General features: G+C 48.2%; 34 protein-coding genes and 2 tRNA genes. 8 read left to right on the top strand and 28 right to left on the bottom strand.

Features of this window, described 5'->3' with window-relative positions:
* From JNC77_RS13160 to JNC77_RS13140, 5 genes are all read right to left on the bottom strand, one after another.
* Positions 1–73: transfer RNA gene (locus JNC77_RS13160), tRNA-Val, on the bottom strand.
* Positions 74–292: 219 nt separating this feature from the next.
* A tRNA-Val gene (locus JNC77_RS13155) sits at positions 293–368 on the bottom strand.
* Between the two features lie 359 nt (positions 369–727).
* Positions 728–2,209 carry an Asp-tRNA(Asn)/Glu-tRNA(Gln) amidotransferase subunit GatA gene (gene gatA, locus JNC77_RS13150; RefSeq protein ID WP_374833244.1) on the bottom strand — a complete coding sequence of 494 codons (1,482 nt, stop codon included), beginning with the start codon at positions 2,207–2,209 and terminating at the stop codon, positions 728–730.
* Between the two features lie 94 nt (positions 2,210–2,303).
* Positions 2,304–2,591 carry an Asp-tRNA(Asn)/Glu-tRNA(Gln) amidotransferase subunit GatC gene (gatC, locus tag JNC77_RS13145; RefSeq protein ID WP_374833242.1) on the bottom strand — a complete coding sequence of 96 codons (288 nt, stop codon included), beginning with the start codon at positions 2,589–2,591 and terminating at the stop codon, positions 2,304–2,306.
* Positions 2,592–2,711: 120 nt separating this feature from the next.
* Positions 2,712–3,419, bottom strand: a complete 708-nt coding sequence (locus JNC77_RS13140; RefSeq protein ID WP_374833240.1) for a metal-dependent hydrolase — start codon at positions 3,417–3,419, stop codon at positions 2,712–2,714.
* Positions 3,420–3,567: 148 nt separating this feature from the next.
* Here JNC77_RS13140 and ruvX point away from each other — a divergent pair, with 148 nt between their 5' ends.
* Entirely contained in the window at positions 3,568–4,068 is a 501-nt protein-coding gene (ruvX, locus tag JNC77_RS13135) for a Holliday junction resolvase RuvX (RefSeq protein WP_374833238.1), read from the top strand.
* A gap of 6 nt (positions 4,069–4,074) precedes the next feature.
* Here ruvX and JNC77_RS13130 read toward each other — a convergent pair whose 3' ends face one another.
* Positions 4,075–5,706 (bottom strand): acyl-CoA dehydrogenase family protein, encoded by a 1,632-nt coding sequence (locus tag JNC77_RS13130; protein ID WP_374833236.1) that lies wholly within the window; start codon positions 5,704–5,706, stop codon positions 4,075–4,077.
* Positions 5,707–6,272: 566 nt separating this feature from the next.
* Here JNC77_RS13130 and JNC77_RS13125 point away from each other — a divergent pair.
* The 4 genes from JNC77_RS13125 to JNC77_RS13110 all read left to right on the top strand — a co-directional run bounded on the left by JNC77_RS13125 (position 6,273) and on the right by JNC77_RS13110 (position 14,110).
* Positions 6,273–10,883 (top strand): apolipoprotein A-IV repeat region-like domain-containing protein, encoded by a 4,611-nt coding sequence (locus tag JNC77_RS13125; RefSeq protein WP_374833234.1) that lies wholly within the window; start codon positions 6,273–6,275, stop codon positions 10,881–10,883.
* Positions 10,884–11,173: 290 nt separating this feature from the next.
* Positions 11,174–12,688 carry a succinyl-CoA:acetate CoA-transferase ScpC gene (gene scpC / locus JNC77_RS13120; protein ID WP_374833232.1) on the top strand — a complete coding sequence of 505 codons (1,515 nt, stop codon included), beginning with the start codon at positions 11,174–11,176 and terminating at the stop codon, positions 12,686–12,688.
* A complete protein-coding gene (locus JNC77_RS13115) occupies positions 12,685–13,080 on the top strand; it encodes an MAPEG family protein (RefSeq protein ID WP_374833230.1) in 396 nt (131 codons plus the stop codon). Before scpC ends, JNC77_RS13115 begins: the two co-directional genes overlap by 4 nt.
* 250 nt (positions 13,081–13,330) lie before the next feature.
* Complete coding sequence (locus tag JNC77_RS13110) at positions 13,331–14,110, top strand: GGDEF domain-containing protein (RefSeq protein ID WP_374833228.1); 780 nt, start codon at positions 13,331–13,333, stop codon at positions 14,108–14,110.
* A gap of 36 nt (positions 14,111–14,146) precedes the next feature.
* On the opposite strand, the gene JNC77_RS13105 is transcribed toward JNC77_RS13110, so the two are convergent.
* From JNC77_RS13105 to yajC, 8 genes are all read right to left on the bottom strand, one after another.
* Positions 14,147–14,695, bottom strand: a complete 549-nt coding sequence (locus JNC77_RS13105) for a GNAT family N-acetyltransferase (RefSeq protein ID WP_374833226.1) — start codon at positions 14,693–14,695, stop codon at positions 14,147–14,149.
* Complete coding sequence (gene sseA, locus JNC77_RS13100; protein WP_374833224.1) at positions 14,688–15,545, bottom strand: 3-mercaptopyruvate sulfurtransferase; 858 nt, start codon at positions 15,543–15,545, stop codon at positions 14,688–14,690. The genes JNC77_RS13105 and sseA overlap by 8 nt, the downstream gene beginning before the upstream one ends.
* Before the next feature lie 35 nt (positions 15,546–15,580).
* Entirely contained in the window at positions 15,581–16,324 is a 744-nt protein-coding gene (locus tag JNC77_RS13095) for an alanyl-tRNA editing protein (protein ID WP_374833222.1), read from the bottom strand.
* Positions 16,321–17,352 carry a cysteine synthase A gene (locus JNC77_RS13090; protein ID WP_374833220.1) on the bottom strand — a complete coding sequence of 344 codons (1,032 nt, stop codon included), beginning with the start codon at positions 17,350–17,352 and terminating at the stop codon, positions 16,321–16,323. Before JNC77_RS13090 ends, JNC77_RS13095 begins: the two co-directional genes overlap by 4 nt.
* 194 nt (positions 17,353–17,546) lie before the next feature.
* Positions 17,547–18,986 (bottom strand): DEAD/DEAH box helicase, encoded by a 1,440-nt coding sequence (locus JNC77_RS13085; RefSeq protein ID WP_374833336.1) that lies wholly within the window; start codon positions 18,984–18,986, stop codon positions 17,547–17,549.
* A 339-nt stretch (positions 18,987–19,325) separates the two neighbouring features.
* Entirely contained in the window at positions 19,326–19,451 is a 126-nt protein-coding gene (locus JNC77_RS13080; protein WP_374833218.1) for a putative transporter small subunit, read from the bottom strand.
* 24 nt (positions 19,452–19,475) lie between these two features.
* Entirely contained in the window at positions 19,476–21,158 is a 1,683-nt protein-coding gene (locus JNC77_RS13075) for a sodium:solute symporter family protein (protein ID WP_374833216.1), read from the bottom strand.
* 639 nt (positions 21,159–21,797) lie between these two features.
* Entirely contained in the window at positions 21,798–22,139 is a 342-nt protein-coding gene (gene yajC, locus JNC77_RS13070; protein WP_374833214.1) for a preprotein translocase subunit YajC, read from the bottom strand.
* A 216-nt stretch (positions 22,140–22,355) separates the two neighbouring features.
* Between yajC and JNC77_RS13065 the strand changes: the two genes are divergently transcribed.
* Positions 22,356–23,231 (top strand): ATP-binding protein, encoded by an 876-nt coding sequence (locus JNC77_RS13065; RefSeq protein WP_374833212.1) that lies wholly within the window; start codon positions 22,356–22,358, stop codon positions 23,229–23,231.
* Positions 23,232–23,317: 86 nt separating this feature from the next.
* Here JNC77_RS13065 and JNC77_RS13060 read toward each other — a convergent pair whose 3' ends face one another.
* From JNC77_RS13060 to JNC77_RS13005, 12 genes are all read right to left on the bottom strand, one after another.
* Positions 23,318–24,694 (bottom strand): LysM peptidoglycan-binding domain-containing protein, encoded by a 1,377-nt coding sequence (locus JNC77_RS13060; RefSeq protein WP_374833210.1) that lies wholly within the window; start codon positions 24,692–24,694, stop codon positions 23,318–23,320.
* Between the two features lie 243 nt (positions 24,695–24,937).
* Positions 24,938–25,609 carry a protein-L-isoaspartate(D-aspartate) O-methyltransferase gene (locus JNC77_RS13055; protein WP_374833208.1) on the bottom strand — a complete coding sequence of 224 codons (672 nt, stop codon included), beginning with the start codon at positions 25,607–25,609 and terminating at the stop codon, positions 24,938–24,940.
* Positions 25,610–25,700: 91 nt separating this feature from the next.
* Positions 25,701–26,984 (bottom strand): serine--tRNA ligase, encoded by a 1,284-nt coding sequence (serS, locus tag JNC77_RS13050; protein ID WP_374833206.1) that lies wholly within the window; start codon positions 26,982–26,984, stop codon positions 25,701–25,703.
* 82 nt (positions 26,985–27,066) lie between these two features.
* The gene (gene tatC / locus JNC77_RS13045) at positions 27,067–27,882 is read right to left on the bottom strand and encodes a twin-arginine translocase subunit TatC (RefSeq protein ID WP_374833204.1); all 816 of its coding nucleotides are present in this window, start codon (positions 27,880–27,882) and stop codon (positions 27,067–27,069) included.
* Entirely contained in the window at positions 27,879–28,592 is a 714-nt protein-coding gene (tatB, locus tag JNC77_RS13040) for a Sec-independent protein translocase protein TatB (RefSeq protein WP_374833202.1), read from the bottom strand. Before tatB ends, tatC begins: the two co-directional genes overlap by 4 nt.
* A 183-nt stretch (positions 28,593–28,775) precedes the next feature.
* The gene (locus tag JNC77_RS13035; RefSeq protein WP_374833200.1) at positions 28,776–28,994 is read right to left on the bottom strand and encodes a twin-arginine translocase TatA/TatE family subunit; all 219 of its coding nucleotides are present in this window, start codon (positions 28,992–28,994) and stop codon (positions 28,776–28,778) included.
* Between the two features lie 352 nt (positions 28,995–29,346).
* Positions 29,347–30,069, bottom strand: coding sequence for an SMC-Scp complex subunit ScpB (scpB, locus tag JNC77_RS13030; RefSeq protein ID WP_374833198.1), 723 nt, complete (start codon positions 30,067–30,069; stop codon positions 29,347–29,349).
* A 5-nt stretch (positions 30,070–30,074) separates the two neighbouring features.
* On the bottom strand, positions 30,075–30,917 hold the full coding sequence (locus JNC77_RS13025) for a segregation and condensation protein A (RefSeq protein ID WP_374833196.1): 843 nt from the start codon (positions 30,915–30,917) through the stop codon (positions 30,075–30,077).
* A gap of 22 nt (positions 30,918–30,939) precedes the next feature.
* On the bottom strand, positions 30,940–31,959 hold the full coding sequence (gene nagZ / locus JNC77_RS13020) for a beta-N-acetylhexosaminidase (protein ID WP_374833194.1): 1,020 nt from the start codon (positions 31,957–31,959) through the stop codon (positions 30,940–30,942).
* Between the two features lie 157 nt (positions 31,960–32,116).
* Positions 32,117–35,056 carry an SPOR domain-containing protein gene (locus tag JNC77_RS13015; protein ID WP_374833192.1) on the bottom strand — a complete coding sequence of 980 codons (2,940 nt, stop codon included), beginning with the start codon at positions 35,054–35,056 and terminating at the stop codon, positions 32,117–32,119.
* A 204-nt stretch (positions 35,057–35,260) separates the two neighbouring features.
* The gene (argS, locus tag JNC77_RS13010; protein WP_374833190.1) at positions 35,261–37,018 is read right to left on the bottom strand and encodes an arginine--tRNA ligase; all 1,758 of its coding nucleotides are present in this window, start codon (positions 37,016–37,018) and stop codon (positions 35,261–35,263) included.
* 123 nt (positions 37,019–37,141) lie between these two features.
* Entirely contained in the window at positions 37,142–38,347 is a 1,206-nt protein-coding gene (locus tag JNC77_RS13005; protein WP_374833188.1) for a deoxyguanosinetriphosphate triphosphohydrolase, read from the bottom strand.
* 204 nt (positions 38,348–38,551) lie between these two features.
* On the opposite strand from JNC77_RS13005, the gene erpA reads away from it, so the two are divergent.
* Together erpA and xth are read left to right on the top strand one after the other, a co-directional pair.
* A complete protein-coding gene (gene erpA, locus JNC77_RS13000) occupies positions 38,552–38,878 on the top strand; it encodes an iron-sulfur cluster insertion protein ErpA (protein ID WP_374833186.1) in 327 nt (108 codons plus the stop codon).
* A gap of 106 nt (positions 38,879–38,984) precedes the next feature.
* Positions 38,985–39,773, top strand: coding sequence for an exodeoxyribonuclease III (xth, locus tag JNC77_RS12995; protein WP_374833184.1), 789 nt, complete (start codon positions 38,985–38,987; stop codon positions 39,771–39,773).
* 159 nt (positions 39,774–39,932) lie between these two features.
* Here xth and JNC77_RS12990 read toward each other — a convergent pair whose 3' ends face one another.
* Together JNC77_RS12990 and JNC77_RS12985 are read right to left on the bottom strand one after the other, a co-directional pair.
* Positions 39,933–40,760 carry a tetratricopeptide repeat protein gene (locus tag JNC77_RS12990; protein WP_374833182.1) on the bottom strand — a complete coding sequence of 276 codons (828 nt, stop codon included), beginning with the start codon at positions 40,758–40,760 and terminating at the stop codon, positions 39,933–39,935.
* Positions 40,761–41,174: 414 nt separating this feature from the next.
* A partial coding sequence (locus JNC77_RS12985) for a GDYXXLXY domain-containing protein (protein WP_374833180.1) occupies positions 41,175–41,554 on the bottom strand: 380 nt, incomplete at its 5' end.

The following is a 41,554-nucleotide window of genomic DNA, read 5'->3' as shown; positions in this document are numbered from 1 at the left end:
TGGGCGATGAGAGACTCGAACTCCCGACATCTTCGGTGTAAACGAAGCGCTCTACCAACTGAGCTAATCGCCCGCAGTTGAATGTATCAACTGTGTGGCTGCTTATTACGAGATAAATTTGACAGTTGCAAGCACAAAATTCAACAAACACAATTATTTATCGGGAAAAAGACCTGATTTATTTGATTAAAAACAAGCCGGATTATATGGATGAAATGACAAAAAAATCATACATCCCATATGCAAGAAGCATGCATAATTAATACTGAAATATTATGGGAATGTTTTAAAATGGTGGGCGATGAGAGACTCGAACTCCCGACATCTTCGGTGTAAACGAAGCGCTCTACCAACTGAGCTAATCGCCCGCAGCTGATTGTATCAACTGTGTGAGCGTCGTTTAAGCAATAAATCTGACTCGCGCAAGCACCAAATTCAAAAAAAGCGCATAAAAGTGCGAAAAACACAAAAATAGTTTTAATTTCTCAATCATTACATCCGAAAATTGTAAAAAAATATAATAAAACAAACCTTTAGCTGTATTTACCCCTTAGATATATGAAACATTTTTTACGATCATATCCTTGACTGGCGCCTCCAGCACATAATTTTTAGTCACATTTATGATTCTGATAATTGAGAAAAATAAAAACCGGCACAGTTTTACAACTATGCCGGTTTCAAACAAATCATGCACTCAATGAGTGCTTAGTATCAAAATTGATGCTTACCACCATTTAGCCGGTGAAAAACGGCCTGCGGCTTGCTCGATGACATGAGCAGCCTGGAATAATGCTTCTTCACCAAACGGACGGCCAATGAGCTGCAAGCCTAAAGGCAAGCCATCAGCATTCAAACCGGCAGGAACCGACACACCCGGCAAACCAGCCATATTCACAGTCACAGTGAAAATGTCGTTCAGATACATTTTTACCGGATCGGCCGCCATTTCAGCATCAGCCACTTTAAAGGCTGACGAAGGCGTGGACGGGGTGAGAATCATATCCACACCCTGATTAAAGGCGTCTTCAAAATCCTTTTTGATCAATGTGCGGACTTTTTGTGCTTTCAAGTAATAAGCATCATAATAACCGGCTGACAGCACATAGGTGCCGATCATGACGCGGCGCTTGACTTCCCAGCCAAAGCCTTTGGCACGGGTCTGCTCATACATGTCGGCAATGTCTTTGCCCGGAACGCGAAGGCCGTAACGAACGCCATCATAACGTGCCAGATTGGACGAAGCTTCAGCAGGTGCAACGATGTAATATGCAGGCAGCGCATATTTCGTGTGCGGCAGAGAAATATCGACGATCTCGGCACCGGCGTCTTTGAGGAAAGCAATACCCTGCTGCCACAGCTTTTCAACGTCTTCAGGCATACCATCAACGCGATATTCTTTTGGAATACCAATGCGCATACCTTTAATAGATTTGCCGAGAACCGCTTCGTAATCCGGAACAGGCAGATCAAAACAAGTGCTGTCTTTGACATCAAAAGAAGCCATGGATTTCAGCATAATAGCTGCATCGCGCACGTCGCGGGTGATCGAGCCTGCCTGATCAAGAGATGAGGCAAAAGCAACGGTGCCCCAACGCGAGACACGGCCATAGGTCGGCTTGAAACCAACGGTACCGGTGAAAGCTGCCGGCTGACGGATCGAGCCGCCAGTGTCGGTTGCTGTGGCTGCAACGCAAAGATTGGCCGCAACGGCGGCCGCTGAACCACCTGAAGAGCCACCAGCGGTCAATTTTGCATCCGAACCATTGGCGCGCCATGGATTGGTGACCGGACCGTAGAAAGATGTTTCATTGGAAGAGCCCATCGCAAACTCATCCATATTGAGCTTACCGAGCATCACCGCACCATCAGCCCAAAGATTGGCGGTGACAGTTGATTCATATTCCGGCTTGAATCCATCCAGAATATGCGAGCAAGCCTGTGTATGAACACCTTTGGTTGCAAAGAGATCTTTGATGCCGAGGGGAATGCCCTCCAATGCACCGGCCTCACCTTTGGCCAGACGCTCATCAGATGTTTTAGCCATCTGACGTGCATGATCATGGGTCACAGCAATATAAGCATTAAACTGGCTGTTGGCGGTATCAATCGCGCTTAAATAAGCTTCAGTCAGTTCGGTCGCTGTAATCGCTTTGCTTGTTAACTTATCACGCGCTTCAGCAATCGTAAGTGCGGTTAAATCGGTCATTGTTTAATCCTGTTGATGCGCAGATCGCGCAAATTTCTGTAGTCCCGCCAAGTGACAATTCATTAAAAGCAGCGTTATTGCGCGCTTGAAATAATTATTCGACCATTTTTGGCACAACGAAAAAATTGTCTTCTGTTACAGGTGCATTGGCGACAATGGCTTCGGCAATATTGCCGTCGCTGACAACGTCGGCACGCAAGCGCATTTTCATTGGCATAGCAGATGTCATTGGCTCGACGCCGTCTACATTCACTTCATCAAGCTGAGCAACAAAGCCCAGCATATTATTAATTTCGCCCGTCATACGCTCTGCATCGTCATCGCTGATCGCGATGCGCGCAAGGTGAGCAACGCGTTTGACTGTAGTAATATCAACGGACATTCTGAACTCCGGAAATTCTGTTTAAAGCCATAACAACAGATCTGCTTTGGCATCATTTAACAACGGCTATAACGCTGGCTTGGCTGTAGCGCAATATTGTTGACGCATTTTCAAGCGCAATCAATAATTTTGCAAGGTTCCGGCCGCAGCTGCCACCACTTTTGTTTGCTTCGCATCTTCCATCGCCTTAATGAAATTATCAGCTGTTTTTTCAAGCACCGAGAATGAACCATAATGCGCAGGCAATACTGTCTCAAACGACATGAAACGCTGGCAAGCCAAAGCGGCTACTGCACTGCCCATCGTGAAACGATCACCAATCGGCACGATACCGATTTCCGGCTGATGCAATTCATTGATCAAAGCCATATCGGAGAAAATATCCGTATCGCCCATATGATAGAGTGTCGGCTCATCCTCAAAATGGAACACCAGACCATTGGCATTGCCCAATGAATGCGAGACACCATCTTCCGTAATTGTTGCAGATGAATGCAAGGCATTGACGTAGGTCATGCTGAAATCATCCATAAAAGTCGTGCCACCCGTATTGCCGGCTTCCGTCTTTTCAACGCCTTGATAGGCAAGCCATGCAGCCAGATCGGCATTAGCCAGTACGACTGCCCCATGCTCTTTGGCAATTTGTACCGTGTCGCCGATATGATCGCCATGACCATGTGTAAGTGCAACATGGGTGACACCTTGCACGGCTTGTTTGAGATCAATACCTGCAAAGCCCGGATTACCGGTCAAAAACGGATCAATCAAAATAACACTATTGGCGGTTTCCACCCGAAACGCCGCATGTCCAAGCCAGGTGATTTTCATTCACTTTTCCTCAAGATTTCTTTATGCGCAGTTATGACGCTATCCAAAATAACATCAACCCGTGATAAATGGCCATGATAAATGGTATATATGTCAAATAATAAGTCAGGCTGCACCTTAAAGTGGGCCGCTAAAAAGGTATAAACACTTGGCAATATTAGAAATCACCGAACTGCCTGCACTTCTGCAATCCAGTCAATCGGCAGGACAAACCATTGCCGGTCTTGATCTGGGCACCAAAACTATCGGGCTGGCGATTTCTGATTTAGGTTTATCCTTTGCCAATCCCCGCCCTGTTATAAAACGGGTAAAATTTACCATTGATGCGCAAATCCTTCTCAAACAACTCTCGGAGGAAAAAGTCTGCGCCATTATCATTGGCCTACCGATGAATATGGACGGCACAGCGGGCCCGCGTGTGCAGGCGACCAAGGCTTTTGTGCGCACAATGCAGCCTTTAACCGATATTCCGTTTGTGTTTTGGGATGAGCGGCTTTCAACTGTTGCCGCAGAACGCGCGCTGATCGGCATGGATGTCTCACGGCAAAAGCGGGCAGAACGCATTGATTCTGCCGCTGCCGCTTTCATCCTGCAAGGTGCTCTTGATCGTTTGAAGACACTGCGCCGTCAGCATGAAGCAGAGCTATAAGCATTCTTATTGGGCAGGCGGATAGAGCGTATCAACAATGCGCTTGGCATCATGGCGTGCATCCAGCATGCCATAAGTCGTGCGCCACTGACCGCCAAGGCGGGTTTCGATAAAGGCATCCGCCACATGATCGGCACCCTGGTAACGAAGCTCTGCCGCAGCGGCAGCAAAAGCCAGTTGTTCGGTCAGCAATCTTGCAGCTCCTTCATCGGAATTAGTTAGTTGCATGGCAGCGCGCAGCACATTGACGGTACCTTGCCCGCTGCGCCCTAACTGATTGCCGATCCAATCCAGCACTTCGTCAAAAAGCTTTGGCGCTTTGGCAAGAACACGCGCAACATCGAGCGCCATCACATTGCCCGAACCTTCCCACATCGCATTAAACGGTGCTTCGCGGTATAGGCGAGGCAAATTACTTTCTTCCACATAGGCATTGCCGCCCAGCGCTTCCATCGACTCATAAAGTAGAGATGGGGCGATTTTTGATACCCAATATTTCACCACCGGTGTCATTGCTCGGGCAAAGGACGCCTCCAAGCGGTCATTGGCTGCCATATCAAAAGCGCGCGCCAAACGCATGGAAAGTGCAGTTGCTCCTGCCACATCAAGCGCCATATCAGCTAAAACCCGCTGCATCAGAGGTTTATTGAGTAAAGCCTCGCCATTCACTTGGCGGGAACGTGCATGATGAACGGCTTCGGAAAGCCCTGCATGCATGAGGCCAGCCGAAGCCACAGCGCAGTCAAGCCGTGTAAGCGTCACCATATCGGTGATGGTTTTGATACCTTCACCGGCCTTACCCACCATATGCACATGAGCATTATCAAATTCGACTTCTGCTGTCGCATTAGAGCGATTGCCGAGTTTGTCTTTCAAACGCTGAAACGCGAATCCATTGGGCGAACCGTCAGCCAAAACACGCGGCGCTAAAAAGCAACTCAAACCTTCAGGTAATTTCGCCAATACTAAAAACGCATCAGACATCGGAGCCGATAGAAACCATTTATGGCCATTAAGCAAATAGCTATCATTATCAAAAGCTACGGCTTCACTGTTAAGAGCGTTTAGATCCGTACCACCCTGCTTTTCCGTCAGACCTAAGCCAAGCGTAATACCGTTTTTATGACTTGCCGCTTTATGTGACTGGTCATATTTGCGGCTCATAATACGCGGTAACCACTGCTTATAAAGATCAGAAGACGACATCAAAGCTGCCAATGACGCATTGGTCATGGTCAGCGCATTGAGATGACCTGCCTCGAGTTGCGCCGTTAAATAAAAACGTAAACTTCGTGTTTGATGCCGTCTGCCCGCCTCGGCTGCCCCATCTTCCCATATCGAACAATGCAAACCATTGGCCACCGAACGACGCATCAAAGCATGATAAGCCGGATGATATTCCACTTGATCAATACGATGACCATAACGGTCATGACTTTTAAGCTTTGGCAGTTCATTATTGGCAAGACGCGCGAGATCCTGCGCTTCAGGCGACAAGACATAACGGCCGATTTGATCAAACTCACGCTGCAGGTTTTCCGGAAAACCGCTTACAATTTTCATGATCAGCGGATCGCTGTTATAAGCATTGGCTCCGGTGAGCGGCATTGTTTGATTGGTTACTTTATGAGCTTTCAAAACTATCATCCGTTTACAGTTTGATGAAATGCCGCTTGGTCCGGATAAAAATTCATCATTGGTCGCAATTATTAGTGTGCTATGATGCCTTCAAAATGCTAATAATGTGCAACCACATAATAGAAATGTTGAATTTCAACCGTTTTCGGCTTTTTTCTGCAAAATATTGCCGACAAAACCAGCATGAAATTTCTATCCACAGAATCGTTTTTGCCTTTATTCGTTCAAAAATGAACAAGCATTATATAAGCTAAAACTACTATACACTTAATAAAATACGTTGATAATCATACTTAAAATGCGCCTTTTCGCGCATTCTATCTGCCGGTGCGACATTCAATCTTAAGATTTCCACAATTCAGGAATAATCTGAAAACCCATCTGTTCTGGGCTTTTTGAAAATTCAGAACTATTCCGTTAACCTTCTATTTAAAGTTTTTGGTAATGCGCGATTGCGCTATTTCCTTCAACTTCGCAAGCCGGTACTATGCAAGATGGCGGGATAAGTATGACGCGCGTAATCGCGTCTGCTCTCACAGAGTTTATGAGTACGAGGTAAAATAGCGATGGCAACATCTACCAAAGCACAAAAGATCGACCTTGAAGTCGAAGCAGCGCTGGAAAAGGCGCTCGACATCGATTTTAACGACGGGTTCGACCTGGATATGGATCTCGACGCCATTGATGACGACATCTCATTAGATGATCTGGAGTTGCAGATTTCGCGCGCGGCAGAAGAACTGGCCAGCGAGCAAAATGCCGCTCTCATGGCCGGACGCAAAGAAGAAGCGGAAACCGCAATCACCACACCAAATGACCGTGCGGATGATATAGCCGTAGTTGCGGCACCACCTGCCCCGCCATCACCACCAACCGTCAAAGCTGCCAACTCTGAGCCAAAAAACAATTCTGATGCCGAGCTTGTTACCTCGCAAGCCTCTGCCGTCAGCTCGTCGCCGCGTGCCTCTGCTCTCAAGCCTGCCAATGATGATTTGCGTGGCGAAGGGCTGCTCAGTTCGCGCCGTGCTATTGAACGCTCGTCAAAGATTTTCTGGACAACCACTGCTGTCAGCACCTTATGGGCTGCAGGCGGTTTCATGCTTGCCCGTTCGTTGAACGGCGGTTTCTCCTCTTTGAAATCCGTTGGAGATTTTCTTGCCACGCCCGCAGGACTGGGTGTTGCAACCGGTGTTGCCGTTCCAATTGTCATGTTCTGGGGCTTTGCCCAGCTCATCCGCCGTGCGCAGGAAATGCAGTCAGCGGCGCGGCGCATGACAGAGGCAGCGCTTCGTCTGGCTGAACCTGATAATCTGGCTGGTGACCGAGTCTCAAACCTCGGTCAGGCTGTGCGCCGTGAAGTTGCCGCTATGAATGAAGGCATCGAGCGCACTCTTGCACGTGCAGTTGAGCTTGAAACTCTGGTTCAATCGGAAGTGAATGAACTGGAACGCGCTTATTCCGATAACGAAGTCCGTATTCGCTCACTTGTTGGCGAATTGAACAATGAACGTGAAGCTGTTGTCAGCCATGCTGAACGTGTGCGCTCCTCTATCAGCGGCGCCCATGAACAGCTCAAGGAAGAGTTGACAAGTGCGACAACCATCATCCGCGACAATGTTCTGGAGGCATCAGAACAGCTGAACTCAGTCTTATCTGAAACCGGTGAACGTCTGATCAACGGTATCCGTGAGGGCGGCGGTGCGATCACTGACGCGATTGAAACCAAAACCGGTACAATTGCGGCTGGTATTACTTCATCCGGTCAGGCTTTTGCTGAAATTCTTGATTCACGCATTACCACCATTGATGAGCAGTCCCGCACAATTACGGAAAAACTGACCGAAGCCCTTGATACACGTACAAGTAGCATTACCACCTTGCTTGGTGATGCGACCCATACCATGGTCAGCGAATTTGATACGCGCCTGACCAATCTGGATAATACATTGACCGAACGTGGCGCATCGCTGGTCAGCGAGTTTGAAAGCCGCGCCCATGCGCTGGATGCCAGCACCGAGAAGCTCAATGCCGCTCTTGAAGCCCGTTCACGTCAGATCAATGAAAATCTGATTGCACGTACCCGTGAAATTGCTGACACATTCTCTGGTGGTCGGGCGACAATCAGCACCATTATTGATGAAACCAAATCCAAAATCGGTGATGATCTCAATACCATCACCCATGGCGTTGGCACATTGCTGAGCGAAAAAGCCGCTGCATTTGCTGGTCAGTTGGCGGAAAGCCGCGATGCTTTCACCGATTCAATCAGCAGTGAAGCAGACCGCGTGGCAGCTGCCATTCAAGAACACGCCAATTCACTGGCGCAACACAGCATCAATATCGAACAGGCTGTTTCACAAAATGCGCATATGCTGAGCGATGCCTCGCAAAATCATGCAGTCATTTTGGAACAACGCACCAATGAGCTGCGTCAGGCCATGGAACAAAACCATGCTTTGATGGGGCAGAATTTCGAAGATCATATCCGTTCACTTGATCAACGTATGCTCTCGATCCAGAGCGCACTTGAGGGCAATCAAAATCTGCTGGCGCAGACTTTGGAAGAACGCACCAGCCTTCTCAATGAAACATTGAATGAAAAGCGCGAAAGCTTTGCTCAAGTGCTTGATGAACGCGTTGCAGCAATCCGCAACTCCATTCAAGGCGGACAAGCCACGTTGGTCAATATGCTCGACGAGCGTAACACGGCGATGGGACTGATCATGAATGAAAGCAAGGCTGCATGGAGTGCAGGCTTTGAAGATCATGCCCGCCAGCTGGATGAACGCGTCGGCATTATAGCGCAAACATTAAGCAGCAACACTTCTGCATTGGCACAAGTGTTGGAAAACCATGAGCGTAACATTGAAGACGGCTCGCATCGCCTGCACTCGTCCATCAATGAAGCTTCCGTTTCGCTGAGCCAGTCACTCGATGGCTATCAAGAAGCTATTTATAATCGCACAACCAACCTGCAAGCGGCTATTGAAAACAGCAACGAACAAATCAATTCCGTGTTTGACAGCCAATCAGGCATCATCACAGAGCGCACCCTGACTATGGAAAAAGCACTCACTATGGGTGTTGATAATGTTCGTCGCTCGCTTGAACAAAGCGCGGGTGTGGTTGCCAGCACATTGCGTGAGAAAATTGTCGAAGCTGCCAGCACCCTTTCACAAGAAGCCGCCAAAGCTGGTGAAACGCTTGATGGGTTCGGTGCAGAATTCAGTGCCCGCCTGATCGACACGATGAGCGGTACCGAGCAGCGCCTTGATAGCCGTGCTTCAGAAGTGGCCTCGAGCCTGCATGATATCGAAAATCGTCTGACCGGTGGTCTCACTGCTATCGAAGCACGCATTGCCGATACAGCTGCAAAAACGACCGATACATTGGCCAGCCACAGCGATGCGTTTGCTGCCCGTATTGAAGACAATCTGTCTGGTACAGAAGCTCGTCTCAATGAACGTGCGGATGCGATTGCAACACGTATCGGCGATATCGGTTCGCAAATCACAGTGGAACTTGGTTCTGTTGAAGCCCGTATTGCACAGGTAACTGACACAACAGCTGTAACGCTTGAAGAACGCACCCGTGAACTCAACGCAGTTCTTGCAGCTCGCTCGCTGGAAATCACCAATATTCTGGCTGATACTGCTGAACCTCTCGTTCAGCGCCTGGCCGACAGCGGCCGTGGTCTTGCCTCGCAGCTTGAAGAAGCAACCCATGCTGCAACCGACAGATTGCGTGCGGAAAATGCGGCGCTCGTTCACGCTCTGGCAAATCGTACCGCTGATACCATCGCCGCAGTTCAGGAGGCCAAAACCGGTCTTTCCGAAGGCGTCAGTGATCTTATTGATCGTCTTTCGGCTTCAAACGGCCAGTTGGGGCAACTGATTGATGCAGCAACCCGTAACTTGAGCGATGTCGACACAAAACTGGTCGAATCGACTTCGAATTTTGCGCAAAATACCTATAAAGCAGCTGAAATGTTCAGCGCCTCAACCCAATTGATCGATAATAATCTTGGTCATTTACGAGAACTGTCAGGCAATACATTGCTGCAGATTGGTGACATTGCCGGTCGTTTTGAAGCTCATAGTCAAGTTCTGGCTTCTGCATCCGAAATGATCAATTCTGCACAAAATGGCCTGACAAGCACATTGTCGGAACGCCAGGAAGCGTTGGACAAACTGGCAAACGGTCTTGTGTCCAAGTCAGAATCCATCCAGCAACTGATGCAGTCCTTCGAGAAACTGGTCAGCAACAGCTTCGAACGCGCCGAAGGCCAGACACGTATATCGGCTGAAAACCTGCGTGACAACGTTGCAAGCCTTGTCGAAGAAGCTGCACAGAAATTTGCTTCTGCAACTGACGAAATCCGCCGCACAGCCACTGAAATTCGTGTCGAACTGACAGAAACCCGTGGTGAATTGCAGCGTGGTGTACTGGACATGCCTGAACAGGCAAAAGAATCCACCACTGCCATGCGTAAGGCTGTTTCCGAGCAGATTAACGCCTTGAAAGAACTGGCGCAGATCGTCAATAAATCGGGTCGTCTTGTTGATGTCGGTGACGATCAGGCAGACCGCAGCCAGGCACGTGCACCACGCCCTGCGATTCCTGCTGCAGCCAGCAATCCGGTCTATCAAGAAGCAGCAGCACCGGTTGCCCGTTCAAGTGAAGAACGCGTTACAGCAGCTCCACAGCCAAGCTTTACTGCAAGCAAACCTGCACAGCCAACCAATGAAAAACCGCGCGGTTGGGTCTCGGATTTGCTGGCACGTGCATCGCGCGAGGAAGACAAACCAGCAGCGGCACCCCGTGTAACAACACAAAATACAGAGTCGCTGAACTCACTTTCAATGGATATTGCGCGTGCAATTGATCACGAAGCAGCGGTTGATCTATGGACCCGTTATCGCCGTGGTGAACGTAATATCTTCTCGCGCCGTCTCTACACTGCCAAGGGGGAACAGACATTTGCAGAGATCAAGCGTAAATATGAAAACGAGCCTGAATTCCGCCGCGCTGTAGATCGCTATATGAACGACTTCCAGCGTCTGCTTGAAGACGTAGCACGCAGTGATCGTGACCAGATGGTGACCCAGTCATATCTGACATCCGACACAGGTAAGGTTTACACAATGCTTGCCCATGCGAGCGGCCGTTTGCGCTAATCAATACAGCCATCCTAACAATGAAGGGATCACTGCAAAGTGATCCCTTTTTTATTTTACTAAAACTGATTTTATTATCGATAAATCATAGTGCTATTATAAAAACCTAATACTTTAATTTAATTGATAGAAAAGAAATACGGCGTTAAGTTTCAAAAGCAATTGCATTCTGCTTCGGAATTGCCGATCTAACAATCAAGAAAAGAACATAATCTCTGTAAAGAGAGCTTAATTTTGTGTCATGAATATCGTGCCGGTCAAAATTGAATGACGGCACCGGAAGGTTTCGAATGCTTGAAAAACGTATCCGCAATCAGTCATTGATGAGCAAAATCGTTTCAGCCCGGGAAGCGGCAAGCCTGATTAAAGATGGCATGATTATCGGCATGAGCGGTTTTACCCGTGCAGGCGACGCTAAAGCCGTTCCTGTTGCAATGGCAGAACTTGCCAAAACAAACCCGTTTAAAATCACATTGATTACTGGTGCGTCGCTTGGTCATGACGTTGATAAAATTTTAACTGAAGCAAAGATTCTCAAAAAACGCATGCCATTTCAGGTCGACCGAACCTTGCGCGCCGCCATCAACTGCGGCGAGGTGATGTTCATTGACCAGCACCTCTCCGAAACAGTTGAGCAATTGCGCTCAAACCAAATCGGCCCTATTGATTATGCTGTCGTCGAAGCACTCGCCATCAATGAAGATGGTGCGATTATTCCAACGACCTCAATCGGCAATTCAGCAAGCTTTGCCATTTTGGCTGAAAAAGTCATTGTCGAAATCAATCTCAACCATCCGCTTGAGCTGGAGGGTTTGCACGATATTTATATCCCGACCAAGCGCCCATCGCGTGAACCGATCGCAGTCATGGATTGCAACAGTCGCGTCGGCACGCCTTACATTCCGATCCCTATCGATAAAATAGCTGCCATTGTCATTACCAATGAATATGACAGTGCCTCGACGGTTGAACCGACTGATGATGAAACATCGGCAATTGCACAGCATCTGATCAAATTTATGGAAGATGAAGTGCAAAAGGGCCGTCTCAATATGAGCCTCAACCCTTTGCAAGCAGGCATCGGCAGCATTGCCAATGCGGTTTTGAAAGGATTTGTTGACAGTCCTTTTCATAATCTGCGCATGTATAGCGAGGTTTTACAAGATTCGACCTTTGATTTGATCGATGCAGGCAAACTTGATTTTGCTTCAGGATCATCAATCACGCTCAGCCAGCCATACGCCGAGCGCGTTTATAATAATCTCGATCTTTATCGCAACAGACTGATCCTGCGCCCGCAGGAAATAAGCAACCATCCGGAAGTCATTCGTCGTCTGGGCATCATCGGGATCAACACGGCGTTGGAATTTGATATTTACGGCAATGTTAATTCCACCCATGTTGATGGCACACACATGATGAATGGTATTGGTGGTTCGGGTGATTTTGCCCGTAATGCTTATATTTCCATTTTTGTCAGTAAGTCCGTTGCCAAAAATGGCCAGATTTCATCCATCGTACCGATGGTTACCCATGTCGATCACAACGAACATGATGTGGATATTTTGGTAACCGAGCAGGGACTGGCAGATTTGCGCGGCCTCGCCCCGCGTGAGCGTGCACGTACGATTATTGATCATTGTGCCCACCCGGATTATCGTGAACAATTGAATGATTATTTTGATCGTGCCTGCGCGCGTGGCGGCCACACGCCGCACCTTTTGGAAGAAGCCTTTTCATGGCATCTCAATCGTCGACAAAACGGCACGATGCAATTGAAACAACAGGCAAAGGATAAAGCATGACCACCGAGCTTTATTTGCTGACGGCCTCTCTTTTTCTGGCCATTGTCTATATTCTGGCGCCAGCCGCATTTCGTACCCGTGAAACAGGGCGGGAATATAATATGAGTGCGCGAGATGAACAAGGCCCACCAGTCGGCCTTGTCACGGGGCGCCTGCAACGAGCGCAAAAGAATTTTTATGAAACATTCCCGCTCTTTATCGCAGCCGTTTTAATTGCACATATCGCGGACAAAACCGGCACGCTAACTTTGACAGGTTCATGGCTTTATCTTGTTGCGCGTATCGTCTATTTGCCGCTCTATGCCATCGGCCAAGGACCATTTCGCAGCCTTTGCTGGGTTTTGTCCATGCTTGGCTTGCTACTTATACTTGTAGCTTTACTGATGTCCTGATAAGGGGTATTGATCTGCCGGAGGGGGCGTATTTTTGCATCCAGTGCAGGTCGGAGGATTAGAACTTAATTGTTGCTGACTATTCGGCCTGTGATCTCACGATGCATCAATAAAAATGGTTAGCGTCAATGATCATACTCCGCCTTCCGGGATTTTTTGTTGTGTGTAGGTTTTGATTACGCCAGCAATAAAACACGCATGCACATAAAATGATTGCACCATTCCTGTTTATAAAAACACAGAAGTTGTCATGATAAAGTCCACGCTGTTAAAAGCAGCCCTTGTGACCATAGCCGTAACCGCACTTTCTGTTCTGGTTACATGGCTGGTAGGCGTTGTACTCGGCAATCCGGTTAGTATAACCGCGATTGTTTTAAGTGCTATTTTGCCTATTGTAACGGCGTTTCCATCACTGTGCATTTTGTTGACTAAATATCGCCAGCTTAACGAACAACATAATTTGCTTGAAATTGCCCATACCGAATTACAAGCGCGCGCCAAAATTGACCATATGACCGGTTTACTTAATCGGGAATCCTTATTTGAAGCGGTAAAAATCGCCCGTGCACGCATTGAAACCGGTGCTTTTTTGATGATTGATGCCGATCATTTCAAAGCAATCAATGACAATTTCGGCCATGCGACCGGTGACAGAGCACTCAAACTCATCGCATTTGCCATTGAAAATGTCACCCGCAAAGGCGATCTTGTTGGACGCATCGGCGGAGAGGAATTTTGTGTTTTTCTGCCTAATGCCAGCGGAGATACGGCAAAACGCGTTGCCGATCGCATCCGCTCGGAAGTGGATGCCACGCATTTTTATAGTGATGAAGACATGCTTTATCCGTTGACAGTCAGCATTGGCTGCACGACAGCCCCCAAGAATGAAAGCAACTCACAAATTCTAAGCCGTGCCGATCAGGCTCTTTACATTGCAAAACAAAGAGGGCGCAATTGCTCTGTATTTATTAGTGAAACCAGTGTTGATCCAGACAAAATAGTCACTGAAATTCGTCAGAAAAGCGCATAAAACCGGCATTTTGTAACCAGTTTTATGACAGACTAATCATTGTTGAGATGACTCATGGTGATATGTCACTTCTTCCTCTCGCCAAGCGGTCGCTGTAAACCCCATCCGTTGATAGAGTTGCAACGCTTTGGGACTATCCAGCGAGCAGGTTTGCAGTTTCAACTTTTTCGGCTCGTGCAGCCATGCGGCACTCAGCGCTTCACTTAAAAAAAATCGAGACAGACCGCGCCCGTGGAAATCTCCGATCAGACCAAAATATACCAGTTCAACATGATCGGATAGATTTTTTAAATTCAACTCACAAAAACCGGCAGGCGATCCATTCACGTAAAGCACATGAATTTCAGTGTCTTCACTATGAATAAATGCCGCCAACTCTTCATCGCTAACACTTGCTCTTGACCACCAATTATAGTCTTTGCCCACTTGGGTATAGAGATAACGGTAGAAATGCAGTGGCATATCACTTGCCCGCATTATCGCCAGCCGAACTCCGGCCGGAACCGGCAGCGTATATTCCAAACGCTGCGCCAATTCCAAATAAGTTATACGGGTTACCACAGTTTTGTTTTCAGTATCAGGCATCAGCCTCGCCAGTCACTATTGGGGTATCGCTGCGCCCTCCCCATTCGCTCCATGAACCATCATATAGACGGTGTTTTTCATGGCCGAGTGATTCAAGAGCAAAAATAAGTGCAGCCGCAGTTACACCGGAACCGCAGCTGGTTACGACAGGTTTCGATAAATCAATACCTGCATTTACAAAAACATCACGCAATTCTTCCAGTGACTTTAGTTCGCCATTTTTAGAAATTTCAGTCACCGGCACATTGCGCGCGCCCGGCATATGACCGGAGCGCTGACCCGCGCGCGGTTCAGCTTCCTGCGCGGTAAACCGTCCCTTACCGCGCGCATCGGCAATCTGGCTCGAACTTTGATTGACAATTTCGAGCATCTCATCAAAGCCTACCACCGCATCAGCATTAAACTTAGGCTTGAAAAGGGATGCGGCAGTTTTGGTCACTTCTGTGGTCAATGGAAAACCGGCTTTTTTCCAGCCATCCAAACCACCATCAAGCACAAAAACGTTTTCTGCTCCCATTATGCGGAACATCCACCAAACGCGTGGAGCCGAGAAATAACCTGCTCCATCATAAACCACGATCGTATCATGTGGAGTGATACCTGCCGCGCCCATATGATGGGCAAAAAGTTGCGGTGAGGGCAAACTATGAGGAAGATTTGTTGAATGATCAGCAATCTCGTCCTGATCGAAAAAGATCGCACCGGGTATATGTCCGGCCTCAAATTCGGCCTTGCCGTTACGCCCGGAAGCCGGCAAATACCATGAGGCGTCAACAATCCTCACACCTGGTGTCTTTAAATTTTCCAACAACCAGTCACGTGATACAACAAAACGGCTTGTCTGCGTCATTCTGATCTCCCATGGTCCATGACCGGTTTAAAACCTTAAACGGAAACGACATTACCAAAGCGAATGCGGAAGCGGCGGTTTTCTTTGCCCTTATTCTCGATCTTGCCAATATGCAATACACCGACCTCACCTGTCATTGAAACGTGCGTACCGCCACAAGGTTGCGAATCCAATGCAGCATCTTCACCAATTTCTACCAGCCGGATACGGCCGCTGCCAACAGGCGGGCGCACATTTTTAGATTTCACCAAACCTGGATTGGCAATCAGCTCCTCATCACTAATCCACTTGATATGGATCGGATGATTGCCATTAACAAGCTCCATCATTTTCTCAGTGACAAGCTCTTTTGTGCAAAGTGCATCAGGCGCGGCAAAATCAACGCGACTTTCATCTTCTCCAACTGCGGCACCAGTGATTGGAAACGGGCAAACGACAGAGAGAATATGGCAGGCTGTATGCATACGCATCAGCTTCAAACGGCGCGCCCAATCAATCTGCAATGTCAGTTTTTCTCCGACATTGACGGTTGGCGCGCCCTCTTCCGGCTGATGCACAATTTCAGATTTATCAGTGCCGGTAATGGTAGTGAAAATGCGGATTTGCGTACCATCTGCATGTGTCAGACTGCCGCTATCACCGGGTTGGCCACCGGATGTCGCGTAAAACACGGTTTGATCCAGAATGATACCACCTGTCTCGGTAATGGCCACAACTTCTGCTTCAGCTGTTTGTAAATAGGCATCATCCTGAAAAAGCTTCTTCGTGTTATAGGTCATGGTACACTTTCATATGGCACTGATATGTCTGTCTTTTTCTCCAGCCATTGCGGAACAGGCAGATTTTTCTGTCGCAAAAAGGCCGGATTGAACAGCTTGGATTGATAACGGTTTCCGTAATCACACAAAACGGTTACGATAGAGTGGCCGGGGCCCAAATCTTTAGCAAGAGCAATCGCACCGGCAATATTGATACCGCTGGAGCCACCAAGGCATAGGCCTTCATGCTGCACCAGATCATAAAGGATTTCCAGTGCTTGGCTATCGCTGATGCGATAAGCCAGATCCGGAGTGAAACCTTGCAAATTGCCGGTAATGCGTCCCTGCCCGATGCCCTCAGTGATGGAATCACCCTCTCCTTTCAACACCCCTTGCGTGTAATAGGAATATAGAGCCGCGCCATACGGATCAGCCAGAGCCACTTTAATATTTTTATTTTTTGCTTTTAGCCCCAGTCCGATGCCAACCAAAGTGCCACCAGACCCAACCGCACTGACAAAACCGTCAATCTTTCCATCAGTATCAGCCCAAATTTCCTCCGCTGTTGTTTCAATATGCGCCTGACGATTGACCAGATTATCAAACTGATTTGCCCAAACAGCGCCTTCCGGTTCTGTTAGCGCCAATTGCTGTGCCACACGTTCCGACATCCGAACATAATTATTCGGATTTGCATAAGGCGCGGCAGCTACTTCAATCAGTTCGGCACCCAGCAGACGCAAAGCATCTTTCTTTTCCCCCGATTGGGTTTCCGGAATAATAATGACGGTGCGATAACCAAGCGCTTTGGCAACCATTGTGAGGCCGATACCGGTATTACCGGCAGTACCCTCCACAATCACACCACCGGGACGCAAGACGCCACGCTTCTCCGCATCCCTGATAATATAAAGCGCGGCACGATCCTTGACCGATTGGCCGGGATTGAGAAATTCGGCCTTTCCCCATATTTCGCAGCCAGTGATCTCAGATGCTTTTTTCAAGCGGATCAAAGGCGTATTGCCGATTGCATCTATCACAGACTGCATGGGATTTCCCTTTCAAAATATGACTTTAACATCAGTTCGAGAGGTCAGGCTAGGAGTAAGCTACTCACAGTTCAAGCAAATATGTTGCGGATTTGAAGCTGTTTGAGCAAGGCTTCATGCGCCCAAACATCAAAAAAGCCGCTATGATTGTAACATAGCGGCTTTTGTTAGTTTTTCATTTTTGAGCAAGCCAATCAGGCAGCACGCCCACCCGTATTTTGCGGGCGACGGCTACGGCGATATGGCTTTTTAGCAGGCTGGGCAGATGACCCACGATTGCTGCGCTGTTCGCCTCGTCCATCATTGGTCCAGACAGCTTCTCCACGATCTTCGCTACGCTCAGCACGGAACTTTGGACGTGAATTGCGGTTTGCCGCTTTCTGGCCACCTGGCTTGCCACGGTTACTGGCAGGACGATCAGCAATTTCCGGCTTGTCCAGACGCGGGCGTTCCGGCATCGGGCCTTTAGGCTCTGGCGCATCTTTCATCGGCAGCTTATTGCGGACAACGCGTTCCACTGCACGTAATTTCGGATTTTCGGTACCCGGATCATAAAGCGTAATAGATGCACCATCGGCACCATTACGACCTGTACGGCCGATACGGTGTACATAGGTTTCCGGCTCATCCGGCAGGTCATAATTGACCACATGCGTAATACCCGGCACATCAATGCCGCGCGCAGCGATATCAGTTGCAACAAGAATACGAACCGAACCGTCACGGAAGCCATTCAAAGCACGCTGACGGGCATTTTGTGACTTATTGCCATGAATGGCAGCCACATCATAACCATCACGCTCCAGATGGCGTGTCACCGCATCCGCGCCATGTTTGGTGCGGGTGAATACGATAACCGTTTTCATTGCAGGATCGGTCAGAAGACCGGACAAAGTACGGCGTTTTTCTTTGGTTACAACCGGATGCACAATTTGAGTAATTTCTGCAGCAGTTGTGCCTTGCGGGGCCACTTCAACGCGTAGAGGATCACGCAACAAGCTTTGAGCCAATGTTGCGATTTCTTTTGGCATTGTTGCAGAAAATAATGCGGTCTGGCGATCTTTATGTGTGCCCTTGGCAATGCGCTTCACATCATTGATGAATCCCATATCCAACATGCGGTCGGCTTCATCGAGAACCAACCAGCGGGTATCGGACAGATCAATGCAGTTTTCACGCACCAGATCGGTCAAACGACCGGGGGTAGCAATCAGGACATCAACGCCACCTTGCATACGTTTGATCTGGGTCAAACGTGAAACGCCACCCAAAACCAAAGCCGTTGAAATATGAGCGTTTTTTGAAATGGTGCGGATTGTCTGCTCAATCTGCACCGCTAATTCACGGGTTGGGGCCAAGATGAGTGCGCGGGCGGTTTTCGCCTTACGTTTGTCACCAAGGCCGATAATTTTTTCCAAAATAGGCAAACTGAAAGCCGCAGTTTTACCAGATCCGGTTTGCGCAATACCCAAAATATCATGTCCGGCCAGCTGAGCCGGAATGGATTGCTGCTGAATTGGTTTCGGCTCAGTCATACCGGATGCTTCAACGCCTTTGAGCAAAACTCCGGTAATACCTAATGCAGCAAAGCTGCTTAAATCTTCATTCGACAATTTAATCTCTTTCAGCGGCAGGCATAATAATATGCCACCGCATTCACGACATCAGGCGCAACCTGATATCAATCAGTTTTTTACATGAAAACGACGAGGCGTGAAACATTCTGTTCCCACGCGACTTGCGCTGTCGTGTCTGCGCAATAAATCACGCAGAAACCTTCCCGCACGTTAACCATTTAACGTAGGCAGAAAGTCAGACGCAACAAAGTCCTTCGTGGGAAAGCCGGATTTTAACCACCGACCCAAGCGCCTTTGCTTCATATGGTACAGCTAGCATCAAAAAGCAAATGAAAAGGCGTATCTCTTTATAACAAATAAAAAGGGCAGCAAGATTGCTGCCCTTTTTAATATGGGTCAGATCATTACCAACCCGTGTTTGCGTGCATGCATAATGTCTCTGAACAGCGAGACAACCAGCAGCGCCAAAACACCGGTCGAAATCACCGGCCAGATTAAAATATAAAGACTAAGCATATTCATGTATTATCCTTTCTTACTTCAAAATTAGCTTCTGGCGGGTGCCAGATTACCGGATACATCAGTGAGTTTTTTCTCTTCTTCATGGAAAGCGGTCACGCGTTTTGCCAGAACATTAAAGTCAAAGCGTTCCTGGCTGCGCAGACTCAATGCCACACAGACAACCGCACTCACGCCGTAAGCCGTCAGCGAACCGGTCAGAACGATGTAATCGCGTAAGAAACCATGAAATGCCGGCACAAAAAACAAGAAGGCAGCCCCCGCAACCACAAACGCGACTTCTTTGCGGAAGAAGGCAAATGTCATCAGTCCCAACACCACAGCACCGCCAATAGCTGCACAGAACTCATAAAATGATGCGACAAAGCCAGTGATAGGCACCAGTTCAAACCGCACGATGGTAAAGAGAATAACGGCACAGAAAACCGATGTGGTGAAGGCAAAGTTGCTGACACGGTTCCAGTAAAAACTGACGATGACCGGAAAAACAATCGATCCCCAAAGTGCACCGACAAAAACCAGCATCACCAAAATATCGAAGCGGAGTGTTGCCAGAATAACACCAAGCATAGTGGCAACGATCATCGTCACCCTGCCCCAGCGCAGCATTTTTATTGGGTCCGGCTTACCTTTAGCAAGATTTTTTCCGTAAATATCGGTCATCACAATAGCTGACAATGCGCATAGATCCGCATCCGCCGTGGACGATAGCGAGCCAATCACCAAAATGAAGAACAATGCAATGCCAATAGGCGGCAAGTAAGCCGATGCCATTTGCGGAATAATATTATTCATATCACCGTCAACCGGCACAATACCGGCAAACAGAGCCAATAGGCCCAGCATACCAAGACCGATCACAACCGCACCATAGCCAATAGTTGCGGTCAGAAAAGTGGATTGGATCAGGTCTTCACGCACAGCAAACAAACGCTGCGCAATCGTCTGATTACCAATTGCGTAGGCAAGAACGGCAACAAAATAGGGTGCACCCTGCTCTAAAATGGCTGTTGTTGAGAAGAAGTTGGCTTGCTCCGGTGACAAGCGATGCCAATTATCGGCAATCATATCCGAGCCACCCGCATTGATATAAATCAGCGGAATAATAATTACAGCTGAAAGGATCATCGCAACCAATTGCGAAAAATCGGTCATCACAGATGCTCTGAACCCCGACCACAATGTATAGGATAAAACGCCCAAGCCTGCGATCAACACACCTTGAATAAACGACAATGGGCTTAAAACAGAAACAAGTGCACCGGCAGCGGTGAAATTGACCATCAGGCTGATGGTACTACCGATCAGGTTTGAGATAGCCATAATCAACTGGCTGGAGCGTCCGTGACGGGCATGGATCACCTCGGCCAATGTATGCGCCTGCGGGGCAAGTTTACGAAAACGTCTCCCAAAAGGATAGATGAACAAAATCATCAATGCGCCCCAGAAACCATAATGAATGGGTCCGGAAAGGCCATATTTATATCCCGAAGTGGCGCTTGCATAAAAAGATGCCGCCCATATCCAGGTTGCAATCATACTGGCTGCGGAAAGCCCAAAACCGACAGCACTGTTGGAAACCATATAACCGTCAGCAGTTTCGTTTTTTCTGCCGATTGTCAGCGACATTAAGAATGTCGCGCCATAAAACCCCAGCAATAATAAAACCGCTGTGGTTGCTGATAACTGAAAGAACTCAGTCTCCTGCATGCAATTATTTTCCTTCTTTTTGTTTTTCCATGCCAGCCCGAAGGCAAAACTTAAAAAAACACATGCCAATCCCGTCGCGTTTTTGCTCATTCAAGCAAAAATACGCTGAAACAGGCTTCAAAAGACGCCGAAAACAAATTCAGCCCGAGCAGAAGCAATGCCGTAATCCACGGCATTAAAACGGGCAAAAAACACATAACTCGCAACCATCAATGGTGGCGAAACCTTCAACGCTCAAAGAAAAAACGTCACGGAAAGAACATCCGTGTAAAAGGCTGCCACAAAGACGAGCTTATGTTCCTGACATATTCCTAGCGGTAGCCATTATGTCAGGTTTGGGATATGCTTCGGCATATGAAGCCCGACCGCCTGTTTGCAGTCAGATAGAGACAATAAATGCAGCATAAGATGCGCGTGCCTCAGTAGTGATCCCATTACGCCTCAATGTGGTGAGCCGCACACTACGATTCGACTTTATGTTTTTTTTGCGGCCAAGTCCACCCTGCAAACTCAACTAGTGGATAAATATGAATTTCAATAACGATATTAAAAAAACAAAAATACCGCATACCTGATCTGATAATCAGTATTATGCGGTATTTTAAAAACTGCTCAATTACTTAAGCAGACAACCAAGAATTACTTGCTCTTATTGTCAGCAACTGGTTCACCTTTATTGCGAACATCAGCAATTGTGGTGCGCAATACTTTGATGCGTACACCCTCAGAAATTTCCACTTCCAGTTCACCATCATCGGAAACCTTGGTCACTTTACCAAGAATACCGCCACCGGTTACGACACTGTCGCCACGACGAATTGCTGCCAGCTGTTCCTGACGCTTTTTCATCTGCGTGCGCTGAGGGCGAATGATGAGGAAATACATAACAACAAAGATGAGAACGAACGGCAGAATGCTCATGAGCATATCAGGACCAAATGGCGAACCTGCTGTTTGTGCGTAGGCCGGGGTAATGAACATGCGGGATATCTCCTTTAAACCCTCAATCAAAAGGCAATTAATACCGGCATTACAATGGTTATTGCGGCAATTGCAACAGTTGCAAAGCAATAGAGGCCACTTTTCCCTTATCGATTGCCATGTTACACCTCTTTTCAGCCACATGATAACAAAATGGGTGCTTAAAAACGCCCGAGCAGGGAATGTCATTAAACCGTGGCTTAGACTGGAAAATGCATGAGTAATAAAAGTCCGACAACCGATACGCTTGAAAATAAGCTTGATCGTCTGATTGCTGCTGTTGAGCGTTTGTCCGCCCCACTGCCAGCTACACCAGATTTCGAGCAAGCAGACTGCTTCGTCTGGGAACCGGAGCAAACCTATTTGGCACCGGTTGAATCCGTCAATCGCGTTGATATTGATCTCATTCAAGGCGTTGATCTGGTGCGTGACCAATTGGTGGAAAATACCACACGCTTTGCCAAAGGCTATCCGGCCAATAATGTGCTTCTATGGGGCGCACGCGGCATGGGCAAATCATCCCTTGTCAAAGCATCGCACGCCAGCATCAATGCAGCACGTGGTGACGAACCAGCCTTAAAACTGATTGAAATTCACCGCGAAGATATTGATTCATTGCCGGTATTGATGAACCTCATCAAAAAAGCACCTTACCGCTTTATATTGTTTTGCGATGATTTGTCGTTCGACCATGACGACACATCATACAAATCACTAAAAGCAGCGCTTGATGGCGGTGTTGAAGGCCGCTCCTCCAATGTGATCTTCTACGCAACATCCAACCGCCGTCATTTAATGCCGCGTGATATGATTGATAATGAGCGCTCAAGCGCCATTAATCCATCAGAAGCGATTGAAGAGAAAGTCTCGCTCTCGGATCGCTTTGGCCTTTGGCTCGGCTTTCATAAATGTAGTCAGGATGATTATCTGGCAATGATCGACGGCTATGCAACACATTACAAACTGCCGGTCGAGCAAGAGCAGCTGCATCGTGAAGCCCTCACCTGGTCTGCGACCCGGGGCCATCGTTCAGGTCGGGTTGCATGGCAGTTCATCCAAGATCTGGCCGGACGTTTGCGCATTCGCATCTAGCATCAAAAAAACTTACCTTCATCAGAGAAGAAGCCCCGAAAGCGATTATCTTTCAGGGCTTTTTCGTAGCTTTATTTGCGGAAATATCAGCTTTCGAGATATTTATTCGGATTAACCGGCGTTGAATTTTTACGCACTTCAAAATGCAGTTTTGGTGATTTTGCATTACCGGTCATTCCGGATTTGGCAATTTCATCACCGCGACGCACTTTCTGGCCACGTTGCACTGTAATAGCGCTATTATGACCATAGACCGTCACCAGACCATTATCATGGCGGACAAGAACCGTATTACCGAATTCCTTCAAGCCATCGCCTGAATAGATCACAACACCGTTTTCAGCTGCTTTGACCGGCGTGCCTTCCGGAACCATGATGTCGATACCGTCATTCACGCTTGTGCCTTCACGCTGACCATAACTGGACAGGATACGGCCACGAACAGGCCAGCGCATCTGTGAAATGCCGGTTGATGACGGTGCGATGGATGCATCTTTCTGCGCATCTTCAATTACCTGATTGCTGGCTTTGGGCGGTGTGTAAGGTTTAACTTCATTTGCCTGATTATTGGCAGCCGGTGTGGTTTTGATTGCATCAACCGCACTTTGCTGCGGCGCAACAGATGCCACTTGCTGTGGCGAAGTCACTGCACCCTTAGGCGGAATAATCAGAGACTGACCAACACGGATCGCACCATTGCTCAGGCCATTAGCTTTTTTCAGCTCATCAACAGAAATGCCGTGGCTTTGTGCAATTGCACTGAGGGAATCGCCAGCTTTGACCTGATAGCCACCTGACGCAATAGCAGTCTTGGCAGCAGCAACATTTTGCTGAACTGTTGTTGCAGAAGCAGGAATTTGACCCAAAACCTGTTCTTTTGCACCATTCAGCTGACCTTGTGCGGCCGTTCCTGCTGCAGCCAGCACAGCACCACCAGCCGGAATTTTCAATGTCTGGCCAATTTTAATATTATTAGCGTCGGTAATACCATTGGCCTGCATCAGATCGGCAGGGCTTACGCCGGCACGACGCGCAATACCATAAAGAGAATCACCCGACTGAACCACCATACTGCTTGCAGCGGCACCGGCTGCGGCAGTTGCCTGACCGATCTGGCTATTGGCCTGATCCGTTATATTTTGTCTGGCTTGATTATACTGGTCATTTGCCGATTGCTGAACGGAAGCAACAACCGAACCACTCGAAACCGGCGGCAATTCATTACGCTGCACTGTTCCTGAAGAAACCGGCTGCACTGATGCTGTATAACCGCCATCGACTTGCTGACCCGAACTATTCACAGGTGCCGATGGTGTCGCGGACGCATAAAGCCCGTCGGAAAAACGCATCGTATCGGCACTGCAACCCGCTGCAAATCCGGCGATCAGAACGATAGCGACGTTCCGCATCAGGCGCTCGGACGTTTGCTGTAAAATTCTGATACGCATATTGAACCCGTCCATACTCAAACTCTATAGACTGATTAAAACGCGTTAATGTTACTCTCTGGTTAAAATTCGTAAATTCGATGAAAAATATTTATAAATTAGATACCATAAGGCTTAAAATAAACCTGAAGCGGCTAAACCGGTTATTTTCTTTCAAGACCAAAAATTCAATTTCAGCTGAAAATTCACTCGTTTCAACCAAAAGACAGTCTTCATCTCATAAAGATGGTGAACTCAGTTATTTTATCAAGAATCATTTTAAAGAACGGATGAAAGCCCGTCGATAAATGGCTGATAACGCACATAGAGCAAGTCTTCCTGCTCAAAGCGGCTGCCGACTTTAGATAATTTGGTCATAACCTGAACAGCATCGCCCGGCCCTACCGGCGCAATCAGCACGCCATGCGTTGCCAATAAATCAATGTAATGTTTTGGCAGCTCTTCAAATGCAACCCACGAGATAATACGGTCAAACGGCCCGCCTGCCGCGCCATGACGACCATCAGCATGTTTGACGTTGATATTTTCAATCTGTAACGCTTGAATGCAGCTACGCGCATGTTCACAAAGACTGCGATAACGGTCGAGACTGGTAACGCGTGTCGCCAATCGCCCCATCACGGCAGCGGTAAAACCAGAGCCGGTACCAATTTCCAAAATGCGGTGATTCTGCTCAATATTCAGCGCCGATAAAATACGGGTCTGTTCATCAAGGCTCTCAATATATTCACCGCATGGCAGTGGAATGGTGCGGGATGAATAAGCCAAATCCATCCAGTTTACATCAATGAAACTCTGCCGCTGCACAGATTCGATTGCGGCAAACAAACGTGGATCGTGCAAGCCTATGGCACGCATACGCAAGACGAATGCAGCAAAGCCCTCCCGTTCCGACATTTTTGGCCGCTTATGTGCAGAGGCTCGGTTCATCTAGTCCGCTCCATGCCCGAAGCAATAGAACCGCTTCGGAATTTTCGAGTACCTGCCGGATCATCAATATCCGGCAGGTACTCGAAAAAACTTAAATAATTTTTTCGATTTTAGTCATGCCGCCCATATAAGGCACCAGCACGTCTGGTACGATAATGCTGCCATCTTCCTGCTGATAGTTTTCAATCACAGCAATAAGCGCACGCCCAACAGCTACACCCGAACCATTGAGCGTATAAACGTGACGGGTGTTTTTCTCACCTTCCACACGGTAGCGCGCGTTCATACGGCGCCCTTGGAAATCACCGCAGACCGAGCAGCTGGAAATTTCACGATATGTTTTCTGACCTGGAATCCAAGCTTCAATGTCATAGGTTTTTTGTGCGCCAAAACCCATGTCGCCGGTGCAAAGCACAACAGTGCGGAATGGAATATCCAAGCGTTTCAGCACCTCTTCCGCACAAGCGGTCATGCGTTCATGTTCATCAATCGCATTTTCTGCATTGGTGATCGAAACCATTTCCACTTTGAGGAACTGGTGCTGACGCAGCATACCGCGTGTATCACGACCAGCTGAGCCTGCTTCTGAACGGAAGCAAGGAGTGAGCGCCGTAAAACGAAGCGGCAATGTGCGGCCATCAAGGATTTCCTGCGCCACCAGATTGGTCAGCGGCACTTCCGAGGTCGGAATCAGCCAGCGACCATCCGTGGTGCGGAACAGGTCTTCGGTAAATTTCGGCAATTGGCCGGTGCCATACATCGCATCATCACGCACCATCAGCGGGGGCATCACTTCCGTGTAACCATGCTCGGTTGTATGCAAATCAAGCATGAACTGACCCAGAGCACGCTCGAGACGCGCCAAAGCGCCTGTCAGCACGGTGAAACGTGAACCGGCAATTTTAGCCGCACGTTCAAAATTCATAAGCCCGAGGTTTTCGCCGATCTCAAAGTGTTCTTTCGGTTCAAAGGCAAAATTCTTCTGATTGCCAACGCGGCGAATTTCCACATTGTCGTTTTCATCCTGACCAAGCGGCACGGATTCCAGCGGAATATTCGGCAGAACCGAAAGAGCCGTTGTCAGCTCCTGATTAAGACGGCGTTCTTCCTCCTCAGCTTCGCTTAAGAAATTTTTCAGCTCGCCCACTTCGCTTTTCAGTTTCTCGGCTGTTTCCATATCTTTGGAAGCCATGGCCTTGCCGATTTCTTTGGATGCTGCATTGCGGCGCTCCTGCGCTTCCTGCACCTTGGAAATATGCAGGCGGCGCTGTTCATCCAACGCAATCAAATGTGCGGATTGAGGAGCAACACCACGTTTTTGCAAAGCTGCATCGAAACCTTCAGGGTTTTCGCGGATCCATTTGATATCATGCATGAGAAAAGCCGTTTCACAAAAATTATACATTATAAGGATCACCCACTATAAGCGGGTGATCCTTAATTCTTTTTAGCCGATTTTACTCTTCAGATGAACTCTCATCTGTATTGTTATTTTCTGCTCTTTTACGCTCAATCATACGAGCCATAATAATCGAAACTTCATAAAGCAGAATAGTCGGAATTGCCAAACCGATCTGGCTTGCAGGATCCGGCGGGGTCAAGACGGCTGCCACTACGAAAGCAATCACGATGGCATATTTGCGTTTGTCTTTCAGGCCTTGCGACGTCAGCAAACCGACACGCGCCATCAGGCTGGTAACAACCGGCAACTGGAACACCAGACCGAAAGCCACGATCAGTGTCATGATAAGGCTGAGATATTCCGAAACCTTGGGCAAAAGCGAAATCTGAACTTCGCCGCCGCCGCCAGCTTGCTGCATGGCAAGGAAAAACCACATCACCATCGGGATGAAAAAGAAATAGACCAGCGCCGCGCCAAAAAGAAACAATAAAGGCGAAGCAATCAAAAACGGCAAAAATGCCATTCTTTCGTGTTTATAAAGACCAGGGGCCACAAATTTGTAAATTTGCGATGCAATGATCGGAAACGCCAGAACAAGGCCACCAAACATCGCAACCTTCACCTGTGTAAAGAAAAACTCTTGCGGTGCCGTATAGATCAGCTCGGCCTTGGAGCGATCCAATCCCGCCCAATCAATCGCCCACTGGTAAGGCACAACAAGTAGATTGAACAACTGCTTGGCGAAGGCAAAACAGAGAATAAAGGCGACAAAAAACGCCAAAATCGCCCAGATCAGACGGCGACGCAGTTCAATCAAGTGCTCAAGGAGCGGAGCTGCGCTCTGCTCGATCTCATCTTCGTTTTTGGTCACTCATTCGTTCCTGTCGTTTTGGCAGCAGGTTTTTTAGCAGGTGCTTTCTTGGTCGTCACCTTTTTAGGCGCAGCCGGTTTTGCATCAGCAGTTTTAGCCAGAGCAGCCTTTGCCGCTGTAGTGTTAGCAGGCTTTGCTGCTGCCTTAGCAGCCGGTGTTTTGGCTGGTGCCGGGCCTGCTGCTTTCGCAGTTTTCTTTGTTTTAGGCGCAGGCTTAGTTTTTACCTGTTTGACAACGTCAGCCTTTACCTTTTCAGGTGTTTCATCCGACAAATTCTTCTTCACAGCTTCTGCAATCGCATCTGATAGCGATTTTGTTTCAATCACAGGTGCTGACGCTTCCGCTTCAACCGTTTTTTCAGCATCTTTATAAACAGAAGAATCTACAGGCTTTGCTGATTGCTCCGGCTTTGGCGATTGATTGAGGCTTGCTTTCAGATCATTACCGGCAGAGCGGATCGGATCGAAAACTTGCGTCATTTTTCCGCGCGGGTCGAGCTTGCGTGTTTCATCAATGATATTTTTCACATCATCCAGCTCGGCTTCTTTCAAAGCTTCGTCAAACTGACGTTTAAATTCATTGGCGGTGGTGCGCATGCGCGCTGTAGCCTTGCCGAAAGCACGCAGCATTTTCGGCAAATCTTTAGGCCCGACAACCACAACCATCACGATTGCGATCACAAGAATTTCGGACCAACCAACATCAAGCATTTTATACCCTCGCGCTTATCTGCGCTTAATTGTTAAATAACCGGCAGACGCAAGGTCTTATTTTTTTAAAATGAAAACCAGACCTGAACGCAGAGCCAAAACAAGCTCAGCCCGGATAAACCAAACAGCAGATATTGAAACGATTACAGCGGATATTTCTCACTGCAATCGTTCAAAAAGCAATTATGACTTTGTTGTCTTCTTAGCTGGACGAACAGCTTCTTCCGCATCGTTTTCGATGGTTTTGCCGTCCTCTTTGGTTTCGTCCTCGTTCATGCCCTGCTTGAAGTTTTTGATGCCTTTGGCAACATCACCCATCAATTCAGGGATTTTGCCACGGCCAAACAACAACAACACGACAGCAAGCACGATCAGCCAATGCCAGATTGAAAAACTACCCATGATATTCCTCTCTTTGCCGCACTTGCTACGGCATTAAACGTGATTAATCCGATTTAATCATTTTGGCGTTATCTTTCAAACAGAACTATCACAGTGTCCAGTCCTGCAGATGCATCCTCACCGGATTTTTTCAGCTGAAACACCGTATTTCATATGTTTAATGGCAACAAAAGCATTTGTTTTGTCACATTAGCATAAATTATGCTGATAATCTTTTTTTATGAAATGCAATAAACCAATACCGGAATGAATGGATAGATGCCTGATCATGCCTTTAAAGCCGAATAATACACGCACTAAACAGTCGCAACTAATCAAGCTTAAAAACGATTTGATTCGTATTTTTTTAAGATTATTCCTCATTGTCGAGCGGTGTCAGCAGCCCCATATCCTCGACATTGACCTCATCAAGCGGTACTTCATCGGCGGTCAATTCATCCAGATCAATATCTGGCGAAGCGATCTTGAAACCAGCCGGAATACGGCCAGACAACAATCCTGCCCCGCGCAATTCTTCCAATCCCGGCAGATCGCGAATATCGCTCAAACCAAAATGATCAATAAATGCTTCCGTCGTTCCATAGGTGACAGGACGACCAGGCGTACGCCGCCGTCCGCGCAGTTTAATCCATCCCGTCTCCATCAACACATCCAATGTGCCTTTCGAGGTTTCCACCCCGCGGATATCTTCCAATTCTGCACGTGTAACCGGCTGATGATAGGCAATGATGGCCAGTACTTCCAATGCAGCTCTTGAAAGCTTGCGCTGCTGGACAATTTCCTTGCTCATCAAATGCGCCAGATCGGGAGCTGTACGAAAGCACCATGCCTCGCCGCGCTTTACCAGATTGACCCCGCGCAGACGATAATCATGCTGTAAGTGCTCAAGCACTTTGTCCAAAGCTATATCTGTAATGCGCTCACTTAAAGCAGCCAGTGAAACCGGCTGGGCAGAGGCAAAAATAATAGCTTCAACTTTTCTGACCGCCTCATCAAATTTCAAACGCTCGGCCGCATCTTCGGGACTAAGTACTTCCGGCAGCGCCGACTGCAATTGCCTTGTCGTATCCGCCATTTCCCTCAATCCTCTTCTCGCCTGATAAGCGTGACCAGATTGCGTCTTTCAGACTGGCGCATATAAACCGGCTCGAATGCGGAGGCTTGTTTTATTTCAAGCTTGCCTTCACGTACCAGTTCAAGGCTTGCCGCAAAAGAACTGGCAAGGGCGGAAACACGCTTATCGGGTGCAATCAAATAGCGAATTAAAAACTGGTCCAGCGCCATCCAATCATCAATCTCTCCGATCATACCAGTGAGAATATCACGCGCATCTTTGAGTGACCACACGGCACGGGAGCTGATTTCTACCTGATTTACACTCATGCGCTGACGCTGCGTCGTATAGGCAGAAAGCAGCTCATAAAGAGAGGCCTCAAAAAGACTGGTTTTATCGACAATCACCATTTCCGGTGCGCCACGTTTAAAAAACTCCCGCCCCAACTGATTGCGATTAACCAGCCGCACCGCCGCCTCACGCATCGCCTCCAGTCGCTTGAGCCGAAATTGCAGCATAGCCGCAAGCTCTTCACCGGTTTCGCCTTTATCATCTGCTTGTTTCGGGATCAGCAATTTAGACTTCAAAAACGCAAGCCATGCTGCCATCACCAGATAATCGGCGGCCAGCTCAAGACGTAATACCCGCGCTTGCTCGATGAAATCGAGATATTGCTCAGCCAGTGACTGAACGGAAATACGGGTTAAATCCACTTTCTGAGTGCGTGCCAGATGAAGAAGCAAGTCAAGCGGCCCTTCAAAGCCCTCAATATCAATTTGTAGCGGCGGATCTTGCGATGCGTCACCATCCTGCCAAAGCGCTTCCAAAGGCGCTATCGGCTCAATTATACCGGCTTTCTGATCGGCCAAGGGCTGTTTTTCCGCGTTTCAGTTAAGCTTCAACATTAAAAATGCGTGCAAACTCTGCGCGCAACTCATCCTCATTAGAAAGATCGGGCTCGCCTACATAAGAAAGCGCCAAATCAGCACGTCGTTTGGCTTTGCCTTCAAGCGCAATGGTTCGTGCAGCAACTTTCTGCATTTCTTCGATATCGCCGCTGCAATGCAAAACGATGTCACAACCAGCGGTGATAATTGCTTCGGCCAGATCACCAAGATCACCGGAAAGCGCCTTCATCGAAATATCATCGCTCATCACCAAACCATCAAATTCAAGCACATCGCGAATAATGGTTCTAATTACTGTATCCGATAAGGTTGCCGGCAATTCAGGGTCGATCGTTTCAAATACCACATGCGCCGTCATGGCCATCGGCAAATCATTGAGTGCTTTGAAGGGCACAAAATCATGAGCAACTAAATCTGCCAGCGGAACATTGACCCGCGCCAGTTCTTTATGGGTATCGCAAAAAGCACGACCATGACCCGGCATATGTTTAACCACAGGCAAAACACCGCCCGCAATCAAACCTTCCGCAGTCTGTCGACCCAGCAACGTCACAATCTCGGGATCATACGCATAAGCGCGATCACCGATGACTTCATGTGCTCCTTCAACCGGAACGTCCAGCACAGGCATGCAATTGACATTGATGCCGACCGACAGCAAATCAAAAGCATGCAAGCGGCCAAGCAACCAAGCTGCACGCAATCCCTGTTCCGCATTGCGCTTATAAACATCGCCAATCATGCGCGCTGAAGGATAATTGGACGCCAATGGCGGGCGAAGGCGCTGTACACGTCCGCCTTCCTGATCGACAAAAATCGGCAAATCAGAACGTCCTGTCGCATCACAAAGCGATGTGGTTAGTTCATTGAGCTGTTCAATGCTCTCAACATTACGCGTAAAAAGAATTGCGCCCCATGGATTGACTTCACGAAAGAACGAAAATTCCTCAGCACTGAGCTCAGTACCAGCAACACCTGCAATCATCGCTTTGCACTTAGCCATGCAATCGGATCCTCTCAAAAAATGACTTTAATCCAGTTATCATAACTGAATTTGATGATGCAAAACATAGACAAAGGGCACACTCATTCAAGAGTGAACCCTTTGCAAGTCTACTATATTTTATGAAGACAAGTCACTGTCATTCATTGTTGTTTTTTTACTGCGTTACAAAGCAACTGCCACCGGCATTTTTCAAACGTTCACACAAAGCATTGGCTTCGGCCTTCGTACCGCCGGAAATACGAACGCGGTAATAAGTACCCTTGCCTGGAATATCAGCTTTACGAATATCTACAGCACGCCCGCCAATGATATTGGCATATTTCTGCCCCATAGACGCAAAGGACTTCTGCGCCAGTTCGGCAGATGGCTGTGAAGCAATCTGGATGTAATATCCACCTGCAGCCGGTGCTGCAGGCGTTTCGCTCACTGCTGGCGTTGCCGGTGTTGTCGCCACAACATTGGTTGGTTGCTGAGCCGGACGCGACGGCGCTACAGGCACTTGCGTTGGCGGTGTGAAGGTTTGTGTCTCCACCGTACGAGCTGGTGCAACGGGTGCACTTGCCGGCACATTTGTTTGCGTATTGGCTGTCTCAGCAGGGGTCAGCGCCGACGATTCAATAATATTTTCCGGTGTCAGCTCTGCCGGTTCCGGCGCAACAGGCGTTACCGAACGTGGTGCTTCAGCTGGCTGCTGCACGATCGTACCATCAGGGCGAACAACCATTGTCTGCACTGTACGCGGTACGATCAGTGGTTCTTCTTCTGTGGCAGGGCTATTATTGGTCGCCGTGATTGTATCATTGCGATCTTCATTAAAGCTGCCAAACTCATCTTCATCCGCGGCCAGATCAACCGGATCCTCCTGCGCTGTCACCAGAGATTTTTGCTCTGGATTCTGCGGTATGGTACCGGCAACACGCTCATATACAGCTTTATCCTGATTAGGAACCGTCGCACCACCCGGATTTTCCGGTTGCATTTTAACCGGCTGGTTATCGGAGCGAATGATGACCGGCTCGCCGGAATTCATGCCACCGCCAATAAAGTGATAAGCAATTCCACCAATAAGTACCAGCACACCGGCAGCTGTCGCCAATAGCATAGCACGACGCCCACGCACCGGACGCTCGCGGTAAGCATCAGCTGCGGCACCTAAATCTTCATCCAAGGAATAAGGAGCAACGGGAGCTTGCTGCGCGCCCGCACCATTACTACCATCAGCCCAATGATTATAGAAATCATCCTGACTACCGGTTGGTGCTTGCGATGCTGGCGCTTGATTTCTGGCGCCCAAACCAGCACCAATAGCAGCGCCCGCCGCCAAGCCGCCGGCCAATGCAGTATTGGAAGGGGAAAAATCTGCATAACTCTCGCGGAAAATATCTTCAAAGGCACGATCAGCCGATGCAGCTTCTTCAACAGGCGCTGGCGTCTCTTCGACATTGATTGCACTGAATACATCGGCAAATTCGGCTTCCAGCTGATTGAGGCCGGCATTTTCAGGCTCATCATAATAAGGTACTTCAGGTAAATCCAAAGGCTGGGTCTGTTCGACCTTGGCCTCGGAAACACTCATTGTTTCCACATCTGGTGCAGGTACCGAGAAACTCGAACGTTGCGCTGCATAATGCGGGAACGGCGCAGGCTGGCGCTCTTCTTCGGAAATCGCATGCGCAAAGACAGGTGTTTTCTCAACAACCTTATCGGTGGCGTCTTGCAGCTCGGTCTCTTCGATGCCGAAATCAAAATCCTGATCAGAGAAGAAATTTTCCGAAGGCGCATCGGATGGCGAAGCCACAAACTCCTGCCCATCATGCAGCGGCTTATCTTTTTCCCAAGGGAAATAGCTTTGTGCTGACAATTCACGCTCAATGGCTTCGGAGAAATTCTCATCATCCAGTTCAAAAGCATCATCTTGCGGCAAATCCGCCAATGTAGCTTCAAACTCGGCAGATGCCTGATTAAGCGCATTCAGTTCGATATCACTGGTTTCAACTGCAAAGGATGTATCATCAAAGAACATATCCTGTGGCGGCTCATCACTGCTGTGATGAACCGGCGCTGCAGATGAAGCTTGCTCTTGGTAGCTCGCATCCTCGGCATAATAAGTGTCTTCACTCAAAGTCGCAGTTTCTGCAAAGGAAGGTTCATCATAAGAAGCTTGTGTCGATGCAGGTTGATAATTGCCGCTTTCAATCGAAAACTGCGCCGCAAAATCATCTATATTCCCATGTGGCTCAAGCTCTTCAGCGGCTTGGTCAAAAGATGAAAAAACTTCATCTTTAGGTTCATTTTGCAGTTCACTGTAGAGTGGTTCTTCCGGTATATAGACAGATGCAGGCTCTTCATAAGCCGCAGGTGCTGCATCACCAAAGAGCAAATTAGCCAGCTCATCCTCCAGCGATGGTGCAGGGACTGCAGCCGCCGGTGGTGTGTAATCATGGGTTTCCTGCGCTTCGACCTGCGGCTCGGTCTGATAGCTATCCTGATAGCCGGATTGATTGCTTTGATAATGACCAGACAGCACATCTTCATGGCCTGACAAAGCCAAAGCCAGTTCATCTTCCAGCGCGGAATTATATGCCTGATCAGCATATGAATAAGGCTCTTGTGATGCCGGCGTTTCCTGCGCTGCAAAGGTTGGCTGATGATCCTCTTCGGTTACAGGCAGGTTTTCTTCCTCCGCAACATCAGCGGACGCCGGCGGAGACTGCAGATGCTGTGTCAGGCTTCCATAGCCATGCGAGCCCTGATTGTAGCTGGCATAGCTGCGTGCCGATGCACTTCTGTAGCTATCACGGTAATTATCGGCGGCAGTAGCAGCCACCTCAGGCGCTGCGGGTTGTGGTGCGGTCATCTCTGAAAAGACGTCCGGCACATCCTGTCCGAAAAAATCATCATCCAGACCGCCGACCAGTTCACGCTCCAAATCGATCGCGAACATGTCGTCAGACGGAGTTGTATCCTGATGCGTGGATTGAGCTGAAAACAGCTCATCGAAACCGCCGATCTGGGAAAGCTGCATCAGCGGATCATCTTCTTCCTGCACCGGACGCTCGCCGTTCTCGCGGGCTTTATAACTGCTGTCCGTCATGACTTCTTCCTAACTCATACCCTGAAGATATCACACGATATCTGTAACCATTGCAAATACCAGTGCAATGTGGGCAAAAGTTGACAGTCGTTTCCTTTCGAAACCGGCAGAATAAAGCTTCACGATAAAGCTCCATTCTGCAAGTCTTCAACAATGGCCTCACAAGCAGATACCAGACTTTTTGTGTCTGAGTATTTTACCTGATCAGCGCATCTCCGTCGGAGCATCCGCACCAATAATAGTCAGTCCGGATTTAAGAACGTCGGAAACAACCTGCACCAGCCCAAGCCTGGCAAGTGACAAGTTTGTATCGTTAACCTTGATAAAACGTAAATCTTGGTTTTCTGAACCTTTATTCCATTGAGAATGGAACGCAGAAGCCAGATCATACAGGTAAAAAGCCAGTCTATGCGGCTCTTGATGACTTGCAGCGGCCTCAATAAGACGCGGATATTCTGCAAGCTTACGGATCAAAGCCAGTTCACTTTCATCATTCAAAAGACTTAAATGTTCAAAAAGTGATTCTCTTTTGATCTCTTCAAGACCCAATTGTTCACGTGCCTGACGGAAGACTGAGTGACATCGCGCAGAGGCATATTGGACATAGAAAACCGGATTGTCTTTTGACTGCTCGGTTACTTTAGCAAAGTCAAAATCCAGTGCAGCATCGCTCTTGCGATAAAGCATCATGAAACGCACCGGATCACGACCGACCTCATCCACCACATCACGCAGTGTAATAAACTCGCCCGCACGCTTCGACATGCGGACCGGCTCACCATTACGCAACAGCTTGACCATCTGACAGAGCAGAACAGTCAGTTTTGCTTTGCCATCCGATACGGCGCGTGCAACAGCTTCCAAACGTTTGACATAGCCGCCATGATCGGCACCAAGCACATAGATCATTTCGTCAAAGCCGCGATCATACTTATCTTTAAAATAAGCAACGTCAGCAGCAAAATAGGTAAATGAACCGTCAGACTTCATCAAGGCGCGGTCGATATCGTCACCCACTTCGGTAGAGCGGAACAATGTCTGTTCACGATCTTCCCAATCATCCGGCAACTGGCCTTTTGGCGGAGGCAACTTGCCCTTATAGACATGGCCTTTCATGGTCAGATCATTGATAGTCGAGCGGATTGCCTGTGCATGATTGGCATGCAGCGTCTTTTCCGAGAAGAAGAGATCATGATGCACATTGAGCGCTTCAAGATCCGCACGGATCATATCCATCATTGCCTTGATGGTTCGCTCTTTCAAAATCTCAAGACGCTCATCTTCCGGCATTTCCAGAAGCTTGCTGCCAAATTCCTCAGTCAGCGCTTTGCCAACCGGCACCAGATAATCGCCCGGATAAAGACCAGAAGGAATTTCGCCAATATCTTCGCCAAGCGCTTCGCGGTAACGCAACATCACAGATTTGGCGACAACATCAATCTGTGCACCGGCATCATTAATGTAATATTCTTTTGTTACATCATAGCCGCTAAAGGACAAAAGATTGGCAAGCACATCACCAACAACCGCACCACGGCAATGGCCGACATGCATAGGGCCGGTCGGATTGGCAGACACATATTCCACATTGACTTTGCGACCCTCTCCCAGCTTCGAGCGGCCGTAATCGGTACCGGAAGCAAGCATCGTATTAATGCCACGCTGCCAGTAAGCCGGTTTCAAACGCAGATTGATAAAGCCCGGACCTGCAACATCGACCGACTCAACATCGGCATCCTTTTGTAACGCCCGACCAATTTTCTCCGCCAATGCACGTGGATTTTCACCAACCGCTTTAGATAAGACCATAGCCGCATTAGTGGCAATATCACCGTGGCTCGCATCGCGCGGCGGCTCCACTCCGACACGGGAAAGGTCTAATTCACCACCATCTTTTGCTTTAAGATCAATGTCTTGCAGCGTTTTTTTGATACGTTCATCGAAATCTGTAAAGATATTCATGATCTGTCCTGTTTCGCAGAGGCTCTCATCTTTTCAAGCAACCTCTCATGCATAAAATTCCCAAAGCAACAAGCAAGCTTTTGCTAATTCTTATCGATCGCGCTTAAAATCTTTTCCGCCCGATTAAGCCAATTCATCTGTTTGGTCAAACAATCGTCGATGCTCACGCAAAGCATAATTGTCAGTCATACCAGAGATGAAGTCGGCTATGTGACGTGCTTTTGCCGATAAATCCAAAGTTTCCATTTTAGCTTGCCATTCTTGCGGCATCATTTCAGGTTTTGCCTGATATAGATCAAACAAGTTCTGAACCACTTTGTCTGCGATCCGTCGTCGTCGGACGACACTTTCATGGAAATAAAGATTTTTGAACAAATAACGCTTGAGCTCCCGCTCCTGCTCAAACATCTCCGGCGAAAAGCCGACCAAGGCCGAAGAGTGATTGCGCACATCATCAATGGATTGTGGTTGCAATGCCTCAATGCGGCGCTGTGCTTCCATAATTACAGTTTCGACCATTACGGTGATCTGTCGACGCACCAACTCATAACCCGTGCGCGTATCATCGAGACGGGGGTACTTTGCCCGCGCAGTCGCAATCAAATCTCTTGTCAACCTGACATCTTGCAAACCATCAAGCGATAACAGCCCTGCCCGTAAACCATCATCAATGTCGTGGGCATTATAGGCAATGTCATCGGCAATCGCGGCACATTGCGCTTCAAGGCTTGCAAAACTACCCAGCCGCAAATCATATTTTGCGTTAAAATCGAGAACCGGTTGCGGCACGATTTCTTCAACGGCATAAATGCCGGTTAAAGGCCCGTTATGCTTAACCAGCCCTTCAAGCGTTTCCCAGCTAAGATTAAGGCCGTCAAATTCTGCATAGCGCTGCTCCAGCTTGGTCACGATGCGCAAGGACTGTGCATTATGATCAAAACCACCATAATCCTTCATTCGTTCATTGAGCGTATCTTCGCCGGTATGGCCGAATGGTGTGTGACCGAAATCATGTACCAAAGCCACCGCTTCAGCCAAATCTTCATCCAGCCGCAAGGCGCGCGCCAAAGCTCTGGCAATTTGCGCCACTTCAATAGTGTGGGTCAAACGGGTGCGGTAATGGTCGCCCTCATGCGCAATAAAAACTTGTGTCTTATGCTTCAAACGGCGAAACGCGTTGGAGTGAATGATGCGGTCACGATCGCGCTGATAAGGCGTGCGCGTCGGGCTGGCGGCTTCAGGCACCAAACGCCCAAGGCTTTTTGCCGGATCAGCGGCATAAACCGCCCGCTCCCGATAGCCAAAACCAATTCCGTCCAAACTGTTCATTTTATCGTCTGTGTTCCATCACTGTGCTGGTTGCCTGCCTCAAATCATCATGCCGTTTTCTATAGCATAACTTCGTTTTTGTCTTGCAAAGTTTGATAAACCACCATTGACACCAAGGCGGTCAATTCTTAGCTATCATAGATATGACACAAAAGGTGCTGCGATATTATGATAATAGACGCAGATTTTTATCCGGAGCAAACCATGACGGATATATCCGTATCAGATTCAGCCGCCAAGCGGATCGCTAAAATTCTCAGCAGCGAGCCTGATAAGTCAGCCCTGCGCGTTTCTGTCGAGGGGGGTGGCTGCACCGGTTTTTCATATAAATATGAACTGGTGAATGATCAGGAAGACGACGATCTGGTCATTGAAAAAGCCGGAGCCAAGGTGCTGATTGATGCAATCTCCTTTCCGTATCTGGAAGGTTCGGTGATTGATTTCGTCGATGATCTGATGGGGCAATCTTTCCACATCCAAAACCCGAATGCCACCAGCTCATGCGGTTGTGGCACCAGTTTCTCAATCTGATCATACAATGCACGACTTGCTGGCAAGCTGATTTATCTGTGGCAAGCGCTTCCATTTCCCCCTATAGCGCTTGCCGTTCCTCTCACAATTCTCTATTCCTGTTTCCATGAAAATCGCGACATGGAATATTAACGGCGTTAAAGCCCGTATCGACAATCTTCTGCACTGGCTGGAAGAATCATCACCCGATATTGCCTGTTTGCAGGAAATAAAATCGGTCGATGACTTGTTTCCGCGGCTGGAGATTGAGGCGCTCGGCTATCATGTGGAAACCCATGGTCAAAAAGGCTTTAATGGCGTCGCTATTCTCTCCAAGAAAACACCGGATGAAGTCATACGCGGCCTGCCCGGCGATGATAGTGACGAGCAATCACGTTTCATTCAGGCACAATTCTCGACGGATAAAGGTGTTTTGCGTGTTGTCTCGCTTTATTTGCCAAACGGTAATCCGGTGGACACGCAAAAATACCCCTATAAGCTTTCATGGATGCGGCGGTTGAACCATTGGGCACAAGAGCATTTAGCACTTGAGGAACCACTTATTCTGGCAGGTGATTATAATATCATTCCTGAAACTAAAGACGCTGAAACGCCTGCCGCTTGGGTTAATGACGCACTCTTCCTGCGCTCATCACGTGTTTTGTTTCGCGAGCTTGAAAATTTAGGCTTCAGTGATGCCTTCCGCGCCACCACAGATGCAGACAAATCCTATTCCTTCTGGGATTATCAAGCTGGTGCATGGCAGAAAAATAATGGCATCCGCATCGATCACCTGATGCTTTCACCGGAAGCTGCTGATCTTTTGGAAACTGTTAATATTGAGAAACATACACGTGGCTGGGAAAAACCATCCGATCATGTGCCGGTCGTCATCACGCTAAAAAATTCATTCTAAAATTTGTTGATTTCACCACTTAGAGTGTGTCGCACTTAATCGTATCCACTGTGCTCGCTCTAGCGTTTTGTTTTTACGCATGTCTCCCAAAACCGGTGCCCACTTTTGGGAGACATGCTCTAAGAGCGCTCGGTTGTGAGCGCTTTTTTTATTGGCTGATTAGTTGCTCTCGGCCATCAGTCTGATCTGATCGCCCCGTCCCCATCGTCCAGCCAAGGCAACAGCATTGCGACGGTCTGCTTCACCTGCCAAGGAAAACGCTTGCTCCTGCATTTCGCGGATCCATGCTTTATCCTGCATATCACAATGTTCAAAAGCCACCGTCAACATAGCAAGGCCCTGCACGGTTTTTCCTGCCTGAAACAGCATATTGCCGAACATGGCTTGCGCACTGGCATGGCCTTTTTGCGCTGAAAGCTGGAACCAGCGTGCAGCCTGCACTGCATTACGTTCACCTCCCTCACCATTCAACAGCATTTTGCCAAGCTCGTATTGTGCGGAGGGATCACCAAAGCTGGAGGCTGCCTGAACATAGAGATCACGCGCCAATGGCAAATTAGACTTTACATGCGTCCCCGGAATGCCGCGACGGACATAACCGGCAAGTGCGGTTAATGCATCAGCGACATAGGATTCATTTTGGGAGCCCGGATCGACACCATCACGAACGATTTTTTCAAAAATCTGATACGCGGTAAAATCATCTTCCGGAACGCCGTCACCGTCAGCATACATACGCGCCAGCTTCCAGTTCGCACCCGGATGACCTTGTTCGGCAGCATAACGAAGTGCCTTTACGGCTTCATCTTTGTGACCGCTTTTATAGGCAGAGAAAAAAACTTCAAACGGATTGTTGGATTTTGGCTTTTCCTGAACATCAAAAGCAAAGCCGCTCTGTGTGCCGACCGCAATACTTAATAAAGCCAAGCCCAGCACAGAGCCGTAAAGATGGCTCTTTATTGGGAATGCAAAATTTTTCAAAGTCATTGCAGTCAACTTCTTTCAATCCCATTGGTCAAAGACGTAAGCGGCACTAAGCAGAAATCATAATCCAACTTCTCGGCGACACTACGACTTTCGGAGGGCAGAATAAGGCATGTTAATGTCACTTGATCTTACCGTCCAGATTTAAACCACTGCGTTCTGCGTGGACGAACCGTCACAGAACATCATTGAATAAACTTTATCCCGCTTTGTGGCGGCATAGGGGCAAATTGCCTTCAACTATGCTTAGTATAATTTATTGAAAAAAACTGTTGCGGAATCGCCACATTCGACATTCAAGAAAATATGTTTAACAAAACCCCACGAGCATTTTATAAATAGCACATATTTACATGTACTAAAAATGCAAAGATCGTATAGATTTAATCAATAAATTCAAAATTTTACAGAGAACTCTTAATAAAGTGGTTCCTGATACATTTTCGCTCCTTTATTTTGCAGAGCTTTTATTTGCGCGATACCTTCTTTGGAAACCGCGAGAATAGCTGTGATATTATTCTCGCTCAGTTCGCCTTCAATCGCCAAACCTTCGCCTTCGGGCACATAATAACGTTCAACACCGAATCGTAGGCGTACATTGCCGCCGGATTGCAGCCAGATCGGATAGACCGTTTCACCCTTGATCTGCACCTCGTCAGCGCTCAGATCATCAAAGGGTTTTATGGATGCGCGGCTCATATGCCAAAGACCGTCATCCCCTTTTTTAACCGCCACATAAACATCGCCGCTATAATTATCCGTTGCATCCTTAACAGCGCTTTGAGCAAATTCTGAAA

This window comes from Paenochrobactrum pullorum, from assembly GCF_041929845.1.
GTDB lineage: Bacteria > Pseudomonadota > Alphaproteobacteria > Rhizobiales > Rhizobiaceae > Paenochrobactrum > Paenochrobactrum pullorum.
Note: the sequence above shows the minus strand (reverse complement) of the source record. Positions and strands in the feature narration are given on the sequence as shown.

Excerpts from the sequence above, each read along its gene's own strand:
- gatA (WP_374833244.1), bottom strand. The coding sequence starts at position 2,209 with ATGACCGATTTAACCGCACTTACGATTGCTGAAGCGCGTGATAAGTTA.
- gatC (WP_374833242.1), bottom strand. The coding sequence starts at position 2,591 with ATGTCCGTTGATATTACTACAGTCAAACGCGTTGCTCACCTTGCGCGC.
- JNC77_RS13140 (WP_374833240.1), bottom strand. The coding sequence starts at position 3,419 with ATGAAAATCACCTGGCTTGGACATGCGGCGTTTCGGGTGGAAACCGCC.
- JNC77_RS13125 (WP_374833234.1), top strand. The coding sequence starts at position 6,273 with ATGGCAACATCTACCAAAGCACAAAAGATCGACCTTGAAGTCGAAGCA.
- scpC (WP_374833232.1), top strand. The coding sequence starts at position 11,174 with ATGCTTGAAAAACGTATCCGCAATCAGTCATTGATGAGCAAAATCGTT.
- JNC77_RS13115 (WP_374833230.1), top strand. The coding sequence starts at position 12,685 with ATGACCACCGAGCTTTATTTGCTGACGGCCTCTCTTTTTCTGGCCATT.
- JNC77_RS13110 (WP_374833228.1), top strand. The coding sequence starts at position 13,331 with ATGATAAAGTCCACGCTGTTAAAAGCAGCCCTTGTGACCATAGCCGTA.
- JNC77_RS13105 (WP_374833226.1), bottom strand. The coding sequence starts at position 14,695 with ATGCCTGATACTGAAAACAAAACTGTGGTAACCCGTATAACTTATTTG.
- sseA (WP_374833224.1), bottom strand. The coding sequence starts at position 15,545 with ATGACGCAGACAAGCCGTTTTGTTGTATCACGTGACTGGTTGTTGGAA.
- JNC77_RS13095 (WP_374833222.1), bottom strand. The coding sequence starts at position 16,324 with ATGACCTATAACACGAAGAAGCTTTTTCAGGATGATGCCTATTTACAA.
- JNC77_RS13090 (WP_374833220.1), bottom strand. The coding sequence starts at position 17,352 with ATGCAGTCTGTGATAGATGCAATCGGCAATACGCCTTTGATCCGCTTG.
- JNC77_RS13080 (WP_374833218.1), bottom strand. The coding sequence starts at position 19,451 with ATGAATATGCTTAGTCTTTATATTTTAATCTGGCCGGTGATTTCGACC.
- JNC77_RS13075 (WP_374833216.1), bottom strand. The coding sequence starts at position 21,158 with ATGCAGGAGACTGAGTTCTTTCAGTTATCAGCAACCACAGCGGTTTTA.
- yajC (WP_374833214.1), bottom strand. The coding sequence starts at position 22,139 with ATGTTCATTACCCCGGCCTACGCACAAACAGCAGGTTCGCCATTTGGT.
- JNC77_RS13065 (WP_374833212.1), top strand. The coding sequence starts at position 22,356 with ATGAGTAATAAAAGTCCGACAACCGATACGCTTGAAAATAAGCTTGAT.
- JNC77_RS13060 (WP_374833210.1), bottom strand. The coding sequence starts at position 24,694 with ATGGACGGGTTCAATATGCGTATCAGAATTTTACAGCAAACGTCCGAG.
- JNC77_RS13055 (WP_374833208.1), bottom strand. The coding sequence starts at position 25,609 with ATGAACCGAGCCTCTGCACATAAGCGGCCAAAAATGTCGGAACGGGAG.
- serS (WP_374833206.1), bottom strand. The coding sequence starts at position 26,984 with ATGCATGATATCAAATGGATCCGCGAAAACCCTGAAGGTTTCGATGCA.
- tatB (WP_374833202.1), bottom strand. The coding sequence starts at position 28,592 with ATGCTTGATGTTGGTTGGTCCGAAATTCTTGTGATCGCAATCGTGATG.
- JNC77_RS13035 (WP_374833200.1), bottom strand. The coding sequence starts at position 28,994 with ATGGGTAGTTTTTCAATCTGGCATTGGCTGATCGTGCTTGCTGTCGTG.
- scpB (WP_374833198.1), bottom strand. The coding sequence starts at position 30,069 with ATGGCGGATACGACAAGGCAATTGCAGTCGGCGCTGCCGGAAGTACTT.
- nagZ (WP_374833194.1), bottom strand. The coding sequence starts at position 31,959 with ATGGCTAAGTGCAAAGCGATGATTGCAGGTGTTGCTGGTACTGAGCTC.
- JNC77_RS13015 (WP_374833192.1), bottom strand. The coding sequence starts at position 35,056 with ATGACGGACAGCAGTTATAAAGCCCGCGAGAACGGCGAGCGTCCGGTG.
- argS (WP_374833190.1), bottom strand. The coding sequence starts at position 37,018 with ATGAATATCTTTACAGATTTCGATGAACGTATCAAAAAAACGCTGCAA.
- JNC77_RS13005 (WP_374833188.1), bottom strand. The coding sequence starts at position 38,347 with ATGAACAGTTTGGACGGAATTGGTTTTGGCTATCGGGAGCGGGCGGTT.
- erpA (WP_374833186.1), top strand. The coding sequence starts at position 38,552 with ATGACGGATATATCCGTATCAGATTCAGCCGCCAAGCGGATCGCTAAA.
- xth (WP_374833184.1), top strand. The coding sequence starts at position 38,985 with ATGAAAATCGCGACATGGAATATTAACGGCGTTAAAGCCCGTATCGAC.
- JNC77_RS12990 (WP_374833182.1), bottom strand. The coding sequence starts at position 40,760 with ATGACTTTGAAAAATTTTGCATTCCCAATAAAGAGCCATCTTTACGGC.